Here is a 57,671-nt window from a genome sequence, read left to right as displayed (position 1 = left end):
AATTGATTTTTTGATATCGTTAGTAAATTTATCAAAAGTATTAGTTAATTTCTTTATTTTTAACTTATTTATTATGATTTCTAAATTTTGTTTAGATATATGTGTTCATAATTCTAAATTAGTTTTTTGTTGATTTTTTCAAACTCTTTTTTGGAATTCTGTAAAATGTGGTAAGTTACTTTTGATATCATCATCTACTCTTTTTTTCAGTTATTTATTTTATTATTTCAATCGTTTATTAAATGAAATTCATTTTTCATAAAATCAAATGATGAAATTTTATTATCTAATATAAAAAGAGTTTCATTTTTATTAGTAGAATATATATAATTTTTTATAAGAATTCTTCATTCATTTTGTTCATAAAATAAAGTTCTTTGTGGTTCTGCTGAAAATATATTAATTAAATATCCATCTTGATAATTGATACCATTGGCTAAATTATATCTACTAATAACTTCCTTCATTGTATCTTTTCCATTTATAATAATTTTCTTAATATTTTTATCAAAATTATTATAAATAGTTATTTCATTATACTTTTGACCTAAACTACTACTACCATCAAAATACACATGGAAATAATTATTATTTTGTGAAAATATTATTTTTTTATTTGCTGTATCAATTCCAATACCACCTTTGTATTCATCTTTTAATCCTAAAAATTTAATAGTATTTTGAATTGAAAATGTAACATAAGATGAGTCAGCATAATCAGAATTACTTTTTGCAACTATTTTTGCTGAATTTTTACTTATATTACTAATGTAAATTTTACTTATGTCTAAATTAGAATTTTGACTTTTAATTTTTGTTAAAATTTCATCAATTTCATTATTTTTTATTTCATTCAAATCTCTGTTTCGCATTACATAACTTATTGTTTTCGTTTTTGCATTATCATTACATTCTGTACATTGTGGACTAACATTAATCAATTGTGCATTATTTATATATCCTTTAATATGAATACGCAAACCATTTCGATAATTTGCACATCTATTATTATTTGGATTTAATATAATATAAACTTCATTAATTCATTTTTCATTATTTTTTATTATATTAACTAAAGTATCCGCAACATAATCATAATTTGATAAGGAAAGAAAAAAATCTTTTATTTGTTGATAACTATAATAATTTTTCAATAATCATCATTTACGATAAGAAATATGTAAATAAGTGTGTCACAAAGGATCATCAATAACACTACCATAAGTAATACCATTTCAATTCCCACTATTTCATATTTGAAATATGGTACAACATTCTTTACCAACAAGTAAACCACCTCACTGACTTATACATTTTTTATGTCTATTTTTATTTTTTTCATGATGATGTTTATGTGGAATTTGTTGAAAATCTATTGCTTGATAATGTGGCTCATTGAAATTATTATTTAATGGTTGGATATTTGAGTAATTTTGATAATTAATAAAATTTGTTTGATTATTATTTGATAAATTTAATTGTTTACTCATTAAATCTAAATTTGTAGTATTGTTGTTAGCTCAATTTTTAATCTTTTGATTATTATCAATTGACATAGCATTAATACCTTGTGTTTTGTCATTAAAAAGTGGAATGCTTAGTACTCACAATTTAAATCAATAACTTGGATTAAAATATTTCATTTTAAATACCTCTTGTTTTAACATAAAAAACTCATTTACTTTTAATTAAGTAATGAGTTAAAAACCTTTTTTTATTTTTTTTAAATAACCTCTTTTTATCTGTTTAAATTTTACTCTTTTATTTTTCATAATAAATAAAATATTTTTATTTTGTTGCTTATTTTTAAATTTTCTATATATAATATAGAAAAATAACTATATAGTTATTTTTTTTGTGTTTTCTCACAAAATAATAGGACTAAATCCAACAGTGTTTTATTTTTCTTACGACAGTTTATTAAGTTTTAATCTTTAACAAATATATATTTCTTAATTATTAACTTTCTCCTACTTGGTCACTGCGTGTAGTAGATATTTAAAGCGTGTTAATAATAAAAAAGAACAATATTTCTATTGTTCAGTGTTATTTTATTTCTATCCATTAACTTTATACACTCATAAAGTTAAAAATTTTGAAAAAGATAATTAAATAGTGTATACTGTGTATAGTTAAAAGGTAAAAATATGATATGAAAGAGAGATATTAAAGTATGAAAAATAAAAAATGTTCTGTAAATATACGTAAATCCATCATGGGTTTGACATCAAGTGCAATTGTATTAGGAAGTTTTGGGTTATTATTATCACCAACGATAACTACTAACAAGACTAATTCTTTAATAGAAAATAGGTTGTTTTCATATGATGATGGACAAACATACGGTGATTTACGAAAAGATGAACAATTAATTGATTATGTTATTCAACAATTAAAATCTCATAAGTTAGAGGTAGTTTACGATAAAGATTTTACTTTAAATGTTTTGAATAAAAAAGATAATGAAAAAATTGTTAAAGGTAAAGTAACAATCCAAGTGTTAGCAAAACCAGAAAGTATTATTATAGATGGTGCTACTAATTTTGGTGTTGAATTATGACCACGAAGTGAGTTAACAGATATTTCATCATTTAAGATATCTCTAAATGATTTAAAATTCAGAAAAAAAGATAATCCAACAGGAAAAAATGTTAATGATAAACAGATTAAAATTAATAATATTATTGATGAGATTAATAATCAGTTTAAGATTAAAATTACTAGTGATGATTTGGTAATCACATTGTTTCTAAACAATGGTACAGATCACCCAGATATAGAAATTAAACCTAACGATAAAATAATATCTGCTTATTATCATTATCAGATTAAACCTCATAAATTTAGTAAAAAAATACGAGGTCAAGCAAAAAGTAATAGTTTTGTGGTTTTTTTAACAACATCAATTGATGATATTGACATACCTGATGTTCCTGATGGTTTACCACGTGGATAAAATAATTTTATTAATAGTTTAATTAAAATGGTAAGCTACAAAAAATGCATCTTGTTGCAATTGGTAAGATGCATTTTTATTAATAGTTTTAAAAATATATTAAAATTATATCAAAATAGTAACATCAAAAAAGAAGATGAAAATTAAAAAAATTATTAACAAATGATCTTGAAATGGATTTTTTAATTCTGTTAGAATTTCACCCTTTTTAATTTTATTCAGTACATTAATTAATATTTTTTCATTACTTTCAGCTAAACTATTTATAGTTAAATAACTAAGGAAGCACAATATCAGATAGTGGTGAAATTATGATTTTTAGTTTATGATTTCATAGGTCTTATTTACAAAGATATAATAGTTGTGCCTTAAATTTTATATTCATTCGTTAAAGAGTGAATTAAGTAGTATTAAAGAGTATGAACAGTTATAAGATTTAGCTTTTTCAGTAACTGATATTAGAGTAGTAGGATAATATTACAAACTAAAAATATTGTATACTGTGCTTGTTATTATAAAAATAAATATTTTAAGAAAATAAAAAAGATGTTAAAATAAATTCATAAACTAAATATAAGTTTTACCTTATTTGTTTTATAAAAAATAAATTAGTTTTTTTATTTTGAAGGAGAAATTTATGGATAAATTAATTATAAATAATAACCAATTAAAAATATTATTGAATTAGCAACTTATGAAACTTTATTAAAAAAATAAATTGAAGAAAATATTAATTATGAAAAAGAATTAATTTAAAATGTTAAATTTTTTAATATTTTAAAAGAAGATTTAAAAATACAAATGCAGAAAACTAAAAAGTTATCATCTTTAATTCCTGTTAGTCCATTAGAAAGAGATGATTGAGCAAAAGTCATTATTATACCTATAACAATTTTATTATTTCTTTCTCTTTGTATTTTTTTACTGTTCCACTTACAGTATTACTAATACCAAATTTACTACTTTTCCCTTTAATGAATTATAAAATAGTTATTTTAGGTATTAAATTTTAATAAATAAAATTAAAAAATAAATAATGAAAATAATTTTTTTAAAAAAATTATTTATTAACATTTATCAAAAAAATCAAAATAATTTTGATTCTTATAGTATTAATTCGATGGATTTACAAAATTTTCAACCATTAACAAATAATTGTAAATCAAACTTAGCGAAAATTTAATTAAAAATTATATCATTGTTCGAAGTTAACCAGAACTTTGGTTGGTCGCGCGCTTTATCCCTACTGAAGTGAGTTGCAAAGCAACGAGAGATAAAATCCCTATTACTTGATAATTTTTAAGTAATGTGAAAGGAACAAATATGAAAGTAATTAAAGTTAAAAACATTACTAAATCATATAATAGTAATGTTGTGTTGGGACCTATTAATTTAGAAATTGAAAGTGGTAGTTCGGTTGCCATTTTTGGTGCTAATGGCGCTGGTAAAACAACACTGTGTGAAATTATTAGTAATACTAAAAATGCAAGTTCAGGAGAAGTTGAATATAATTTCAACAAGAAAGATATTCCATATCTTGTCGGAATTAATTTTCAAGATCAAGTTTATCCTAATTTTATAACAGTTAAAGAATTAATTAACTTTTATCATAAAATTTATTTAGATAAAATCAAAACTGAAATTTTTGATGATATGTTGCATAAGTTTCAATTAGAAGACTTATATAAACGTAAGGTAAATAGTTTATCAGGAGGACAAAGACAAAGAGTTAATTTATTTTTATCATTATTTCATCAACCAAAAATTTATATTGGCGATGAAATTTCAACTGGTTTAGATGTTAAAACAAGAATTGATGTTATTAATTTTTTGCAAGAGCAAGTTAGTTTAAATAATATTACTTTAATTTTGGTTAGTCATAATTTGGATGAAATCCAAGCGTTATGTAAACGTATTATTTTTTTAAAGGATGGTCAAATTATTGATGATACTACTGTTGCTGATGTAACTAAAAAGTATGGTTCATTACTAAAATATTATTTAGAAAAAACACAATTAGACTCTAAAAAAATTACAAGAAAGGAAGAAAAATAATGTTAGCAATGTTTCATTTACTATTTGGTTATTTTAAGAAATCTTTTCATAGTATTTTCTTTGGTTTTATTTTTCCAATTATTATGTTAACAATTTTAGTTGCTGTGTTAACGCCTAGTAATCCTAATGCTGCACAAACAGTATTGCCAGGATTAGTAATGTCAGCTTCACCAGTATTAGGAATTGTTACTTTATCAATGACATATTCTGATTTTAAACAATCAATAATTATCAAAAGAATTGGTGCCACTCCATTACGACCATGACAATTTATTAGCAGTATTTTAATCTTTCATGTTATTTTAATTTTTATTGGTAGTTTTTGAACGTTAGGAATTGGTGACGCCTTATATCACAGTCAAATTAATTGAGCAACAATTAATTGAGGTTTTGTTATATTAGCCATTTTACTTTTATCAATTATGTGTTCAGCAATAGGAATCATCGTTGGGATTCTTGCTTCTGATTTTAAGGTTGCTAATGCTTTTGCTTTGTTATTATACTTACCAACATCATTTTTGTCAGGACAATATATCCCTTATATGGCAATTAAAGGACAGCCAAGTTTAGTTATTATTGCTAAAATTATTCCTTTTTCTTATCCAGTTTCTATTATGAATAGAGGATGAAATAATTATGCTGCACCTAATGATTTAATTAATGCTGCACTTTTTAATAATTATTGATTACCAATTTTAGTTAGTTTGATTTGAATTATCGCGTTAATATCTGCTGCCATTGTTGCTTATAAATATCGACGTAAATAAGAAAAAGTAAATAAAAAGTGTTAATATCGGGTGAAAATTTCCCAAAAGTGAAGTTATTTGATAGTTCTTAATATTTGATTTAAAAAATCTCTAATTAGAGATTTTTATTTAAATCATATAAATTTTTAAAACATTTGTCTATGAACAAATTTGATGACTTAAAATTGATTTTAAACGAAATAGATTATTGCATATGCAATCTATTATTTTTTCTAAATTTTTGGTGAGTTTGGTTTATATGTACTTGTTGCAGATTGTAAATTTTGAAAATTGTTTGAATTTATTTTGTTTTTAACATATTTTAAAGCATTTATTCCTTGTTATATACTATTTTTTTATTAATATGTTTTAAGTTTTTTTGTTTTTAATTTTTATACTCTCTTTATTGTTTTTGATTTGAATGTTTAATTAATAAATATAATTTATTAATTATTCTTTCTTTTAAATCAAAATATCAAAATTCTAAAGTTGAACAAAATTACGTAATATATTTTTTCAGTATTTTTTTCAATAATATAATGAAGTTCTTCAAAAGTAAAATTTAAAATATTTGTATTTAATTCATCTTTTAAAACAGTAAGAAATTATATACCTTGAATTAATTCTTTTTCATAATTAATATTTTCTTTAATTTCATTTTTCTTTAATAAAGTTTCATAAGTTGCTAATTCAATAATATTTTTTTGTCAATCATCATTAATTAACGACAAAGCAGTTAAAGACATAATTTGTTTTTTTTTGCAAACTGAACATTTTTTATAATCTTTCTTTCATAGTGGATTTTGTTTTCTTGGAACCCTTTTGTTCAAAATCAAATCAACTCCTTAAAGTAACAAATTAATTATACAGAAGACAATAATTAAAAATGTTACCCTTTAATATATAAATATATTATATTTATTTTAAATATCTTTTAAAATAAAAAAACCTTATAAAAACTAATTAAAATCAAGATAATTGTACCCAAGAAGTACGTATATTGTACCCTAAAATTATAATATGATACAATAATAAATAATATTTAGTAATATTTTAAGGAGTTAAATTATGTATTTAGAAGTACAAAAAAAACCAATAATTTTGTATGCAAAAAACGAAATAAATACTGCACCATTAAAAAAATTTAATTTTAAAGAAATAGACTTATTTTTTTATTTCTGTTTTATTTTAAATGAAAAAGAATCTGAAAAAATTAAATTAACTTTTAATATAGTTAAAGAAATATTAGATTTTAAACCTAATGATGTAGAAAGAATAAGTAAATTATTTTTAAGAACACACAAAAAATTATTAGAAATCAATTTTACTGTATGAGAAAAAAATAAAATTATTTTATGTCCAATTTTTTATGAGTTTGAAATAGATAAAGAAAATAAAGAATTATCGATACAAATACATCCAAGATTTCAACATATTTTAAATTTCTTTAAAAATGGTAATTTTACTAAAATAAATTTATTAGAAATAATCTCTTTAAAATAAAATTACTCAAAAAAACTATATTCAATTTTAAAACAATACGAAACCACAGGCGATGTTTATTTTCGAGATTTGAATGAATGAAGAGAAATCTTATGTATTCCTAAAAGTTACGATTTTAGGCATATCAACCAAAAAATATTAAATCCTAGCATTAAAGAACTATTACCTTTTTTTCCAAATTTAAAATTAAAAAAGAGAGATATTGGCAGAAAAATTACACATATTGGTTTTATATTTAAAAATTAAAAAAATCAACACTTATTTAAAAATAATAATAAATCTTTAATATATAACGATGATGATATTGTATGAGATTAAATTTAGTTTAGAGCATATATTTTAATAATATGCCCAATTAAAGAACAAATCCAAAAATGAAGTAGGAGTTATTACAATGATAACAGAAAATATAACATGACACTTTAATGAGCAAGAAAATAAGTTAATTAACTTATTTAAAAAAATAGATATAAAAAAAATGGTATATTTTTAACTAACAATATTGATATATTAAATAATTTATTTAAATATATTTTTGAAAAAAAATCAGTCAAAAATATATTTAATTTAAAAGTTTTAGAACCCTCAGTTGGTACAGGAAATATAATAATATATTTATTAGAAATTTTAAAATATAATAAAATCAATAGTAAAGATATAATTTTTTTTATAAAAAAAATTTATATATTAATGACAATAATATTGAATTATTAAATATTGCTAAAAATAATATAATTTTTTGAGTTAAAAAAAATTATGGTCAAAATATTAGTTTAAAAAACATTTTTAACATTGATTTCACAAATAAAGATATTGCTCTTAAAATTTTTCAAATACAAAAATTTGATATTATAATTGGTAATCCACCTTTTGTTTGTTTATATGGAAAAAATGGAATTTTTAAAACTGAGAAAACTAGAAGAAATTATTTAACAAAGTATAACCAATTTCCTTCAACTTTAAAAAACGGAAAATTAAATATAAGTATGTTTTTTATTGAAAATTCATTGTTACTATTAAATGATAATGGAATTTTATCATTTATTATTGATTCTTCATTTTTAGACACACCATTTTATTACACCCGAAAATATATTTATGAAAAAGATTGAAATATTGAAAATTTAATTTTTAATCATTCTAGTTTTAAAAATGTATATTCTGGGCAACTTATTATTAACTTGTCAAAATTTTCTACTAAAGTTAAAATCATTGATAATTCAAAACAAAAAAGTTTTGAATTAGATAGAAAAGAAATAATTAAAAATGATTATAAAATATTCTTAATTAATCCCTATGATTATGTTTCAATATTAAATCTAATATATCAAAAAACTAAAATTATAACTAATGTATATAATAATGAAAAAATAATAAGAATGGGACCAATGCTTTTAAGTATGGAAAATCAATTTGTTTCAACAAATAATCGAGAACATAATAAACTCATTTATCCTTACTACAAAGGTTCAAAATCTGTTACTAAACCATTTTATTTAAAAGATATAAATCTATTTTTTGAATATAATAAAGAAAAACAAAGTAATATAAATGAACAACTACAAGTTGAACTTATTGAAAAAGGAATTAAAAATAAGAAAAGAATTGGATTAGGAGAAAAAGAAATTTATGATAATCCAAAAATATATATAAGACAATCTGCAAATAAAATTATTGCTACATTAGATTTAAACAAAAGTTCATGCGATACTAGTTTATATATATTATCTTTTAAAAAAAATAATCAAAAAGTTATTAATGAATTAAAATTTTTAGTGGGCTATCTTAACTCATCCATAATTAATTTTTATGCAAGATTAAAAATAATCAAACTAATCAAATCTAAACAACCACAAATGAGAATTACTGATCTAAAAACATTATCCATTATTACTAATGAATTTATTAAAAAAGAAATAATTTTTTTAGTAAACAAAATATTAGACAAAGAATATTGTTTTGAAGAAGGAATTAAAAAAATAAATACTTTATTATATAATTTTTTTAATTTATCTAGTAAATTATTTTCAATATTTTCATTTTTAATAGAAATTTCATCTTGAATTGAAGCTAATGCTAATAATCAATCATTAGATTTTTTAATTGCTCTAATATGAGATTGTTTAATTTTTAAAATAAATAAATTAATAAATTCTTTTCGTGTTCTTGTTCTATAAGTTGGTAAAGCATCAACATTAACTTGTAACTGATTTGTTGGTGTTCTTCTAAAAGAAGATGATACATCTTTTAAAAAATATAATTTAGAATATTCATTATTATTTTTAACAAATTCAACAAATCCTAACTCATTCATATAATATACATATAAAATATAAAAACTTCCATTTCTAATCAAATTTATAACTTTTTTGACACTACCTATATCAGGGTTACTGTCAGACCCATCTTTTTTAATTGCTTTAAAATCTATTAATATTATTTCACTCAAATTAATTTCATCTATTACAAAAGAAAATATAATATCATAACTCGATTTAGTATTACTTTTTTCTGCACCTCTTACATTTTTAATATTTTTATGATTATTAGAAATTTTAATAAATTCATCCTCGAAATAATCGCTAATTGTTGCACCAATTCTTGCTTTGCCATAAATTTTAGGTTTTAAGTTTTTTATAATAATTTTATTTATCAATTCTTTTACAGAATTTAATATTAAATTCTCAAATTCTTTCAATTGCATCATTTTATTTCCTTTGGTCTTTCATAACGCAAAATGTTTTTTTGTGCAAGCGTATTAATTAAATTAGTTTAGTTAACACGTGTGGAAAGTATTAACAAGTATTAAAACGCTGTAATCAGCAAATATGAACGTTTTAACAATATGTAATACTAAATTGATTTATAATATGACATTTTTTTAACTTCTTTTTAGTTTTTAGAATTATAAGATATGTTCTATCAAAATAAAAGAAATTGAAATAATGAAAATAAGATAAATTAATTCCAAATCACAATATACTACTCCTTTATTTTAAGATGTAATTAAGCATCGCTGAAAATGTTACACCTTAATATCAAGTTTTATTTTAATATGACTTTTCTCCCTTTATGTTATTTAGATTTTATCACAAAAAAATATCTAATATAATGTTTGATAAAAATTTGAAAGACATTTCTATTTAAATTGGTAATTTTAATAAAAAATAAAGACATAATTCTATTTAAAAACAATTTTAAGTCATCAAATTTGTTCATAGACAAATGTTTTAAAAATTTATATGGTTTAAATAAAAATCTCTAATTAGAGATTTTTTAAAGTAAATATTAAGGACAATCAAATAATTTCACTTTTGGGAAATTATTACTCGATAACTAAGAGGAAATTATCACTAAATAATGACAAAATAAATAAAAAAATTGTATTTTTCCTAAAATTTGTTATATATAAACTGTAAACTAAATACAGTTTTTAAACCAACTATTTTATTTTTAAAATAATTGGTTTTTAATTTTTTTAGGGGGAAAATATGTATCGAGAATTAAATATTAATATTGATGAAAAACAAAAGCAGGCAGTTATCGAAATTCTTAATCGTGAAAATTTAATTGTCGCTTATCATAGTGATGAACCGAAAAATGGTACTGGGATTTGTACCGATGGTATTGCTGCTGCTTTTATCATTAAAAATATTAATGATAGATAGTGCAATTACTATTGCCCATAGTCATTATGATCAGTTAGCAGCTGAAAAATTAAAAATGAAAATTAGTAAAAATTATTTAGATTATAAAGAAACTACAGTTATTTTTTCTGATACTACTATTTCAAAAAATAACTTTGAAAATTTTTTACTTTATTTAACAACAATGGTGCCATTAGCATTTGATAATGATCAAGATGCAAAATTAAATATAATATTTCAAGATCATCACCTTGGTCCTATGCAAAAAGTTATAACTCAAATTTCATATTTGGATCATGAAAATATTAATGATTTATCAGAAAATTTAACAATTACAGCCTTAGAAAATTTTAAACGTATTCAGTCGCTTGTTAAATCTAAAAAATTATTTTTTATTAATGTTACTTCCAATGATTGTCAAAATAATAAACAACCTTCTTCAGAATTATTACTTGAATTAATTAAACCATTAAATATCTTGACTAATGAACAATTATTCTTTATTACATCTTGTATTCTTGCTGAAAAAATTTCTATATTTTCGGCAAATGATAAAATAGTAAGACAAGGTTTGCTTAATTTCAATTTTTCATTAACTGAACAAGAAATTATTGATTTGCTTGATTATATTGATGATAAATTAGTTGCTTTAGCACAAAAAATTAATGAAGTTTTTCCATTTAATAAAATTGATGCAGTAAATGATTTTAGTAGCCAATTAATGATTGCATTATCTTCATCAAATTTTATTACCGAATTATTTGAAGTTGTAACAGCAAAGAAAATTCCTTTATCAGAAAAACGAATAAAAGTTGAAACATCAACAAAACCATTAATATTAATCGATATTAATGGAGCAGATTGTTTTGTTGCCACACCATTTCCTCGACAATCAATAACTCGCTCTTTAACTCTAATATTAGAAAAGGTTAGAAAAAGTATTGATGATAAATTAAAAATAAAGGTGGTAGCTTTTTTATTAGCAAATGATTCAGGTGTTGTTTCTGTTATTTCTTATAATAATGATGTTTATTGTAAATTAAATGATCTAAAAAGTCATGAAAGGCAAGCTTTACCAGCACCAAACTTTATTCGAGTTGGTCATGTTAATGCCTTTGTATTAAAAACTAATGATGGAAATTATTCAGTAACCTTTAAGAAAACTTTAAGTGATAGTTTAACAAATGATGTTATTGATAATAAAATTAGCAAAATTGAAGGTGTTAATAAATACTTAGAATATTATCAAAATCTAAAACTAGATATTAGCGAAATAAATAGCGAACAAGAAGCAGTAGCAAATAGTAAATTATTAACTAATATTGTAAATGATGTTTCAATATTAGAGAAAAAACTTAGTTTAAAGTTAGAAATTAGTGATGATGCTGAAAGTAAGGCAAATTTAAACACATCAACAGAGAATATTACAAACTCTGCTATTAAAGATAAAAATCCATCACAAATTGTTGAAAGTATGTCTTCTGATCTATTTGCTGCTGCAACTTCTCAAAGAGATAGTAACTGAAAAGATGATAGTTCTTCATTTTTATATTTTGATCAAAATATAAAAACTAAATTAAAATTTAGTCAACCAGCAACCGCTATCAATAAAAGCAATCATAATCAGCTTTAGAATAACTTTGATTATTTTTTTCTTTTTGCAAATATCTTGTTTTTTAAAATTAACAATGTAAAATATAGTACATAATTAATTTAAAATATAAAAGAGTAAAATTAAATGGTAATGCAGAGACTTAGTGGTTATTGTAAACTAAGCAAGTTTAATTTGAAGGTAGTTTATATTAACTAATAATTTAAATAGTAATTAAGTGCGTTTACTTTGTAAATGAATTAGGATGGTACCGCGTTAATAAAAAACGTTCCTATTGATGGAATGTTTTTTTATTTTAAAAGGAGAATAAGACATGAAGAAAAACTTAAACAAAAAATATAATCATCTTGAAATTGAAAAAGATCGTTATCACCAGTGAGTAAAATCTGGATTATTTAAAGCAAATGCTAATGCTACTAGTCCAACATTTTCTATTATTTTACCACCACCTAATATAACTGGACTTTTACATTTAGGACATGCTTGAGATGGTACTATTCAAGATTTATTAATTCGTTACAAACGTTTACAAGGTTTTAATACTTTATTTCTACCAGGAATCGATCATGCTGGCATTGCAACCCAAGTTAAGGTTGCACAACGAATTAAAGAAGAACAGAAACTTAATTTACAGCAACTAGGCAAAAATAAATTTTTACAACAAGTTTGAAAATGAAAAGATGAATATGCACAAAACATAAGAAGGCAATGAGCAAAAATTGGTTTAGCTTTAGATTATTCACATGAAGTATTTACATTAGATGAAAATGTCAAACAAGCAGTTAGTGAAGTTTTTGTCAAATTATATAAAGAGGGTTTAATTTATCAAGGAAAAAAAATAGTTAATTGAGATCCAGAATTAAAAACTGCTATTTCTAATATCGAAGTAAAATATCATGAAACAAAAGGTAAAATGTATTATTTAAAATATATTTTAAATAATAGTAGTGAATTTATTACTGTTGCTACAACGAGACCAGAAACAATGTTTGCTGATCAATGTCTTGTTGTTAATAGTAAAGATAAACGTTATCATCATGTTATTGGTAAGATGGTTGTCAATCCTGCTAATAAAATGTTAATTAAAGTTATTGCTGATGATTATGTTGATATTAATTTTGGCACAGGTGCTATGAAATGCACACCAGCTCATGATGCTAATGATTATGAAATTGCCTTACGTCATAATTTAGCAATGCCAACTTGTATTAAAATTGATGGTACAATGAATGAATTAGCACCATCATATCTTAATAAAGATCGAATGATATGTCGTAAACAACTAATTGAACAATTAACAAAGGAAAATTTAGTTGTTAAAGTAGAAGATCATCTTCATCAAGTTGGTTATTCAGAACGAACTAATGCTATTATTGAACCGTATTTATCACAACAATGATTTATAAAAATGGAACCGTTAGTTAAAACTATTATTGCTAAACAAAAAGATGAAAAAACAAAGATTGTATTTCATCCTGTATTGTTTGAACAACAACTTTTACAGTGACTAAATAATATGCAAGATTGATGTATTTCTCGTCAATTATGATGAGGTCATACCATTCCAGTTTGATATCATAAAAAAACTAATAACATTTATGTTGATACTAAACCACCAACACCAATTAATGATTATGTGCAAGATAGTGATGTTTTAGATACATGATTTTCTAGTGCGTTATGGCCATTTGTAACTTTAGGTTGATCAGAAAAGACTGTTGATTTGCAAAAGTATTATCCAACTGCAGTATTAGTTACTGCTTATGATATTTTGTTTTTTTGAGTTGCACGAATGATGATTATGGGTTGAAAATTTACTAATCAAAAACCATTTACTAATGTTTTAATTCATGGTTTAATTCGTGATAAACAAGGTAGAAAAATGTCAAAATCATTAAATAATGGTATTGATCCAATCGATATTGTTGAAAAATATGGTGCTGATGCATTACGGTATTTTTTAGTTAGTAATTGTGCTCCTGGTCAAGACTTAAGATTTAGTATTATTAAAGTTGAAGCAGCTTGAAATTTTAATAATAAATTATGGAATGCTGCCCGTTATGTATTAATGAATATTGATGAGCAATTTCAATTAGATGATAATATTGCTAATCATCAATCATTATTAGCTATTGATCAATGAATTTTACAAGAACTTAATGAATTAATTATTTATGTAGAACAATATATGGAAAAATATGAGTTTGTATTAGTAGTTAAAGCTTTATCAAATTTTATCTGAAATAAGTATTGTTCTTGATATATTGAATTAAATAAAGTCAATTTACAAAATCAAGAGCAAAGAACTAATTCATTACAAACATTATATTATGTCCTACAGCAAATTATTATTATGGTTCATCCTTTCATTCCCTTTATTACAGAAGCAATTTATGAAAAAATGGGATATCAAAATAGTATTTTAACAACTAAATTTCCAGTAGTTAAAACTATTAAAAAAACAAAAGATGCAACCCAATTTGTTAATATGTTAGTTGAAATTATTAGCAATATTCGAGAAATCCGTAAGCAACTTAATTTATCATTAAAATTATCGTTAACTATCCATATTAATACTACTAATCCTTTTTTTGAAACAGAAAAAAATAATTTAAATTCTTATTTATTACAATTAACTAATAGTCAAATTATTACCATTAGTAATAAACCACTTACCATAAATAATAAAGTGATTAAAATTATTAATTCAGCAGTAATTGAAATTAATGTTGCAAATTTTTTTAATAAAGAAGAGCAACTAGCAAAATTGAAAGCAGAATTAGTTTATATTGAGAATGAAATAAAACGTAGTGGAACTATTTTAAGTAATAAACAATTTTTAGCAAAAGCACCACTAACAAAAATTAATGAAGAAAAACAAAAGTTAGAAAAATATCAAAAGCAAAAAGTTTTAATTAATATTAAAATCAAAGAATTGTAGTAAATTCTATTAAGTCAAATTGAAAAAGATCATTATTTTTTAGTTTAATATCATCGATCCCTACTACAGTGGGAGTAAAATTTTTACCATCTCAATATGTAATTTGTCAAAATTTATTAATAGCTTGTTTACCTTTGACAGCAACTAAAAATCTTCCAAATTGAGTTTTCTCAATAGTAAAATCATTAACACAAGCGCTTAATAAATTACCAAGGGTATTAAAAGTAGTAATATAATTAGTTTGTGCTAAAATCGTTTCTTTACCATTAATAGCCTGAATTTCAATATTAGTAACATTATTATTTTGGTTGATAGTTCCATTAAATACTTTTGGTATGTAAATAATGTTTAGTATTAATGATGTGCCGAAGATTAAAATAATAGTATTATATTTGCATCATTTAATAAATGTTTTATTTTTAAATATTTGTAATCATTGCTTATTTTCTTTTTTTGTCTTATTTTTTGTTATCATTTTTAAAAATCAACTCTTATCTTGTTTTTTTCTTTTATTATATTAAAAAAGAAATAAAAAAGGAAATTAGTTTTTTCTTTGTTAATAATTATTGAGGTGGTATTAGATGAGACTATTAATTATATTATTAACAATTGTTTTCTTTGGCAGTAATGGTTTAGTTGGATTACAGTTGCTTAAAAATTTTAATGATAACGAAACAAATACTAAGAAAAAGATAGATGCAAAAATTATTACTATTACTATTGAAATTAGTGAACATTTAAATATACAAAATAAATATTATCTTAAAATACTTAATTCAAAAATAAGTATGATTAATTTAATTAATGCGTTAAATATTTCTAATTTTTATTTTGATATTTTAGCATTAAATTTAAATCAAAGTATTAGTGAAGATTATAAGTTAGCATTATTACCAAGGAGTAATGCCATTAGATATTATTCCCGTTATAATATTACCTTAGCACCTTTAATTAATTTAGGATTAAATAACATCGCTACTAAAAAAGTATTATTTTTATTTAATAATAAAAAATTAACTAGCAAACAATTATTAGAAAATTTAGAAAAATTATTAATCGCTAAAAAAAGAAAATATATAAAATTAATGCATAAATTTATTAGTTTTTAGTTATGTTTATTTATCATGTTTTGTTAGTTTTATTTTTAATTTTTTTAGTTTTCTTTTTGTCAAGTTTTACCATATTTGGTGGTTTAATTTTATTATTATTAATAATTATCATTTTCTATTTTATTTTTTGCAAAAAACAATCATTTTATAAATATTTATTTTTATTATTAATATTTACTTGCAGTTCATTAGTTAATATTGGTTTGATAAAACATAAACATGTAAATATGGAAAATATTAATTTAAAAGTAGTAGAAACACATCCAAATTATTTAATAGTACAAGCAGGATGAGAAAAATATTATTTATTATCACATTATTATATTAATAATATCCAATTTACTATCAATGCTCAATTAGATGATATTCTTATTTTAAAAGGTAAAACTGAAGATTTACAATCAATTAATAATTTTTATGAATTTGATTTTAAATTATTTTTAAATGCCAATAATGTTAATAAGCAAATAGTAGTTAAATCAGGTAAGGTAAAAATTATTGCTGGAAAGACACTTAGAAATATTTTTTTTAATTATGTAAATACTTTTCCAATAATAATTAAAAATTGAACTAAATTATTATTATTTGCTCAACAAACACAAGAAAATAAAGATATTTTTACTACTTTTAATAATTTTGGTATTACCCCAATTCTTGTAATTAGTGGTTTACATATTAATTTCTTTTTTATGCTTTTTAAAAAAAGCTTATTTTTTATTAAATATGAATTAATTAAACTTTTAATTTGTTTTTTTATTTTATTTTTTTACTTATATTTACTTAATTGATCTATTTCTGTAATGAGAGCATTAATGTTTATCTTTTTTAGTTCGATCTTAAAGTTTAGTAAAAAAACGATTCATCCAATTTCTATTCTTAGTTTTAGTGCATATTGTTACCTTTGTTGACGACCGTTACAGTTTTATCTTTTAGGATTTCAACTTTCTTTTGGTATTACTTTTTTAATTTTGTTTATTATTAATAAATTTAAAAATTCTAATTCCTGGATTAGATTATTATTAATTAACATCGTTTTATTTTTATTTACTCTTCCTATGCAATGACAAATAAATCATGGTTTTAGTTTATTAACCATTCCTTATTTGTTATTTTTTACACCAATTATTATTTTTTATGATATTATTTTATTTTTAAATTCAATTATTCATATTGTTGTTGTGCTAATGCTAAAATTTTTAATTAGTTTAATAAAGATAATAAATATCAGTAATGTTTGAATTTCAACTTTTCAAATCGAAATTTGGGTTTTACAACTTTATTTTTTAATTTTAATCTTTATTTACAATTGTTGGAAATATTTTAATTGGAAAACACTAACAGTTATTATGCTAAATTTTATTTTACTTTCAACATTGTGAACGGCTAATATTATTAAACCTTATTATGAATTGACAATGATTAATGTTGGCAATGCCATGAGTATTTTAGTCACTAGCCCCTATAATAATGCTGCGATTTTAATTGATGCGGGTACTGAAGATTTAAAACCAAATAATCCAACTATTTATAATTATCTTTCGGCAAAAGGAATTTATAATTTAAAAGCAGTATTCTTAACACATCATGATTTAGATCATGTTAGTAATCTTCCATTTTTAAAAAAACATTTTAAAATAGATAAAGTTTTTGAAAATACTAATCAAATATCACAATATATTATTGATGGTTTTAATCCAATTCATAATTTAGTTTATGGTTTTAATTTACAGTATGCTTCTGAAAATAATAAAAGTTTAGTTTTGTTATTACAAATTTATAATTATAAAATTTTATTTACTGGTGATATTGAAGCACAAACTGAAAATTTATTACTTGATGCTCATTTATTAGAAAAAATAAATATTTTACAAGTTCCCCATCATGGTTCAAAAACTTCATCAACTATCGGTTTTTTAAAAACTCTTAGTCCAGAAGTAGCATTGATTTCTGGGTATTATCAAAAGCGAAAACAGTTTCCCAATATTGAAACACTCAATAATTTAAAAAAAATTAATGCACAAGTTTATTATTCAGGAAAAAATAAAACTGTAATTATAAGAATATATTTGAAACATTATGATATTATAACATTAACATAAAATAATTATCGTATGTTATGAGGAAAAAAAATATGGTTTATATTATTCATGGTCAAGATCAATATTTAGTAAAAAAAAATATTAAATGTTTAATTAAAAAAAATCATAAAGCAAAAAAATATGATTATAATGAATATGAACTAGAAGAAGATACGATTGCTAATATTATTAATGAAATACAAATTATAAGTTTATTTGAAGAAAATAAGGTTATCATTATTAATGATAGTAGTAATTTATGGCAAAAATATATTAAAGAAAAAAAGTTTGTTGATGCTTTGCTTAATCATAATCACAAGATAATGATAATTATTAAAAGTTTAAATCTTGATTTTAAAGTAAATAAAGAATTTAAACAATTTAATATTATAAAAGTTAAAAATTATACAAGAGGACAATTATCAGTATTAGTTAATAAATTTTGTAATAATTTTAAAATCAATATTACGCCAGAAGCAATTGATTTTCTGTTAGAATATTTACCAAGTGATGTTAATATTTTTTTAAATGAATTATCAAAACTGAAATCAATCAAAGAAAAGATAACTTTAAAAATTATTAATGATGTTATTCCAAGATATTTTGCAGAAAATATTTTTAAAACGATTGCATATCTTTTAAAAAAGGATTATAAAAATTTTTGAATACAATATGACTATTATAATGCGATTAATTATGATAAAATTAAATTAATTAATATTCTTGTATATCAATTAGAATTAATTAGAGGTATGAAAATTTTAGTTAAACAAAATAAAAATAATGAATATATTGCCAAAGCATTAAATATTTCCCAATTTCAGGTAAAAATATTACAACAATATTTAAAAACTAGTTTAAATATTAATAATATTTTGTTAAAATTATATGAATTAGATTATAATATCAAAAAAGGAAAGTTTAATAAAAATATTGCAATTGATTTATTTTTTTTGAATATATAGTATATAATTATAAATGTTTCAAATTCAAGAGGTGATACATATAATGAAAAGTAATAAAAATATTGATGATACAGAAAAGAAAATAGTAGAATCAAATGATGATGTTACATTGACTAAACCAAAAGTAAAAAAAGTTACAAAAAAACAAACTGAAAAATTGTACTCAGAAGAAGATTTAAATGTTGCATTGTACTATGAAGTATCAAGCACTATATATAATAGTTTGAATAACTTAATTGTTAGAAAAGCAATTTTTAGTGATGAACAACTTTTAAAAATTTTAGAATTACAAATTTCTAATTTATTTTTTCTTGAAAAAGAGTTAAAGGAATTAAAAGATAAAACATATGCATTAGAATTTTTACAGTTAATCTCTAATTTGGTAGATCGTAGTTTAAGTATAACTAAAAGTTCACCTAAAAATCGTATTGAAATTCTTGAAGAACGTAATTTATTAATAGTAACAATTACTAATATTTGTAAGACAGTAGAAAAAGAAAGTCTTGAACGAATCAGACAATTTGATGATAATACTTTTAATGAGTTAAATGATCAAATTATTGCATTAAATAATTTTAGCAATGATAGTAATGAAATTAAACCAAGTGTTATTCCAAATAATCAAGTTCTTAATAATAATGGTGATGTCAATACTAATGTTGGAGCTGTTAATAATCCAGATAATAATTTAAATATTAACAATCTTGATAATGCTAGTTTAGCGAATTTAACTAAATTAGGAGTTTTACCACAGCATCCCGCTACAAATCCTAAGTTTTATCCATATATAAATAAGCCAAAATATATTCCACTTTTAAAGAAAATATTATCAGGTTTTTTCCTATTAACAACAGTGTTAACAGTAGTTACTTATATATTAACTTATTTTGTGGCAGGTACCCATGCAATTAAAGCTGGTGATCCACCAGTTTATTATAATTTTGGACAACAATTGCAATCAATGATTTTGACAATTATTATGACAATCGTTTTAAATGGTGGGTTTTTATATTCAATTTTAAAACCACCTAAACTAGGTCGTGATGTATATCGAACATCATATTTTTTAATTGTTATTTTAATTCTTTGAATTGTTTATACGGTTGTAAATTTAATTTTTATTATGAGAGATGATTCATTATTAAGAACATTTGATTCATTTTTAGGAAAAGATGATCAAGTTGATTCAGGCGTCTTAGCCTGATTAAAAGGATTATCGACATTTAAAGCTTTTCAAGTGTTAACATATGTGACAATAGCTTCTACAATTTTACCAATTGCCATTATTTTAGTTATTGCTATTCTTAATCCAAGAATTGATCGTAATAAAATTATGAGAGCCAATGCTGAATATCAAAATGCTATTAATAGCGCTTTAAATGGTAAACCTTATGAAATTGATCCGACATTATTTGATGATAGTTTAGATAATAATAAAAAAGATACAAAAGATCATAAATTTTGACGTAATAGTGATTTATTTAAATAACAAAATTAAAAGGACTTAATATTAAGTCCTTTTAATTTTGTTTTCTAGTTTTTTTATTTCAACATTTTTTTGATTATATTTAGTAGATATTATTTTTTGTATTGCTGTTATGAAAAAGAATAATACTTTTTATTTAATTTTAAATTTTACTATACCTTAATTAGAAAACAAATTAAATATTATTAATTGAAAATATTTTTCCAAATTATTTTTTCTTTTTCTGTTTTTGATGTATATATATAGTATAGATTTGAAATAAGTTTATGAAATTATCATTTAATAGATCAAATCTAATTAATTACAAAATTTATTCTAATTTTGAATTATAATTAAAAATTATTTTTTAATATAAAAAATTATATTTGAGAAATTAGATAAGTCCTTAGGAGGATATTATGGAAAATTTAGTAAGTGAAGAAATGATTGAAGAAGCATATCTAAAAATTAAAGATAAGATTGGTAAAACAAGTTTAATTAGAGCAGATAAACTTTCTTCATTTTCCAATAATAATATATTTTTAAAATTAGAAAATTTACAAAAAACAGGTAGTTTTAAAATTAGGGGAGCTTTAAATAAGATTCTTAATTTGTCAAGAGAGCAGCAAATAAAAGGATTAATTGCTGCTAGTGCTGGTAATCATGCTCAAGGTGTTGCTTTAGCGGCAAAAAGTTTAAATTTAGTGTCAAAAATAGTTATGCCTGTTACTGCACCACTCGCTAAAATTGCTGCTACTAAAGAATTTGGTGGTGCTAAATGTACCGTTAAGCTTTATGGTAATATGTTTGATGACGCCATGACTGAAGCATTAAGACTTGAAAAAGAAGAAGGTTTAACATTAGTTCATCCATATGATGATAATTTTGTTATTGCTGGTCAAGGCACGATTGGTTTAGAAATATACGAACAAATGAAATTTTTAGATAAAGAAATTGATTATTGTTTAGTGCCAATTGGTGGAGGAGGATTACTAAGTGGTATTGCAACTTATTTAAAAAGTAAAAAGCCAAATATTAAATTTATTGGTATTGAATCACAAAATGTTGATTCTTATAATCAAGCCTTACAAAAAGGAAAGCCATTTAAAATTGAGGGAAAAAGTTCAATTGCTGATGGAATTGCTGTTAAAAAAACAGGAAAATTAACATTTAATATTTTAAAACAAAATGTTGATAAAGTTGTAACTGTTAGTGAAGAAGAAATTGCACAAGCGATGTTATTTTTATTAGAAAAATGTAAAGTTGTAACTGAGGGTAGTGGTGCGGTAACTGTAGCTGCTATTCTTTCAGGTAAACTAGATGAAATTATTGGTAAAAATAAAAATATTGTTTGTGTTATTTCTGATGGTAATGTTGATATTACTACATTAGGAACAATTATTAATAGTGCACTAATTAGTTCACATCGTCGTGTTCCTTTTTCAGTAAATGGTATTATTAATAATAATACTATTAGTGAAATTATTAACATTATTACTAAAAATGGTGCTTCTATTTATAAAATTCATAGTACGTTTGATCGTAATAAATTAGATATTAGTAATTTTAGTATTTTTATCGTTATGGATACATCAGATGTCGATCAACAAAATAAAATCTTTGCTGAAATTCGTGCATCAAGTTCTAATTTTACATTAGTATCTAAATAATTTTAAAATTTACTATTTTTATATGAATAATATTATTTGCTAATTAAAAAGAGACATTTTTAATAAATGTCTCTTTTTAAAGATAATTATTATTATTTTGCTTTTGCTAATTTAATCATAATTTTAGATTTTTGACGACCAGCTTTATTAGCATGGTAAATACCTTTAATGACAGCTTTATCAATTAAACTACATACTTCATTAACAAGAGTTGGCGCATTTTCAGTTTTACTTTTTATTGAAATTTCTGCTTTTTTTAAAGCAGTTTTAATTTTAGATTTATAACTCTTATTAATCTCATTTCTTTTTTGATTTGTTTTAATTCTTTTGATTTGTGATGCAATGTTAGCCATTTTGTCTCCTTTTTTAATTTGAATATGTTTTATAGATTAATTACAACAAAAATAATTATAACAAAAATCATAAACGTTGTATAATATTTTTTATTTTTTTAGTATAATTAATATGTTAGTGTTTTTTAATAGTATATTTTAGTTTTTTATACTTTTATGTTAAGAAAACTTTAATAATAAATGAAGGTGTGGTAAAGAAATGAGTTACTATTTTCACAGTTCTTATCAATTTACTTATCATGGTATTGATAGAATCAGGACAAGATTAAAATTACAAAACCTAAATGATGTTCAATTACATGAACACTGTTTAAAACTAATTAGTGAGTCTTATGATATTGAAGAAACCAAAAGTTTTAAATATATTAGAGTTAATAAAACACATTTTTATTTTGTAATTAGAAAAGATGTTAATTTAATTTTAACAATTTCACCAATGAGTGCAACTAAACTGTTAACAGTAATTGAAAAAAATTTATAAATCAAAACAAAAGAGGAAAATAAAATGGGAAATCTAACTAGTCAATGATGAATGTTAGCGCTGATAGGAGTAGTTTTAATAATTTTTATTTTTACAACAATTTCAGCAAAAAAGAAGAAAAAAGAAGAAAAAAAACAACGACAGAAAGAAGTAAAAAATGTCATTAAAATTTTTATGCGTGATGAACTAAAATTACAGCATAAAACTGTTGAATTTGAACAAGTAGTTTCACGTAATAGTAAAGAATATCGTTATCGTGATGTTTTTGATGTAATTGTAAAATTGTATGATTCTAAGAAGAATGATTTATTTGCAACTAAAGCATTTGAAGTAGAAGGATTTACCAAGCAATTATCAAAGAAACAATTTGAAACAATTTGAAAAGTAAATTGTGAATTAGACTTAGAAGAGACACTTAAAAGAATTGAATTATCAAAAAAACGTAGTGCCAAGATTAAAATAAAAAGAAAAACAGCAGAAGAAAAAGCAGCAGTGAAAAAAGAAAACGAAGCTGTTAAACTTGCCATTGAAGAAGAACGTTTACAAAATAAAGAAAATAAAAAACGTGCTAAAAATCTTGAAAAACCTAAAGTTGCAATTCATGATAAATTTTCTGGATGAAAAGATAAGTAAAGTTTTATTTTTAAATAGACAAATAGGGGATGGATAATGAAAATTTATAAAGATGATTATAAACATTTTCGTATTTGTCAAAAACTTTCATGATTTTTAAATGCCAAAAACTATGCTTTAGCTAAGAATTTAATTGAAGAAAAAAAGATAATAAGTTTTGTAGAACTAACACATACTAAAACAAGTAGTAAATTTAAATCAGATTTATTTACAATTTCTGATTTAGATAATGATACATTTGAAAACAATTATAATGATGAAGATGATTCTGATTTTTACGCTGGTGAAACGCTGGTTGATGGTATTGAAACTGGGCATTATGCTCAAGAATATTTTAAAGCAAAATATTCTTGTTTTAATTTTGAATCTGAACCTAGCACTAATGTTATCAAAATTATTGAAAGCAAACAATATGATGTTTTATTTGAACCAAGATTTGAATATCAAGATTGTGTTACTAAATGTGATATTTTAAAACGAAATAACGAAGGTTGAGATTTAATTGAAGTAAAAGCAGTAACTTGGGTTAAAGAAGAACATATGTGGGATTTACTTTATCAGTATGATATTTTAACTAAGTGTGGAATTAAAATTGTAAATACTTATATTATGTATTTAAATAATAATTATGTTAGAAAAGAAAAATTAGAATTAAATGAATTGTTTATCACTAATGGTGTAACGTGACAAAAAAGTGTTAATACTAAAAAAAGTTTTAGTATTTTTGATTCAATACAAGATGAAATTTTAAATGGTAATTTAAAAGGACAATATGAAAGTGTTGACAAGATTATTAAAATGACTGATATTAATAAAATTATTAAGTTATTGACTTCACCTTATTGCCATAATAATAGTAATAAGTTTTGTCCTCATATTTTTAAATATTTTGCTATTCATAATACTATTTTTGAATTATATCGTTTACGAAAGACTAAAAAAGCATTATGATATTATCAAGAAGAGCTGCTAGAAATCAATGATGAAAGACTGTTACCATTTTTAACAAATTCTAATTTACATTTAAGACAATATGATGTTATTAAAAATGGTAATAAATTAATTGATAGTAATAAATTTATTGATTTAAAAATTGAGTATAACAAATATCAGTACCCAATTTATATGTATGATTTTGAAACAATGAAATCAGCAATTCCCAAATTTAAAAATAGTAAGCCATATCAACAAATTCCTTTTCAATATTCCGTTCATGTTTTACTAACACCTGATTTTGATTTTAGAACAAAAAAATCAATTGAGCATTATGAATTTTTAGCAGATGGTAATGAAGATCCAAGAGAGAGTTTAACTAAAAACTTATCCCATGATTTAATTAATATTCATGGCCAAGGTACTTATGTTGCTTATAATCAGTCATTTGAAAAATCAGTGCTTAAAAAATTAGCTTATTATTATCCTAAATGTAAAAAACAATTAGCAATAATTCATGATGGTACTGTTGATTTACAAGATTTTTTTAAAGATTTTAAAATTTATAAAGAACAATTTTATGGTTCACTTTCAATTAAAAAAACATTACCAGCTTTTGAACCTAATTTTTCTTATGAAGAATTGGTTATCAAAAAAGGCGATATGGCATCTGAAGTTTTTCGAAGAAGAGTTGAAAATAATATTACTTTAAGTAATTGAAATTATAATTTTCGTGAAAATATGTTAAAATACTGTGCTCAAGATACTTTAGGTATGGTAGTATTATTTTGACATATCAAAAATATTATTGAAATTTACAAAGCAAAAATTGAAGGAGAAAGTAATGAAAAAAATTAAAATTTTATTTATGGGTTCTTCTTTTTTCTCCGAAAATATTTTAAAAACATTATTAACAACAATGAAAAATGAAATTAAAGTAGTTGCTGTTGTTTGTCAACCAGATCGGAAGATTGGTCGCAAACAAGATATTGTTGTTTTGCCAATTAAACAATTAGCAAAAGCACATAATATTACTATTTTTCAGCCAGAAAAAATTATTGATAGTTTAAATGATTTACAATTATTAAATATTGATGTTATTTTAACTTGTGCTTATGGTCAATTTTTGCCAAAAGCAATCTTAAATTTACCAAAAAATAAATGCTTAAATATTCATGCTTCATTATTACCACAATTACGTGGTGGTGCTCCTATTCAATGAGCAATTATTAATGGTTTAGTAACTACTGGTATTACCTTAATGAAAATGATAAGTAAAATGGATGCTGGAGCAATTTATCTTCAAGGTAAAGTTGCGATTAGTAATGATGATACATATACTTCATTAGTTAATAAATTAATAATTTTAGCACAAGATATGTTAATAAAAAATTTATTAAAAATCATTAATAATGAAATTAAAGAACAAGAACAAGATGAAAATAAAGTAACTTTTGGTTTAAATATTAAAAGAAGTGATGAAAAAATTAATTGAAATCTTTCAGCACAATTAATTTCATGTCATGTTCGTGGTTTATATAATAAACCAATTGCTTATACTACTTTAAATAATAATATTTATAAGATTCATCAAGTAGCAATAAGTGAACAAATATCAGATCCTTTACCTGGAACAATTGTTGCAATTAACAAATTAGGAATTATTGTTGCTACAAAAACTAATAATATCATTATTAAAGTTATTCAACCAGCAGGTAAAAAAGAAATCATTGCCGCTTGTTATTATGGTTCTAAAAGTAATCCAATCAAAGTTGGCTTAATTTTTGAGTAATAATAAGTAGTGGTAATAGGAGCAAAAAATGTATCGTTTTCGTTCAATTAAATATTTAGCATTTTCTGGTATGATGACAGGTTTATTAATAGCAATTGGTTATTTTTCATCATTTATTTTTGGTTGAACAATTACTAGTTTATTTGGTGGCAATTCCACTTTGCAGTTATTTGATGCTGTTTTTATTCCTTTTGTTGCTTTTTTTGAAGGTCCAATTATGTTATTTGCTGGAACTATTGCTGGTGCCATATTTGATATGATTAGTGGTGTTAAAATTGTAGTTGTACCAATTACGATTATTATTAGAATTTTAATGTTTTTTGTTATTAAATTATTAATTAATAAAGATTGATGAAGTAGTCTTTATACTTTCTTTTTTGCTGCTATTTTATTACTTATTTATCCTTTATCTTATTTAGTAATTTATCAAGATTATGCGATTACTATTAATGAATTAATTATTGATAGTATCCAAGCTGTTGTTGCTTATATTATTTCGATTCCAATTTATTATACTCTTTGTAAAATCCAAATTAAATCAAATTATCATTTTTGAGATGATCGACAATTTGATTATTTTAAAAAAGAAAAAGTAATTAAGTAAGATGTTAACAATTGTTTGTACTTTTGATTTAATTTTATTTAAACTTTGATATACTAAAATATAGTAAATAGTTTATAAACAAAAGATAGGTGAATAAATAATATTATGAGTATCGATAAAAAGTACATTAGAAATTTTTCAATTATTGCCCATATTGATCATGGTAAATCAACTTTAGCTGATCGAATTTTAGAATTAACTAATGCTGTTTCAAAACGAGAAATGAAAAATCAATTGTTAGATTCATTGGATTTAGAGCGTGAACGTGGTATTACTATTAAACTAAATAGTGTGCAACTTAAATATCAAGCATTAGATGGTCATACTTATTTATTACATTTAATTGATACTCCAGGTCATGTTGATTTCACTTATGAAGTATCACGTAGTTTAGCAGCATGTGAAGGTGCTATTTTAGTAGTTGATGCTGCACAAGGGATTGAAGCACAAACTTTAGCAAATGTTTATTTAGCATTAGATAATGATTTGGCAATTATTCCTGTTATTAATAAAATTGATTTACCAAGTGCTGATCCAGATAAAGTAAAAGTAGAAATTGAACAAGTATTAGGATTACCAGCTGCTGATGCTCCTTTAATTTCGGCAAAAACGGGGATTAATATTCGTGATGTTTTAGAAGCAGTTATTAAATACATTCCATATCCATTTGATGCTGATGATAAGGCACCGTTAACAGCTTTAATTTTTGATTCTTTATATGATAAGTATCGTGGTGTGATGGCTTTTATTAGAGTTAAAACTGGTATTATTAAAGTTGGTGATAAAGTACGAATGATATCAACAGGTGCTGAGTATGAAATTACTGAATTAGGGATAAGAACACCAAAAGAAGAAAAGCGCGAAATGTTAACTGCTGGTGAAGTTGGATGAATTAGTGGTGCCATTAAAATAATTAGTGATATTCATGTTGGTGATACCGTTACTAGTGTTAATAATCCAGCTGCTAAACCATTGCCAGGATATAAAACTTTAAAACCAATGGTTTATTGTGGCTTATATCCAATTGATACTAATAAGTATCAGGAGTTAAAAGATGCGTTATATAAAATTCAATTATCTGATGCCTCATTAACTTTTACTGCTGAAACTTCACAAGCATTAGGTTTTGGTTTTCGTTGTGGTTTTTTAGGATTATTACATATGGATGTTATTCAAGAACGCTTAGAACGTGAGTATAATTTAGTTTTAATTTCAACAGCGACTTCGGTAATTTATGAAGTTAAATTAACTAATGGTGAAAAATTAATTATTGATAATCCTGCAAAGTGACCAACTGTTCAAACTATTAAGAGTGTTGCAGAACCATTTGTGCAAGTAACAATTATGACACCAGAACAATATGTTGGGGCGCTAATGCAATTATGTCAAGATAAACGTGGGATTTATATTGATTTAAAATATGCTGATAATTTACGAAGAACACTTATTTATAATATGCCATTAAATGAAATTGTCATTGATTTTTTTGATAAATTAAAATCAATATCAAAAGGTTATGCTTCTTTAGATTATGAATTGATTGCTTATCAAGAAAGTAAGTTAGTGAAAATGGATATTTTATTAGCAAGCAATATTGTTGATGCGTTATCTGTTATTGTTCATAAGAATTTTGCTTATGATCGTGGTCGTGTTTTATGTGAAAAGTTAAAAAAATTAATTCCTAAACAAAATTTTGAAGTTGCGATTCAAGCTGCTATTAATAATAAAATTATTGCTCGCCAAACGGTGCAAGCAGTGCGAAAAGATGTTATTGCCAAATGTTATGGTGGTGACATTACTAGAAAAAGAAAATTATTAGAAAAGCAAAAAGAAGGTAAGAAAAAAATGAAATCAATTGGTAATATTGAATTACCACCAGAAGCATTTCGAGCTGTGTTAAAAATAGATGATGATAATTAATAAAAAAATGTAATGTCAAGATTAAAATTAATTTTATTGCTAATATTAATGAAAATTTTTTTTTAAAGTATTGAGATTATATTTTTATAAATTAGATTTTTTATTTAAGTTATAAGAAAGGAATACTTAGATTTAAAACAATTAATTCTTCATTGAATGTAAAAAATAATTTGAATAATCTTTTAAATAATAATGATTGATGGAACATCAGAGCATCAAATTTATTATAAAGCAGCATCAGTATTATTTTTTATTTTATTAATATTAATATCAATTTTTAGTTTAAAATATTCCAAAATTATTTTATTTATTTTTGGTATAGCAAAATATATAATTATATTATTTGAAACATTATTTTTAGTTTTTTTTTATAAAAGATAAAAGTTTTATTGACAATCTTAAATCAAATAATAAAGTGACAATAACAATGATTACTGAGTATATTTTATTATTCGTTTTTTCATTTAATGGTTTTAATAATTTAGTAGCATTTTCACGTGATACTGTTAAAATTACTAAATTTAGAAAAACCATGATAATTATTTATTACTTTTTATCTTGTAACTTTGTTTTTTTCAATTAGTAAGTACCAGTGGCTTAATTATTTTTATTATTAGTTTGTTTTTGAATTGTGTTAGTAGTCAACTCTCATATACAATTTGATATTCAAGAATTATTCCACCATTAGCAGAAGATGGTTATTTACCATTAATTTTTATTAAAAAGAATCGTTTTGGTGAGTATCAAAATGCTATTTTATTAATAGTTTAATATTATTTTAATGATTTTGTTTATTGTTATTCCAGAAGTTATTGGATTAGAACATATTTTTCAAGATATGATTAAAGCAGGAACAATTGTTTAATTAATTATTTAGGAACATTCTTTGCTATATTATATTATCTCTGAAAAAGAAAGGAATAAAAATACCATGATGAGAGATAATTCTTTATTTTATAACTATTTTGGTAATAATTACAATTTTAGTAATTACACTATTTTCCTTTATTGTTCAAGAACCGTGAAAACTTAAAAATAGTATTATGTTAGGTTCTTATTTATCTTCAATGGTAATTGGATTTGCTGTTTGAGGTTTATATGAGTCATATCAAAAATTCAAATCAAAAGAATATGATAAAAATCAAAGATAAAATAAATAAATACTTATTAAGTTATTAAAAAAAGTAATAAGTATTATTATTTATTATGATATTTTAATAATTTCATTTTTTAAAATTTTTAAAATATATAGTAAAATCAACAAAAAATGCAATCAATATATTAAAAATAAAAATTTTAATTTATAATAAGTATATTAATAATTATATTAAAGGGGGAGCAGGGGGTTATGTGAAATTTTTATTAAAAATAATTGATTGTTTGAATCCTATTTCTATTTTTAAAAATATTAAAAGATATATGGAAAATAGAGCTAAGATTGAAGCTGATATTATTGATAAAGAAAAACAAAGACAGCATGAAAAGGATTTACAAGATTCTAAATTGAAGCATCAATCACTTGAAAATGAAAAAGATAGATTATTGCAAAAAGAATTAGCTGAAGAAAAAACTAAAAGGTTAAATTTAATATTAGAAAATAAATTAGTAATAAATAGACAAACTTATTATTTAAAATATGGTAATAACCCAAAAATAGAGCTAGAACTTAAAAGAAAAAGAATTAAGGGGAAAAAAACAAAGTAGTAGTATTGTATTTACAAAAATAGGGGGTTAAAATTGATATGATCACTTGGTTGAAAGTGATTTTAAGGAGTTTGGATAATGGATTTAACTATAAATAAAAAATTAAAAACAAAAGTTTTAAATAATTTTTTAAATTTATTAGCGATTAATTTAGCGGATACCTATTTAGAAACCTTAAAAAAATATAAATCAAAAGATGCTGATGAATTAGTATTAAATTTTTTAGATCAAATAGTTTATTTAGTTGATGAACAAATTGATATAACAAATGTTAAAAATAATGCTAGAATATCAAAAATGAATACTAAACAAAAAGAAAAGTTTAATCATGCTTTAGAAAAAGATAGCAAATATAAAAAGATGTGCTCAAAACTTAATTTTATATATCGAGTAATAAAAGAAGAAACAACGCAAGAACAACTATTTACTAATATATATCAATTTTATGAAAAATATGATGATGAAGTTTTAGAATTATTTTCAATTGAACATCAACAAAAAGAAACATTTGATTTTTTTAAAGAAATAAAATTATTATTTAAAAATAATAATACATTTTTATACAAATCAAATTTACAAGCAAATATTTAATTTATTAGGTGAAATATAAAAAACATTAATAAATATTGCTAATATTTTTATTAGCAATATTTATTATAATTACATATATTTTGCTAAGTGACTAGTGATATTGCTGTCATCTTTTTTTAGTATCAATTACTTTAATTTAGTTTTAAATATTTATATTGTGCTTCTTAGAATGTTATGGTATTCTATATTAAAAGATAATAATATGTAAGTGAGGAAATTAATGTGTTAAATTTAGATTATGTTGGGCCTCACGGTATTACTGCTACTTATGGTGGATGATTTCATGTTTATGCATTTGCTATTATGTCGGGTATTTTTGTGTCAATTATTACTTCATGAGTAAAATTTCGTCGCTATCGTGTTCCTACTGATTCTTTAGCATGATCAATAATATTTATTATTCCAGCATCATTATTTGGTGCTAGTTTTCTTGGTAAAGATGATCCAGAAAATGCAATTGGTTTTTTTGAAAAGTTTGCATTTTGAAAACCAGGGATGTCTATTCATGGTGGTGTCCTATTTGGCATTATTGCTGGTGCCATTATTTTTTACTTTGTTGGACGTAAGTATAAAATATCATTATGAATATATGGTGATTTAATTATTCCTAATATTTTATTAGGGCAAGTATTAGGACGCTGAGGTAATTTCTTTAATCATGAATTGCTTGGTAATGTTATTAGTTATGATTCATTATCATGATTACCTGCTTTTATTCGTGATAATTGTTTTAAATTAATTGGTGGAGCAAATGGTCATCCCGAAATAGATAGTATTACTGGTGAAATTATTTATCGCGCCCCAATTTTTCTTTATGAATCAATTGCTAATTTAGGGTTATGATTGGTTATTACTCTTGTCGTGCCAAATCTTGGTAAGTGATTTGGTAAAAAGCCTTGAAAAGTAGAAACTAATAAATTTCAATTTGACTTTAAAGAAAATTTTAAATATTGAGGTAAAACAACTTTTAATCCAAGATATTGAAACAAAACAAATCGCGATCCACATCATTTAACTTGAACTAAAATGTGAAATGAAGCCTATTATTATCATCGTGTCCCAAAAAATGTTGTCAATAAAGCATTAACAGCAATAGAACCTACTGGTAAGAAAATTAATAACTATATAAATAAAAGTAAAAAACTTTATGAAATAAATAATCCTCATCACTATCAAATAATGCATGCTGGTGTGCAAATGGGACTTTATTTTTTTGGATGAAATTTGATTCGTTTTATTTTAGAATTACAACGTCCTCCAGAAGATTTATTTTTAATTAATCGTCCAATTCTTGATTATACAATTTTATTATTAATTGCATTCTTCGGTTTATTTTTATCATTATTTGCACAATTTGTTGCAGCAAAATATTTACGTAACGAAGGGTGAACATATGAAAAAGAATATTAATAATATTCTTTTTTACTATTAAAATAAATATTATAACAAAAAATAAATCAATAAATAGATAATATTAATTAGATTTGGGGTTTTTGTTATAATATTTATAGATAATGTATTTGTTTGACATTATGAGGTGAAAGAAGTGCTAACAATAGTAAGTAATAGTAGTAATGATACCATTAAGTTTTTAGGCTTTGAGATTCCAATTACTACTTTTTTATACTCAATGGGTGGCTTAGCAGTTTTAGTTTTTTTAATATTATTATCAATTTTATTAATCATGTATTTACGTAAAAGGGGAGCAATTAAGGGTTATTTAAGTTTAGAAGAAAAAGATTATCAACTTGAAGATAAAATTTTAGAAATTGAGCATGAAATTGCTAAATTACAAAGAAGATTTTATTCAAGTAAACATGTTTCTAAAAAGACAAAAAAATATTTTAAGTAATTAAATGTAGGTGTTCGATATGTCTAAAATAAAATTTAAGTTATTTGATAAGTTTTTTTCGCAAAAAAATGATTTAGCAAATAAAAATAGTTATGAAACATCAACTAATAATAAAACATATTTTAGCAATGTTGTACCACCACTTAACAAAAATAAAGAAAATTTTAGTAATTCTACGTTTAATGAAATTGATTATCATGAAAAAAATCATGATGATAAAAATATCGAAGTTACTAGTTCTTACATTATTCCATTACAAGAAAAAAAAAGAACACCAATTAATGAAACATTTACTAAAGCAAAAGATATTTACTATGAGCAACCACAAACATATAATACAATGGAAATTGTTAGTTATAAAAATAGTTTTAAAATCCCAAAACCAATTAGTAGAGAAATTAAATCTGAAAAATTAAAACAATTATTATTATTATTTATTAGTATCATGACATTAATTGTTGCTACAACTTTTATTGGTTTATATTTTGGTATGGTTAATATTAGAATTATTCCACATCCTGTTATTACAATTCCATTAGCAATTGTTGCCATTACTGTTATTTTGATTAATATTATTGAATTTGTGACATTAAGTCGAGAAGTAGAATTATATATTGAACGAACATTAAAAGGAACATTATTACCACCAAATTTTATCGTTAGAAATTACCGTAAAATTCATATTAATTTAATAATTATTAATTGATTAAGTATTAGTTGTTATATTATGCTTAGTATTGTCATTGGTATTATGTTTTTGATTAGTGGTCAAAAATTAACTTTTATTATTCAAAGTTGAACTGTTAATGTTCCTGATTTGATTAAAGATGCCATAACACTAACAATTATTTTAGGAGTTATTTTTACTATTCATATGATTAACATTGTTATTTTTCGCTTTCGTAAACGTAATATTATTAGTTATTATGGTTATGAAATTATCAATCCACAAGAGTTAAATGAATATAAAAAAAAGGTAAATCGCATATGTATGTTTATTACTCTTGGTTTTCTTTCGTTAATATTTTTTGCAATTGCCATTCCAATATTTGTTTTAAAAAGAAGAAAGAAAAAATAGGATTATTTATCAGTATTTTAAACATGATAAATTTGTTATCTTTAGAAACTGATATGTTATTAATAACACATCATGATAATAAAAGTTAGCTATAGCTAACTTTTATTATCATGACATAAATTTTTAAAGACAATTACTTGAATTAGATGATATACTAAGCATTTCTCAATTATCATCATCATTATTAATATCATCTAACATAATTTCTTCTTCTGCTTCATCAAGATCCATTTCAGTAAATCCTTCAATTTCTTGTTCAATTACACTAACATTAATTTTAATAATTTCTTCTTGTCTTTCTTTTGCTACAACAAGATTATTTTCATCTCACACAGTTTCTTCTTCTGTTTTCGCAAGATTAATTTTATCTTCACACAGTTTCTCTTTTTTGTTAATATTACTTTTATTATTAGTTATGATATTTTTTATATCATTAATACTAGTTTCACTTTTTATTTGTTTTATTTTGCTTTCTTTATTATTTTTTGGCACAAAGTTTGCATTTAGTTCTTGTTTTTTATTTTTATAATAATTTCATGAGTAATAACTTATTCCCCCAGCAAGACATAATAATCCTGTTGTCAAAGGACTAGGAATTACTGGTTTTAATAAACTAAAAATTGTTTCAGAATTAATTTGGATATCTGTATCTAAAAATCTCATTTTTATTTTCCTTTCAATTCAAAATAAAAACCTATTTATTTATAAAAATAAATAGGATATAAAAACTTATATTAAATCTTTATTAGTTAAATATAGCATAATTTAAATATTAATATAAATAGATTATCAAAAATTTTTATAAAAAAGCATATATCAAAAAAAAATTGACTTTCGCGTTAAAGTTATATATATTACAGAATAGTATTTAAATAAAACTAATAAATTATATATAGAGGAAGATATAAGATGGCATCAAAATTAGTAATTATGGAATCGCCAGTTAAAAGTAAAGCAGTACAATCATATTTAGGTGATGATTATTTAGTATTGTCTTCAGACGGACATATTCGTAATTTGGCAATTAAAGGTCAATATGGTTTAGGAATTGACTTAGAAACTTTTGAACCAATTTACAAAATTGATCGTAAAAAAATGCCAAAGGTCAAAGAATTAAAAACTAAGTTAAAAAATATGACTCATGTTTATCTAGCAACTGACTATGATCGGGAAGGAGAAGCAATTGCTTATCATTTAGATCAAGTATTAGTAACAACTAATATTTCATCACGAGTAACTTTCAATGAGATTACCAAAGATGCAATTTTAGATGCTTTTAAATCACCACATAATATTGATTTACCATTGGTTCGTAGTCAAGAAGCTAGAAGAATGGTTGATCGTATTATTGGATTTCGTTTAAGTAATTTATTACAAAAGAAAATTGGTTCACGTAGTGCTGGCAGAGTACAATCAGTAGCATTAAAATTAATAGCAGAAAGAGAACGAGAAATTACTAATTTTATTAGTACTGAATTTTGAACAATTAGTAGTATTTATCAAAAAAAAATAATTTTAAATTGTGAAAAATATCAAGATCAAGTATTAGCTATTAATAGTGAAAAAGAAGCACTTACTATTAAAAACGCATTAAGTGATAATTATCAAGTAATTTCGGTAACTGAACAAAATCGGAAACGTAATTCATTAAATCCATTTACGACTAGTAGTTTGTTGCAAGCTGCATCAACGCAATTAAACTTTAGTACTGCTAAAACAACATTAATTGCTCAACAATTATATGAGGGGATTGATGTTAATGGAACACTTACTGGATTTATTAGTTACCCTCGTACTGATTCAATTCGTTTAAATAATAAGTTTATTGAAAATGCTAAAGCATTAATTATTAACGAATATGGTGAACAATATCTTGGTCAGAAAAAAGAACAAGTTACTAAGAAAAATGTACAAGATGCCCATGAAGCAATTAGACCAACAGACTTAACGATGGATAATAAACGTGCTGTTAATTTTTTGAATAAAGATCAATTAAAACTTTATAATTTAATTTATTTTCGTGCTCTTAGTTCATTAATGGCACCAGCGCAATTAATTAGTACTACTGTCTTATTTAAAAATAATGATTATCAATTTCGTTTAACAGCCCAACAAATTAAGTTTAAAGGGTTTTTAATACTTGATGCAACCAGTCTTGAAAATGAAGAGATTTTAGTTTTACCAAAATTTGAAAAAAATCAAATCATTAAGGTTGAGTCAGTAAATTTGCAACAACACTTTACTAAACCAAAACCAAGATATACAGAAGCCAAATTAATTAAAACATTAGAAGAGTTGGGAATTGGTCGACCATCAACTTATAATCCAATTATGAATACCATTAAAGAACGTGGCTATGTTATTATTGAAAATAAATCTTTTACGGCTACTGAGAAAGGTCTTTTAACTAATGATAAACTTCAAGAGTTTTTTTATGATATTATTAATGAGACATATACTTCACAAGTTGAAACGCAATTAGATCAAATTGCCCATGGTAATTTTGATATGCATCAAGTGGTAAAAGACTTTTGAGTTAAGTTTGAACCAAGAATTGATGATGCTTTTGATAAGATGACTGAGTTTAAAATTAAACCAGTTTTATTAGATCAAGATTGTCCACTATGTGGGGCACCACTTGTGCAAAGAACAGGAAGGTATGGTAAATTTAATGGTTGTTCAACATTTCCAAAATGTCGTTATATTCAAAAACAATTAGAAAAAATTAAACCATGTCTGGTATGTGTTGCTGGTTGAATGGTTGTTAAATCTTCAAAACAAAATCGAAAATTTTTAGGATGTACTAACTATCCAAATTGTAAACATGTTGAAAAGTATCAAGCAACAACTTCCAAAACAGAAATAAAGTAGGTGGGAACATGTTAGAAGATTATATATTATTAGTAGATAAACCTTCATTTATGACATCACAAGATTGTTTAACAATTATTAAACAACGTTTAAATTTAAATAAAATAGGTCATACTGGTACTTTAGATCCTTTAGCAACCGGACTAATGGTTGTTCTTGTTAATGAAGCAACGAAAATTAGTGATTTTATTTTAAAGAGTGATAAAGTTTACATTGCCAAAATGCAATTATTTTTAAAAACTGATACCGGTGATATTACTGGTAAAATCATAGAATCAAAGCCACATCTTGATTTAAAAGAGGCAGAAATTATTAAGGCACTGGAATTTTATAATAATCGTCAATATGAACAAATAATTCCTGCATATTCAGCAGTTAAAGTTAAAGGTAAAAAACTTTATGAGTATGCTCGTGACAATATTCCTATTGAGTTACCAAAACGTAATGTTTATATTAAATCTTTAAAATTAATTAGTTTTAATAATGATTTAGTTACTTTTGAAGTGGTATGTTCAAAAGGAACTTATGTTCGTGCCTTAGTTACTGATATTGCTAGAATTTTACATACATCAGCAACTTTAACTTATTTAAGAAGAACTCATCAATCAGGCTTTGATTTAAGTAATGCATTAAATTTAGATGTCATAAATGAAGAAACAGTTAGCAAAAATTATATTAGTATTTATGAGGGCATTAAAAATATTATGCCAGCTATTGTTGTTGATAATATTAAAAATATTATTGATGGTAAACCAATAACGATTGATAGTACTAATGAGCCATATGTGTTAGTTGTTAATGCTGAACATTTGCCATTAGCTATTTATCGTAATGTAAAAAATAATTTATATGTAAGTCAAAGAGGATTTAAATGTAATGAAAGTATTAAAATTGAAAAATCTAAGCATTCAAAATCAAAAATTGATGTCTAAACCAATTATTGCTTGTTGAGGTTTTTTTGATGGCATTCATCAAGGACATCAAGCATTATTTAAACAATTATTAATTAATGCAAAAATAGATAATTATCAAACATGTATTATTAGTTTTGATATGAAACCACAAAGCGTAATTAATGATAATGATAATAAAGTTTTATTAAGTGATGAAGATAAAATTAAAACGATTACTAAATATAATTTTGATTATTATTGAGAAATTAAATTTAGTAAAAGAATAGCAATACTATCAGCAACACAATTTATTTCATGACTATTAGCAAATAATATTAAAGCAGTAGTCGTTAGTCCCAATATTAGATTTGGTTATCAAGGGCAAGGAAATATTAAGACATTGCAACAATCACCATTACAAGTTTATCTTTGTGATGATATTATTGTTAATAATAACAAAATTTCTTCAACTTATATCAAACAACTTTTACAAAATAAAGAAATTAGTAAAGCTAATTTTTATTTGCAGCAAGAACCATATACGATTTGTGGCAAAGTAGTAGCTGGTATTAAAGAAGGTAGAACTATTAATTTTCCAACTGCTAATTTATCATTAAGTACTAATTATGCATTACCAGGACTTGCCACTTATATTACCCTTACTGAAGTAGATAATAAATGATATCAAAGTATGACGGTTATTATGTTACGTCATAATAAACCATTAGTAGAAAGTTATTTATTAAATTTTAATCAAGATTTATATGGAAAAGTTATTAGAGTTAGATTTTTAACTTTTCTTCGTGATAATTTAAAATTTTCTAATTTAGATGATTTAAAAAAGCAATTACATAAAGATTTAGCAGATACTATTAATTATTTTACAAATATTAATTAATTTTATCAAATTATTGCTAGGTAATTATTTAAATTATTAATACGATAATAATTTGATTATTAATTATAAAATAATGAAATCAGAAAAATATAAATAATGATCATATATGTTTGATAAAAGTTAAGTTGAATAACTTATTTTAGTAAATTATTCAACTTATGTTTGCTAATTTCTTTATAAATATTTAAATTAGTTTGTTGATATAAATAACAAGCTCAATAATATCAAATTAAATTTTGATAATTGATTCATTTTTTGGTAATGATAATTTGTTGATCGTTTAAGTTAAAACAACTAAATCAAAAATTAATATCATTTTCGTTAGTTAAACTTTCAGAAGCAAAAGAGGCAATATCAAATAATTGATCATTCCAACAAGCAAAATCTCAATCAATTAAATATCAATAATTATTTTTTTTAACAAAATTATTTAAAGTTAAATCATTATGGGATAAAACAATTGTTGTTGGTTGATAATTAGTAATTCATTTAGTGATATCATTAGTTATTTTTTCTAAGCAAGGATTACTAGTAGTTAAATGACAATATAAATTAAGTTGTGCTAAACCTTTTCATATTTTAATTCCTAATTTATTATTAAATGTAATTTTATGCAATTGTTTTACTAATAATGAAATTTCTATCAATATTTCTTTTTCAATTAATTGCTCACTTAAAGTAGTTAAATTATGATAATAGGGCATTAATGTTAATATTTTATTATTACTAATATTAACTTCATTAATTGGTAATGTAATTTTTTTTTGTTGAATTAATTTAATCACATTAATTTGATTATTAAAATCTAAAAAAGGTTGTGAAATATCTTTAGATTGCTTTAAAAAAAATTTTTTGTTTATTAGAAATAAATCATTAGTTAAACCTTTTGTTGTTAATATTTCTAATTGATATGGTGGTTTTATTGTTTTAAATTTCAAAGTAACACCTCGATAATATTTGTAATATGTCTAATAAAATTATACAGTTTATTAAATAAAATATTATTTAAGTTACTAATTAGCAATTAGTTTCATTTTTAAAAAAAATAATTGAATAATTATTTTTTCTGCTAAAATAAAATATATAAAATTAAATATTTTAAAGTATTTTAACTCATTACTTTTTTAAAAGTAAATGAGTTTTTTAATTTCAATAAGGAGAAAAAAATGAAGTTTTTATTAGAAAAATTATATGAAATCAAAAATATAGAAATTAAGAAATTAATAATCTGAAGTTTAATTGGGGTGACAACTTTACAATTAAATAATATGTGGAATGTTTTAGCAACAAAAATTAATAGTGGTAAAGAAATATCTTTTTTTGATTTGACTTGATGAAAAGAAGAAATTTGAAAATATTCTTTAACTCCTAGCGTCATTAGTATTTCGATTGCTGGTATATTTTGAATGAATTTTATTCAAGTTGGTGCTATCAATTATATCTGAGATAATATCAAAAAGTCATTATTACCTAATGATCAAAATGATGAACAAAAAATATTAATGAAACATTTTAATAAAGTCGAAAAAGAGTTACAACAATTAAGAGAAAAATATGATAACTTATCATCAATAACAAATGCTCATGAAACAAAATTTTTATTAACAGATGAGATTAATAATAAAGAAAATAATATTTGTGTTAGTTTTAATGCAAGCAATAATACTTTAACTTTGTAAAAATTAAACTATGATAATATTTATCATAGTTTAATTTATTTATATTTTAAAATGACATTGCTATTTTGCTTGTATTGTCTATTATAAATATAAAATTATACAATTTATTAAGTAAAAAATATCGAAAGTAAGTGATAATATGTTAAAAAAGGGTTACATTCATATTTATAAGGGTGAAGGAAGAGGTAAAACTTCTATTTTAAATGGAATGGTAATTAGAGCATTAGGTAATAATCTTAATGTTAGTTATTTACGTTTTCTAAAAAATTATCCTTCTGGTGAAATTAATTTTTTAAAGCAAAATACTAAGCTGCAAATTGAGAGTTTTTATGGTTTTTCGCAAAAGTTTTTTTGAGAAATGAATGAATTAGAAAAAAATAAACTAAAAGAAGAAACTAATTATGGTCTTACTAGATTAAAGATATTAAGTCAAAGTGACAATATTGATGTTATTATTGTTGATGAAATTTTAGGATGCATTCAAAATAATTTAATTCAGGAACAAGAATTAATTACAATTTTAAAAAATAAAAAATTACATGTTGAAATTGCGTTATCTGGTCGCTATTCATCATTTACGTTAGAACAATATGCTGATTTAATTAGTGAAGTTAGATCAGTAAAACATTATTTTGAGCAAGGTCAGATTGCTCGCGAAGGGATTGATTATTAATGTCATTTAAAACCTTATGATTTGCATCAAGTAATATTGGTAAAATTAATGAATTAAAGAGCATCTTACAACCAAAAGGATATGATATTAAATCAATGTTAGATCTTAATTCACCACTTGAAATTAATGAAACGGGTACTTCATTTGTTGAAAATGCAATTTTAAAAGCAACAACACTTGCTAATTTAGTAAATGATCCTGTTATTGCTGATGATTCAGGATTAGAAATATTAGCTTTAAATAATTTTCCTGGGATTAATTCAGCACGTTGAAAAGGTGAAATGTCTTATCATGATGCCATGTTAGATATTTTAGAACAAATGAAAGATGAAAGTAATCGTGCTGCTGTTTTTATTTGTGCTATTGCTTATGTTGATTTTAATCATAAACTTACTAAAACATTTATTGGTAAACTTGAAGGGGAAATTACTACTGAAATCAAAGGTGATGATGGTTTTGGTTATGATCAAATATTTTATGTTCCAGCAGTACATGCCACTTTAGGCGAATTGTCATTAGCAGATAAAAATAAAATTTCGCATCGTAATTCAGCAGTTCAGCAATTATTAACATTTTTCCAAGAACAAAGTTAGGTAATTAAAATAAAGATAAAGAGGATGATTTAACTATGCCAAGTTCACTAGCAAATTCATATCAACCATTATTAACTGAAAATAACAATAATATCAATATTAGTAATATTCTATTTTGAAAATCATGAATAAAACCATTTACTTTAGTTACTTTTTCATCAATGTTCTCGGTAATTACTGCATCAGTTGTTGCCATAACTAATTATTGAAAGGAAACGACAAAATTTGACTTTATAAATGGATGAAATAATTTTATTAGCAATTGGTTTACTTTTATTAGTAGTGAGTTAATTAATTCTTTTTTTTATACTTTAGCTTTTTTTAAAATTGAATTTTGTTTAGATACTCTTTTCACTAATAATTTAAATTGGAGAGAAAAATTAAAAACAGTTGCTAAAAATAGTTTCTTAGCAATTTTGTTAATATTTATTAATGAAGTTAGTAAAGATATTGTTTATCATCAACTAAATGGTGAAAAATCATGATTTTCTTTATCTGAAGATTTTATTTTTAATTTAGGGAAGGAAATAGTAATTGTTTTTGCTTGAAAAACATTTAAAATGTGTTTAACAAATAATTATAATTTTAGTAATTATCTTAATTCAGCACTTATTATCGCATCATTGGGAATAGGTTATGCTGCTGTTAATGTTGGTCAAACTTTATATACAATTTGAAATATGCCACTTTTTAATTTTATGCCAAATTTTTCAGTAATATTTGCTAGTAATACTATTTCTGGTGGTTTTCGTATTGTTAGTAGTAGTTCACTTACTGCTTTTTTTAAAGATATTGCTACAAAATGAAGAAATGGTTGTTACCAAAATTCATCAATAAATGAGACTGATTTGTTACAAGAAGTAATTGTTGCTGATATTAATCATTCATATAATACTTTTGATAATTCAAGAATCATTAATAATTCATCACTAAAACGTATTATTAGTTATGATAGTTTTTTTAATATTCAAGAAGTAAATAGTAGTGATGAACGTATTCCTATTGTTAAAAATATGAAAAGAAATAATTTTATGAATGGATAAAATTTTTATTTATAAAAATAACTTTTAAGTTTTTGCTTTATATTTTTGGTTGGTTGAGATGACATTTGTTTGTTGTTGCTTGATTATATAAATTAATTTCATTAATTTTTGTAACTAATTTTGTTGTAAAATATGATATTTCTTCTTTTCTTAATGCTTGAGTTTGGATAAGTGTAAATGCTTTAATCTGATCAATAGTAAGTGCTTTTTTTTGTTGCTCTGTCAATGCTTTGATTTGTGCTGCTGTTAATGCTGAAATTTGTCATGGTAAAAATGCTTGGATTTGTTCTGGCTTTAATGCTTGGATTTGGCAGTCGATAAGTGCTTGAATTTGGTTTGGTTTTAATGCTTGAATTTGTGTTGGGGTAAGCACTTGAATTTGTGATAGTCGAAATGAACGAATTTGTTTTTTTGTAAAATATTTAATTTGTTCACAGGTAAATGCTGTGATTTGTTCTAGTGTTAATACTTGAATTTGGATAAATGTAAATGCAGGCACTTGTCATGGTCAAAATGCTTGGATTTGTGTTTTTGTGAAGGCGACTATTTGTTCAGGTTTGAAGAATTGAATTTGTAGTAGTTGAAATGAACGAATTTGTAAAGTTGTAAATTGCACAATTTGTTCGGTGTTAAATGTTACTAGTTGCTTTTTTGTAAATGCATGAATTTGTCTAGAAATAAATCATGGAATTTCTTTTGGTTTAATTTTTTTAATATCTTTAGTTGTTAATTTTTTAATTTCTTTAGTTGTTAATTTTTCAATCCGTTCTTGTAATAATTTTACGATTGCTTTATTATATTCTGCTTTTAAATATTTGATTTGATCGGTTTTTTCCATATTTTTTTGCGTTGTTTTTGGTAATAATGATAATGTACTTTCTTGTTTTTTGCTGCTATAGTTAATTTCATTGTCCATTTTTATTCTCCTTTTTCAAAATAGAAAACTCATTATTTTATTGGTAAATTAATGAGTTAAATTTAATACTTTTTTTATTTTTTTAAATCTAATATTTGCTGAGATTTTAACATTTTTTTATTGTATTTTATTTATAAAATGTTAAGAAAAATTGAAAATCAAATAAATAATTTTATTAAATAGATAAAAATAAAAGAAGATAATAATATATCTTCTTTTAAAAATTATTTAGTTTTGTTAGCAGTATTTGTATTTAATAAATTACCCGTTATTAAAATTTTTAATTGATTAAAGAATTCATATTGACTATTAATTGTTGCTCATTCTTGGCCAACAGTTATTAATTTTCCTTTATTGACAATAAAAACAATTGGTAAAGCTTTAAATGAACGTTCTTTATCAGTAGGTGGCAAAATTTCTTTAACACCTGAGGCGCCAACTGGTGCTGAACTATTATCAGAAACTTTATGATCAAGTAATCAATGATAAATTTGTTTTTGTCAACTAATTTTTGTGTCATTTCAAAGCTGGTTAGCAATATCACTGCTTGGATTAGCATATGGTGATTTTTCATAAATTTTAATATTAATAGTACCATTAGCAGTAACGGTATCTATTTCTTTTTGCTTTTCTGTTATTCAATTATCTCATTTACTTGGTATATTACCAATTTTTAATTGTATTGTATGTAAACCATCAATAATTTGCTTAGAAAGCGGATTATCAGCAGCACCAAGAATACCAAAAAAAGCATGACCACTATTAACATCACTAATAAATTCTTTATATTTTGAATCATCTTTACAAGCACTAACTTGCAAACTAGTTGTGGTACCTATTATTAAAGCTAGTATTAGCCCAAATTTTTTACGCATTTTGTCTCACCTTCAATATTATATCATAACTTATATGAGTAATAAATATATAATTAAGTATAACGTACTAAGTATACTATGTTATAATCTTAATAACAATATAAAAATTAAAAGGAGTAGTTTTTTTTCTATATGGAGAGCAATTGGTATATTTATTTAATAATATTACTAGTTTTATTACTATTAAGTGTTTTTTTTTCATCAGCTGAAACTTCTTTGACATCCTTAAATGTTATTAGAATTAAATCTATTGGTAAATTACGTAATAAAAAAAATCGTCGTGTTAATCTTATTTTTAAATTAGTTAAAAACTATAACGTAACTTTAACGACAATTTTACTTGGTAACACTGTTGTTAATGTTGCTATTGGTACCTTAAGCACAATATTATTTTTAGATTCATTTCATTTTTCTGCTACTTATGGTCCTTTAGTATCAACATTAGTGTCAGCGATTGTTGTTTTAATTATTGGTGAAATTATTCCAAAAAGTATTGCCAAATTACATCCTGAAACAATAGCTTTGAATTATGCATATATTTTATACAGTCTTAATATTATTTTTTATCCAATAACTTTTATTGTTACTTTATTTCAATTTAAAAGTAAAAAACCAACTAGTTCTGAACAAGAGCTTATTGAATTAATTTCAATTATTGAAAGAGAAGGTGTTTTAGAAAAAGCAGAACGTGATTTAATTGAATCAGCAATTAAATTTGATGAAAAATCAGTTTTTCAAGCAATGCATCCAAAAAGTAAAATCAAATATATTTATGATGATACACCACCGAAAGTTATTAAACATTTATACTTAGAGGAAAAGTATAGTCGAATACCCGTTTTAGATCATGTTAATCAAAATGTAATTGGTATTTTAAATATTAAAGAATTTATTATTAATATGTTAGAAAATGAAAATCCTGATTTACGACAATTAATGCTACCTGCTATTTTTATTTCTAAACGTACCAAATTGAATGAAGCATTAGAAATATTACAAACTGAAAGAATGCATATGGCAATTGTTTGTAATAATAAAGATAAAAAAGATTTCAATGGTATTATTACCCTTGAAGATATTTTAGAAGAGTTAGTTGGCGAGATTTATGATGAAACTGATGAAATTGGTTTAATCCAAGAAATCGGAACTCATAAGTTTCGCGTTGATGGTTCTTCAAAATTAGAAGTATTGTTTAAACGTTATTTAAAAAGAAAGCCACCAAGTAATAATAAACACACTGTCCAAGAATGATATATGTTTAAAACTAAGGTAAAGAAAGTCAGAAAAACTAACCCCCCTTTAAAGTTTCGTAATTTTTCATTTAAAGTAATAAAAGTTCGTAAGGAATTTGCTATTTTTGAAGTTGAAATTTTTACTAATAAAAAAATAAAAAATAAATGAGAATAATTAATGTATCCTTTTCATTTAAGTGTTACAATTTAAACCTATAATATAATTATGAAAGGGGAAAAATTATGAAAAAAATTATTAAATTAACAACTATTATGACAGCATTAAGTATAGTGACAGTTAATAGTATAATGTTATTTGTTCCATATAATGGTGGTCATTATATTTATTTAAATAAGCATGATGCTAATGCTAGTTTATTAAAATGAAATCTTTCAGCAGTTGATGCTAATTTAGTAAAAAAATATGAATATCAAATTCATCAATCAGCAAGTAAGGCAAGTATTGATGAATTTAATAAATTATATGATAGTAATAAAAATCAAGTTATTTGAAATAATTATGATGATTTGCAATATGATTTAACCCATACTAAAGTTGGCGAAAAAAATATTGATGTTAATTGAGTTGCCATGTATAAAAAAGCTAGTTTAAATAATCAACAATTACAATTAGCAGAACAACAACAATTACGTTTTTATAATATTTTTGCTAAAGTATTTGGTAAAAGTAATGTTTTGAAATTAATACAAAAAGTTATGCCAGTTGCAGTAACTGATAATACTGTTGCATGAACTACTTTTGATCCAAATGTTGATAGCCAATGTATGGGATATGGTCCTGATTTTGTTAATATTAATTTAATTGATCAACAATATCAAGTAGGGTTTTGATCGTCAGATCAAATAATTAGTGTGACAACTCATGAATATGGTCATGCTTTAAGTAATTTTATTGGTTTAAGTGCTATTGAAAGAAAAACATTTAATACTAATTGAAACTGGTCTATTGCTAATGATAATAGTAGTAGCACAACATCATTTTTAAACAAGAAAAGCATTAATAATGCTAGTAAGCAAATTAATGATCGTGCTTGATATTTAATTAATTATTTAGCTAGCCAAACAAAAGTAATTGATATTAAACAAAAATTATTGTTTGCGTTAATAACGGTTAATAGTAATTATGGTCGCACTGCTTGAATGAATAATAAGTATAATATGAATCTTGATGATGAATTTTTTGCTGAAAGTTTTGCCAAATGAATTTTGACACCACAAAATGAGCGTGATTGAGGGTGAGAATTAGAAAATAGTTTTTTCTTACATTATTTACCAGCAGTTTTATAACATGATATTAATAGTGAAAAAAGGAGAAATAATTCTCCTTTTTAATTATTTGATATAATAAACTTAAAGTAAAAGGATTGAAGAAAGGAGGTAATTTTATGTTTGGTCAAAAGAGCCATGATCATGAATCACAACATAATAATTGTTTAAAGTGTCAATATGAGAAACTTTTTAAATCTGGAAAAATATTATTTGATAAATGAGATAAACAGCCCCCAGCACCACCACAATTACTTGAAATTAAAAAGCAATTAAATGAATTACAAGCTAAAATTGAAGAACATAAAAATGATGAAGAATTAAAATTTTGTGCCAATCATCCAGAAATTTTTGATTTTTTACCTTTAGAAATATTGTAATTTTTTAGATTAATTAATTTAAAATTTTAATAGTTAGTATTAATTTAATATAAGTTTAGTTTATTTTTTTAAAAAAAAGCAATAGCTTTTTAAAATCAAGCCTTTGCTAACAAGAAATACGAAATATTAAGTGTGAAACCCACCCAAGTATAACCTTTCTAAAGATTGTTAATTAAAATAATTTAAAAAGATTGCAATTGCAATCTTTTTCTTAATTTCTATATTTTTAGTTTAATAATTGAAAATTAATTTATTCATTAAGATTTAATAGTTTTGCTAAGTGAAAACCAACACCACCCTCATCATTAGTTTTAGTAGTAATATCATTAGCAATACTTTTAATAACAATATTACCATTTTTCATTGCCACACCATAGCCAACTGTCATTAGCATTTCTTTATCATTAATTTCATCACCATAAGCAATAACATCTCTAATGTCAACATTATAATATTGTGCTAAAATTCGTGCTGTCATGCCTTTATCAATAAATTTACTTGAAATTTCAAAAATTAGTTTATTATTATGATAGTGATTTCAAGTAACTTTAATTGAATTAGAATATTTTTCTAAATCACGATAAACTTGATCAAGATTAGTATCTTTTTTAAACTCAATTAAGATGGCATTAGCGCTTCCTTTTCAATCACGGATTAATTTACTAATGGTAAAAGTATCATTTTCAATACTATCTAAGTGAAAATAAGTTTCAAAGAAATCATCTTTTTTTCAACATACTGCTTTATTGTAATATTCAATAACAGCATTTTCAATTTGTTTAAAAATATAGTCTTCATTGAGAATACGTTTAACAATTGTCTCAGAAATTGGAAAAACTAGTCGTTTGAATTTTTTAACTTTTGGATCATGAATATGACCACCATTAAAGTTGCATAATAAAGTATTTAAACCTAATTCACGATAAAATTTAATTGATCCACGATAAGGTCTACCTGTGACAATACAAACAATATGTCCTCGTTTTTGTGCTTCAATTAGTACCTTTTTATTATTAGCATGCATTTCTCGACCATCACTTTTTAATAAGGTACCATCTAAATCAACTAGAATTAAATGTTTTTGGCTTTCTTTATATAAAGACATTACTTTTTCCCCCTATTTTTCTTTTTCGATAAAATTAATTCCAATTATATTTTCGACAAAATTTAATTTTTTAGTAGCAATCTTATTAGCAAAAGCTGCACCTTGTTGTAAGTATTCTACTAATTGTGATAATTTTTCATTAATAAGTGCTTGTTGTTTTTTCTGCATTGGTTCTAGTAAATTATTTATTACTTTAATCACCTCTTTTTTTAAAAAACCATAATTATGATTACTGAAATATTGTTCACATGTTTTGATATTTTTGTTAGTAATACTAGCATAAATAGTTAATAAATTACTAACGCCTGGTTTTCGTTGTGGATCAAATTTAATAATATTTTCTGAATCAGTAACAGCTTTAGTAATTTTATCAGTAACTTCTTGCTTATTATCACTTAAGAAAATAGTATTTTTTAGATTATCATCAGATTTTGACATTTTTTTTGTTGGATCTTGTAAACTCATAATTTTTTGTGCTTGTTGATCAACAATGATTTTAGGAACTTTAAATAACTGGGTTTTATAAGTATTATTCATTCTTGTTGCTAACGTTTTTGTTAATTCTAAGTGTTGTGTTTGATCAATACCAACTGGTACAAAATCAGCATCATATAGTAAAATATCAGCGGCCATTAAGGTTGGATAGGCAAGGATACCTGTTGGGATACTTATTGTTTTATTTTGATTTGTCATTTTTTGACTTTTATCTTTATATTGTGTCATTCGTTCTAATTCACCAACATAACTATTACATAATAATACATATCCCAATTGGGTGTGGGCAAGAACATCAGATTGAATAAAAATATGAGTTTTATTTGGCATAATACCTGCAGCAAAATATCATGCTGCAATATCTCTAATATTTTCTTTTAGTGCTTGTGCTTTGATTGGTAATGTTAAGCCATGTAAGTTTGCAACAAATATTAGTAGTTCATGTTTTTCTTGTAACTTTAAAAAGTTATTAATTGCTCCCAAGTAGTTGCCAAGAGTTAATTTTCCAGTGCTAGTTATTCCTGATATAATACGAGCCATATATTTTGCTTCCTCCAAATTAATTTTATTATTATAATTATCAATGATAAACTTAAATATTTCAATTAATTATCTTAAAATTTATTTAACTTTTGTTATAATAAAAGTGTTAAACTAAAGATAGTTTTTAACCCATACCTTTATTTTTGGAAGTGATGGGTTTTTTCATTCACAAGGAGGTTTTTTTATGTCAGCTCAACAAAACATTTATCAAAATTCATTACAGTTGTCTTTGAAAAATAAGCAAGAAGAAGTAGAGACAAGAAAAATAATAATTAAAGAACAGGAAAAAAAGATCAGACAAGAGATAAAGAAAGCTGAAATTCAATTAAAAAAAATCAAGAATAGTAAAAATAAAAGATCGGTTACTGATGAATATATTTTATTAATTAATAATACATTAATTAAAATCAAAGCGCAATTAATTGATTTACAAAATAAAATTAAAGAATTTAATACGATTAAACAATTGAAAAATTCAGAAAAAAGTACTAATAAAATAAAATTTAAAAAATTAAAAGCAGAATTAGTTAATTTAAAAATAAAAATTGAAGAGTTATCCCTTTTTAATGGTAGTATAAAACAATTACAAATACTTCAGAAAAAACAAAATTCATTGTTAGATTTAAAACAAGAATGATTAAAAAAAGATGAAATAAAAGCAGAACTTGAAAGGTTAGAAAGATATAAAGAACAGTTAATAGCAGAAATTAATATTAATGATAAAAAAATAGCAGATATTTTAAATGAAAATGAAAATATTAAAAATAAATTAATTGATGAAATTCGAGAAAGTTTAGTAATAATTAAATCATTAATGAAAAATATTAAAACTAAAGATAATTTAGTTTCTGATTTGAAGACAAATATTATAAGTGTTAATAAAAATATTGAAGAAAAAAGAATAAAAATACAGCGAACCTTAGATGCTATTGTTAATTTACAAAATTGAAGAGATAGTAGTTGACGTCGTGTTATCGTTGTATTAACAATTAATCTTTTTTGTAGTAAAAAAAGAGTTATTAATAAAAGAGGGAGCATAACGATGTTGTCTATAATATTCATTAATTGTCTTTAAATTATAAAGTTAGACGAGAATAATTTAGACTTTATATGCAATTGTATATTAATCTTAACACTTGTAAAACATAAGTCAACAATAATGCTTAGTTTTATAATTCAAAAATTCTTATTAAAATAATTTTTAATAAGTTTTTAAGTATGTTATAATAAATTAAAGTCCTTTAAGATAAACCGTATACCCTTTGATTACTAAGCGTATGTTAAGTACGTGGTCTCTTAGGCAAATCCCTTTAATTAGGGATTTTTTTATAATAACTGTATTTCTGTATTTATTTGATAGCATTTAAAATTAACCATTTTTGAATACATATCAATATTATAGGTTCTACTTCCAATCATATGTTTTAAAATTTGTTTAATATTAGTTTCAGTAAAACAACCAATATTTTCAACTAATGCTTGATTTAATACGCCATCTTTTGCATTAATGAAATAACCAACTTTTAATTTTGGATATTTTAATATTAATGAATTTAAAAAATCAATTAATTCATAATATTGACCTTTTGAAAATAAATTTTGTGCATATTCATAATGTAGTTTAGCAATTTTATTTTTTCTTCTTCCTGCCATAATTCCAAGAAATAAAACATGAAAAGCATGAAATTTATCTAAAATAAATTTAGCATTTAAAATTTCAGCAGTTTTTCTAATTCATTTTGCACTATCACCACAAATTATTAAATTTGCTTGGTCAAAATTTTCATAATATAATCTACCATATTTTTGAATTAATTGTGCAGTTTTATATGCACCAATTTTTGTTTTTGATAATCTTATTTTACATGCAGCTCTTTTATTAATTAATTTGCCATTTTTCTTTTTACCAATGCAAAATATTATTAATCTCATAGAACATTTTTTACATTTTTTACTATTATGGTTATCATTAAACTTAAATTTTCTATGTCCATCATCAATATTTATATATAAAGTTTGGTTTGGTTTTAATTTGATTTTAGGAATTTTTATTTTTTGTAATTGAAATTTTTGATATGTTCTAAAAACAGCACTATTACTTATTAAGTCTTCTATAAAAGTATCACAAACATCACGATACCTTTTTCCGTCAGTAAAATATTTTAAAATTTGTTTAATAACATCGGGTGCTAATTTACTATACTTTTTAACACCAAGATATATATCTAGTAATGACACATATTCAATTTTTTGTATTTTTTTGTTATAATATGTACAAATACGTCGCTTATAAGTTAATAGGCCTTTTTTTGTTTTTAATTTTCTTTTTCTAAATTTACATGGTTTATATATAGATTTATCACATTCATTTCATAATTTATCATCTATTTGTTTAAACAATTCTTGTGTTTGTTTTAAATTTAATTCATCTTGATTAAAATAATGTTGTTCTCAATTAAAATGATTTTGAAAAAATAACATTCTTTATTTCCTTTCTAAATTTATTAATAATTAAATTTTAACTTATATATGTTAACTAAGGAGTAAATATGCCATTCATTAGTAGTTATGCACAATTAAATAAAAAATATGACCTTAATTTTAGTGATAATAATTATGGTTTTAGTTGAGATATTTTTAAAGCATTTGTTGGTGATGAATGAGCAGAATATTTTACTACTAATTGTTTTTATCGTTTTATACCAACAGCACGGGGAACAAGAAAAACTTGAAACTGTTTAGCATTTGATTTATTTATATGCTGTAATTTTAATGATAGTAGTGTACAAGAAGTAAGACGATATGAAAATACTCATAGTGAAACCACTATTGGTGCTTTAATGAATGTTTGTCAAGTTTTATTAGATATATATGATATTAATTTATTACCTAATAATTCCCATGATATTAAATGAAAAATTACTAAGGATGGTGGGTGTATTATTTTTCCTAATAATCAACAAATTGATTTTATTGGTTATGCTAATGGTAATAAAATTTTTGGAAAAGAAGCAGGTGGGTCAAGTTTTTTAGGTTCACGTACAGATGAAATAATTATGGCAGAAGAAAAAGAAACGTTGACAGAAAAGCAATTAACATATCGCTATGAACGCTTACAAAATTCTATGTTTAGAAGTAATCGTATTAAAGTATCAAATGAACCAATTAAAGAATGAAGTTGAACATTTATTGATAAAAATATATATAGTTCTACTTTTGGACAAAAGATTACTCGTTATTTTTATAAAAGTTTTTTTATTACTTTTACATGTAATCCATACGATAAATATCACCCATTTTATTTAAAGTACTGTACACCATTTTTACCATTAAATGATAAAACTATGGATAATCTTAAAAAAGTTGGTAAAGTTTATTATGAAAATAAAGAAGTGTTTAGTGGTTTAGGTTTATTTATTTTAAGATTTACTATTCAACCGTTTTGAAATAAATTACCAGAAATTCAAAAAAGAACATTAATAGAAATGAAAAAAAGTAATCCCGATGAATTTAATACTGTTTTTTATGGTTTTGAATTTTTAGATAGTGATGCTACAATTTTCCCATTTCAAAAAACATTAAAATATTGACAAACATATGATTTAAAACAATTTTATAATCAAGAAAAAGATATATATAAATTTGATTTTTATAGTATTGGTATTGATTGAGCAACTGGTCATAAAGACCATACTGTATTTATGGTAGTTGGATTTAAAGAATATAATAATACTGGTTATTATGACGCTTATATTATTTGTGAATTAGTAGTTACACCAAATGACTTTATTAATGAAAATGAAAAGATTAATGCTTATGCTAATGAAATTTTAGGGTTAATTGATAATTTTGAAAATTTTGAACAAACGGTTTACTTTTATGATGATAAAGCACGAACAGCAATGGATTGATTAAATCAAAAATTAATAGATGAACATAATACTATTTTAATAACACAAACTGCTATTAAACATGCTTCAAATCTAAATCAAGAAGCAGGATTAACTAATCGCGTAGTTTGAATGAGAAATATTATGAGTTATGGAAACTTTTATGCAAATAAAGATGATTTACCAAAAACTACTCAATGTTTAGAAGAGTTAAGATATGACCAAACAAAAACTAACATTCCAGATAAAAATATGTACCAAGATCCTTATGATGCTCTGTTTTATGCACTATATCCATATAAAAACGTAATTCGTGGTAAAAATAATGCTACTGTGAAAAAAAGCATCTTCACATTTGCCATATAATAAACAAGTGACATAAAATTAATAGTATAGGTCTCACAAAATAAACACCTTTTATTTAGGCGTTATTTTGCGTTTAAAAGTATACTTGTAAAAATAATAAAAAATAAGTACAATTAAACAATAAGATGTTAAGAAATAAGGAGTAAATTATGATGAATAAAGAAAAAGAATTAAAAGTTATGAATAAATTAAAATCTTTAAAAGAGATTTTACAAAATGAACGTTATTTGCCAAAATAAAAATTGTAATAAAAAATGAACAAATATTATATTATTAGAATTAAAATCAACAACATTTAGTCTTTTTCTTTGTGAAAATCATACAATTAATTTAGAACATGAATTATTACCAAAATGATTAAAAACTTGTGAAAAATTAAGAAAAAATAACAAAATAAAAAAGGAGAAATTTATCATGAAAACATGAATAAAAACAAATTTAAGTAAAATAACATTAGCATTAGCACTAATTGGTGCAGTAAGTGGAGTAACAGGTTTAATAATTGGTTCAATATCACATCATAAAACTAATGATTTGAGTTATTTTTTAGACCACGATTATAATGCGCATTGGGGGGGGGCTTCTATATGACAAAGTCCGAGAAGTGACCATTATAAAATAGATTTATATTTTGCAATTAAACCAGCTAATAAGAATGATAAAAAATGAGATGGTAATTATCCCTATGGATATTTTGATAATTAAATTTCTAAATTAATATAAGAAATATTTTCATTATATTTATCAAATAAATTAATATTAGTTAGATTTATTTCTTGTTTATCAGTTATTAAAATTAAATCATAATTTCCAGAACCAAATATACCACTAATTTCAATCCGATTTAAGTTATTAATCGGATTTTTAATTTGTAATTCAAATTCACTATTATTATCAATTTGTGAAATTTCTTTATAAAATTCTAATTTAGAAAGTAATTGAGATTTATTTGAACCATATAAATTTAATGCATTTTCAATTTTATTATTACTAATAATTGCTTTTGTAAAGTATTTTCCATATTCACCATTACCTAATGTTCAATCAGCAGGAATTAATGACGGTATATTGTTACTTTCTAATTCATTTGTAATAGATAATCAGTTGAATTGATTATCATCAAGTTTAAATAATTCATTTTGACTAATATCATTATTTTTTAGTTTAATGTTATTCATATCTGTAAAGTCAAAATATGCTGATTTTAACATTACTTTTGCATCTTTAAATTCTCAAACTTCATCAGAATTACTATGTATAGGATTTGATTTTAATTCAAAATAATAGGGTAATAAAATTTTATTATCATCATTTAAACCTTTATTAATTGACATTGTTGAATAAATATTACTTGATAACATGATGACTAGTTGTTTAAAAATCTGAACTTGTGGTAAATTTATATAATTTGGATAATCTAATTTTCATTGTTTGAATAAATTAGTAATTACTTCATCAGGTTTTTGTCCTTCAAATTTTGCTCTTAATTTATCTAATTCATTTGGTTTTTTCGTTGGGTCTAAACTTGCCCCATCAAAGTTTCTATTATATGTATATGTATAAGTTAACATATCTAATAATACTTTTTGTAAACTATCAATTGGTGGTCTATCTTTTATTTCTATTTCAACATCATGAAATTTATTTGTTGTAGCAATATTTAAAACTCAATCAGCTGTTGTTCAAGGCAAATGCCATACTTCATTATCTTTTAATTCTTTTTCTTCATTTAATGGTCATAATTGTGCACTCTTAGTAACTTTATAACCTAATTTAGTATATGTAACTCTTGCATTATTAATAATTTCTTTTCTTGTTTCAGTTCCACCACCAATAGCAATTAAATCTAAAACTGATTTTTCTTGTCCTATAAATTGCTTTGCTAAATTTCAAGGTAATATTTGTTCGCTAAATCATTGTTGTAATATTCTAACTTTTGGTTGAGTTTCAATAGGCATTGATAACAGCGGAAATGCTATCTTATCTTTAACAAATAACTTTGGGTATACTTCCATATTGTCAACTTCACCAAGTACCTTTATATTGCCGAAAATCATGCTTCTAGGTGCTTTAATTTTTAAACCAATAACTTTGGTATCTTTATCTAATGGTTTTTGTAATTTAATAATGATTGGATAACCATCTCTTGTTTTAAAATCTTTAATTTTAATAATAGTAATACTTTTAGTACTTCTTGTTTTTGGATTTTGATAAGGCTGAGAATAATTATTAATGATATATAAATTATCAATATTATTTTCAGTTAATGGTTCATTTATACTAACTGCATATAACTTAAATTGATTTAATAAATTTATTTCTTGAAAAATTAAATTTTTAATATCAGTCATACTATATTCAATTGTATTATCATTAATATTAGTACTTGCTCTTTGATTTAATTGCATAGTAAAGTCAGATGTTTCAACAGCAGTAGTTTTTAAAACTTTTTCAATATCAATAAAACCAATTTTAATAGTATTTGCTGAAAATTTTAAACTATTATTTTCATTATTTTTAAATAAACGCTCAATTTCATAAATATAAATTGTTCTTTTTTTAAATTCATCATATGCTCTATTAATATCAGGGTCACTAGTAGCACGCATCATATTAGTAAAATCATAAGGAATATTATCAATTAAATAATCATTTTCTACATCTGCTTGATTAAGTTTAGTTTGCTTTTGTTTCTGTGGAAACTTGGTTTGTGGTTTGTTGTTGTTTTCCATTGTTATCTCCTATTAATTGGTTATTTTCAGGGTTAAATAATTTTAATTTAACAGTTAAATTATTAATTTCTTGTTCATCATCAATATTAAATGTTTGACTATTTAATAAATCTTTATCTAAATTTACTAACAATTTAATAAATTTAAGAATATCAATATTAAATTGTCATAATTTTTGTTCAATATAATTAATAGTTGAAATATTTACAGCTGTACTTTCAGGTACTGATTGTTGTGCAGATTTCTTTTGACTTGGTATATGAATACCACAGCGCTTAGATATTTCATTTACCAATCAGTCATATATATCAGTTAAATTTTTACCTTTAAAATTACTACTAGTCATATTGACACTTTCGTTTTGTTCGTTATTATCACCAGCACTTTTAAATATATAATTCTTAGTAACTAATGTTCTTACTGCTTCTTCCATTAAAGATTGAACATTACCATAAGTTTGACTAAAAATAAACTTCGGTGAGTTTAAAATAGTATCTAATACAATTTGTTCA

General features: G+C 23.1%; 52 protein-coding genes and 1 pseudogene (1 of these 53 only partly in view). 39 read left to right on the top strand and 14 right to left on the bottom strand.

The window, feature by feature from the left end:
• Positions 1–194: 194 nt before the first annotated feature.
• The gene (locus tag ACQH25_RS05695; protein ID WP_425381054.1) at positions 195–1,643 is read right to left on the bottom strand and encodes a putative mucin/carbohydrate-binding domain-containing protein; all 1,449 of its coding nucleotides are present in this window, start codon (positions 1,641–1,643) and stop codon (positions 195–197) included.
• 530 nt (positions 1,644–2,173) lie between these two features.
• Here ACQH25_RS05695 and ACQH25_RS05690 point away from each other — a divergent pair.
• The 3 genes from ACQH25_RS05690 to ACQH25_RS05680 all read left to right on the top strand — a co-directional run bounded on the left by ACQH25_RS05690 (position 2,174) and on the right by ACQH25_RS05680 (position 5,778).
• The gene (locus tag ACQH25_RS05690; protein WP_425381053.1) at positions 2,174–2,956 is read left to right on the top strand and encodes a hypothetical protein; all 783 of its coding nucleotides are present in this window, start codon (positions 2,174–2,176) and stop codon (positions 2,954–2,956) included.
• Between the two features lie 1,323 nt (positions 2,957–4,279).
• Positions 4,280–5,011, top strand: coding sequence for an ABC transporter ATP-binding protein (locus ACQH25_RS05685; protein WP_425381052.1), 732 nt, complete (start codon positions 4,280–4,282; stop codon positions 5,009–5,011).
• Positions 5,011–5,778, top strand: coding sequence for an ABC transporter permease (locus tag ACQH25_RS05680; protein WP_425381051.1), 768 nt, complete (start codon positions 5,011–5,013; stop codon positions 5,776–5,778). The genes ACQH25_RS05685 and ACQH25_RS05680 overlap by 1 nt, the downstream gene beginning before the upstream one ends.
• A 584-nt stretch (positions 5,779–6,362) precedes the next feature.
• Here ACQH25_RS05680 and ACQH25_RS05675 read toward each other — a convergent pair.
• Positions 6,363–6,587, bottom strand: coding sequence for a hypothetical protein (locus ACQH25_RS05675; RefSeq protein ID WP_425381050.1), 225 nt, complete (start codon positions 6,585–6,587; stop codon positions 6,363–6,365).
• 238 nt (positions 6,588–6,825) lie between these two features.
• On the opposite strand from ACQH25_RS05675, the gene ACQH25_RS05670 reads away from it, so the two are divergent.
• The 3 genes and pseudogenes from ACQH25_RS05670 to ACQH25_RS05660 all read left to right on the top strand — a co-directional run.
• Complete coding sequence (locus tag ACQH25_RS05670) at positions 6,826–7,260, top strand: replication initiation protein (protein WP_425381049.1); 435 nt, start codon at positions 6,826–6,828, stop codon at positions 7,258–7,260.
• A gap of 69 nt (positions 7,261–7,329) precedes the next feature.
• A complete protein-coding gene (locus tag ACQH25_RS05665) occupies positions 7,330–7,506 on the top strand; it encodes a replication initiation protein (protein WP_425381048.1) in 177 nt (58 codons plus the stop codon).
• 434 nt (positions 7,507–7,940) lie between these two features.
• Positions 7,941–9,131, top strand: a pseudogene (locus tag ACQH25_RS05660) (Eco57I restriction-modification methylase domain-containing protein); the annotation flags it as partial.
• Here ACQH25_RS05660 and ACQH25_RS05655 read toward each other — a convergent pair.
• Positions 9,068–9,964, bottom strand: coding sequence for a hypothetical protein (locus ACQH25_RS05655; RefSeq protein WP_425381855.1), 897 nt, complete (start codon positions 9,962–9,964; stop codon positions 9,068–9,070). The pseudogene ACQH25_RS05660 and the gene ACQH25_RS05655 sit on opposite strands and share 64 nt — an antisense overlap.
• Positions 9,965–10,751: 787 nt before the next feature.
• Between ACQH25_RS05655 and ACQH25_RS05650 the strand changes: the two genes are divergently transcribed.
• The 3 genes from ACQH25_RS05650 to ACQH25_RS05640 all read left to right on the top strand — a co-directional run bounded on the left by ACQH25_RS05650 (position 10,752) and on the right by ACQH25_RS05640 (position 15,460).
• Positions 10,752–10,928 (top strand): hypothetical protein, encoded by a 177-nt coding sequence (locus tag ACQH25_RS05650; RefSeq protein WP_425381047.1) that lies wholly within the window; start codon positions 10,752–10,754, stop codon positions 10,926–10,928.
• On the top strand, positions 10,918–12,540 hold the full coding sequence (locus tag ACQH25_RS05645; protein WP_425381046.1) for a hypothetical protein: 1,623 nt from the start codon (positions 10,918–10,920) through the stop codon (positions 12,538–12,540). Before ACQH25_RS05650 ends, ACQH25_RS05645 begins: the two co-directional genes overlap by 11 nt.
• A 292-nt stretch (positions 12,541–12,832) precedes the next feature.
• Positions 12,833–15,460: a valine--tRNA ligase gene (locus tag ACQH25_RS05640; protein ID WP_425381045.1), complete on the top strand. Its 2,628-nt coding sequence runs from the start codon at positions 12,833–12,835 to the stop codon at positions 15,458–15,460.
• Here the strand turns inward: ACQH25_RS05640 and ACQH25_RS05635 are convergent.
• A complete protein-coding gene (locus ACQH25_RS05635; protein WP_425381044.1) occupies positions 15,441–15,935 on the bottom strand; it encodes a hypothetical protein in 495 nt (164 codons plus the stop codon). The genes ACQH25_RS05640 and ACQH25_RS05635 overlap by 20 nt on opposite strands.
• A 106-nt stretch (positions 15,936–16,041) precedes the next feature.
• Here ACQH25_RS05635 and ACQH25_RS05630 point away from each other — a divergent pair, with 106 nt between their 5' ends.
• The 5 genes from ACQH25_RS05630 (at position 16,042) to ilvA (ending at position 22,747) form a co-directional block, all read left to right on the top strand.
• The gene (locus ACQH25_RS05630) at positions 16,042–16,569 is read left to right on the top strand and encodes a hypothetical protein (RefSeq protein ID WP_425381043.1); all 528 of its coding nucleotides are present in this window, start codon (positions 16,042–16,044) and stop codon (positions 16,567–16,569) included.
• Positions 16,570–16,796: 227 nt separating this feature from the next.
• A complete protein-coding gene (locus tag ACQH25_RS05625) occupies positions 16,797–18,668 on the top strand; it encodes a ComEC/Rec2 family competence protein (protein ID WP_425381042.1) in 1,872 nt (623 codons plus the stop codon).
• 32 nt (positions 18,669–18,700) lie between these two features.
• Positions 18,701–19,612 carry a DNA polymerase III subunit delta gene (gene holA / locus ACQH25_RS05620; RefSeq protein WP_425381041.1) on the top strand — a complete coding sequence of 304 codons (912 nt, stop codon included), beginning with the start codon at positions 18,701–18,703 and terminating at the stop codon, positions 19,610–19,612.
• Between the two features lie 43 nt (positions 19,613–19,655).
• The gene (locus tag ACQH25_RS05615; RefSeq protein WP_425381040.1) at positions 19,656–21,101 is read left to right on the top strand and encodes a hypothetical protein; all 1,446 of its coding nucleotides are present in this window, start codon (positions 19,656–19,658) and stop codon (positions 21,099–21,101) included.
• 395 nt (positions 21,102–21,496) lie between these two features.
• Positions 21,497–22,747: a threonine ammonia-lyase gene (gene ilvA / locus ACQH25_RS05610; protein ID WP_425381039.1), complete on the top strand. Its 1,251-nt coding sequence runs from the start codon at positions 21,497–21,499 to the stop codon at positions 22,745–22,747.
• Positions 22,748–22,839: 92 nt separating this feature from the next.
• Here the strand turns inward: ilvA and rpsT are convergent, their stop codons facing one another.
• Entirely contained in the window at positions 22,840–23,100 is a 261-nt protein-coding gene (rpsT, locus tag ACQH25_RS05605; protein ID WP_425381038.1) for a 30S ribosomal protein S20, read from the bottom strand.
• Positions 23,101–23,299: 199 nt separating this feature from the next.
• On the opposite strand from rpsT, the gene ACQH25_RS05600 reads away from it, so the two are divergent.
• The 12 genes from ACQH25_RS05600 (at position 23,300) to ACQH25_RS05545 (ending at position 34,688) form a co-directional block, all read left to right on the top strand.
• Positions 23,300–23,581: a hypothetical protein gene (locus ACQH25_RS05600; RefSeq protein ID WP_425381037.1), complete on the top strand. Its 282-nt coding sequence runs from the start codon at positions 23,300–23,302 to the stop codon at positions 23,579–23,581.
• Positions 23,582–23,605: 24 nt separating this feature from the next.
• Positions 23,606–24,214, top strand: coding sequence for a hypothetical protein (locus ACQH25_RS05595; protein WP_425381036.1), 609 nt, complete (start codon positions 23,606–23,608; stop codon positions 24,212–24,214).
• Between the two features lie 36 nt (positions 24,215–24,250).
• Entirely contained in the window at positions 24,251–26,005 is a 1,755-nt protein-coding gene (locus ACQH25_RS05590; protein WP_425381035.1) for a DUF2779 domain-containing protein, read from the top strand.
• A complete protein-coding gene (fmt, locus tag ACQH25_RS05585; protein ID WP_425381034.1) occupies positions 25,992–26,939 on the top strand; it encodes a methionyl-tRNA formyltransferase in 948 nt (315 codons plus the stop codon). The genes ACQH25_RS05590 and fmt overlap by 14 nt, the downstream gene beginning before the upstream one ends.
• 28 nt (positions 26,940–26,967) lie before the next feature.
• Positions 26,968–27,543, top strand: coding sequence for a hypothetical protein (locus ACQH25_RS05580; protein WP_425381033.1), 576 nt, complete (start codon positions 26,968–26,970; stop codon positions 27,541–27,543).
• A gap of 111 nt (positions 27,544–27,654) precedes the next feature.
• Positions 27,655–29,463 (top strand): translation elongation factor 4, encoded by a 1,809-nt coding sequence (gene lepA / locus ACQH25_RS05575; protein WP_425381854.1) that lies wholly within the window; start codon positions 27,655–27,657, stop codon positions 29,461–29,463.
• Between the two features lie 624 nt (positions 29,464–30,087).
• Complete coding sequence (locus ACQH25_RS05570; RefSeq protein WP_425381032.1) at positions 30,088–30,234, top strand: hypothetical protein; 147 nt, start codon at positions 30,088–30,090, stop codon at positions 30,232–30,234.
• A 579-nt stretch (positions 30,235–30,813) separates the two neighbouring features.
• Complete coding sequence (locus ACQH25_RS05565; RefSeq protein WP_425381031.1) at positions 30,814–31,167, top strand: hypothetical protein; 354 nt, start codon at positions 30,814–30,816, stop codon at positions 31,165–31,167.
• A gap of 78 nt (positions 31,168–31,245) precedes the next feature.
• Positions 31,246–31,758, top strand: coding sequence for a hypothetical protein (locus tag ACQH25_RS05560; protein WP_425381030.1), 513 nt, complete (start codon positions 31,246–31,248; stop codon positions 31,756–31,758).
• 222 nt (positions 31,759–31,980) lie between these two features.
• Positions 31,981–33,168 (top strand): prolipoprotein diacylglyceryl transferase family protein, encoded by a 1,188-nt coding sequence (locus ACQH25_RS05555; protein WP_425381029.1) that lies wholly within the window; start codon positions 31,981–31,983, stop codon positions 33,166–33,168.
• 136 nt (positions 33,169–33,304) lie between these two features.
• Positions 33,305–33,610 (top strand): hypothetical protein, encoded by a 306-nt coding sequence (locus ACQH25_RS05550; RefSeq protein WP_425381028.1) that lies wholly within the window; start codon positions 33,305–33,307, stop codon positions 33,608–33,610.
• A 19-nt stretch (positions 33,611–33,629) separates the two neighbouring features.
• The gene (locus ACQH25_RS05545) at positions 33,630–34,688 is read left to right on the top strand and encodes an MSC_0882 family membrane protein (RefSeq protein ID WP_425381027.1); all 1,059 of its coding nucleotides are present in this window, start codon (positions 33,630–33,632) and stop codon (positions 34,686–34,688) included.
• A gap of 123 nt (positions 34,689–34,811) precedes the next feature.
• Here ACQH25_RS05545 and ACQH25_RS05540 read toward each other — a convergent pair whose 3' ends face one another.
• Positions 34,812–35,351 carry a hypothetical protein gene (locus ACQH25_RS05540; RefSeq protein ID WP_425381026.1) on the bottom strand — a complete coding sequence of 180 codons (540 nt, stop codon included), beginning with the start codon at positions 35,349–35,351 and terminating at the stop codon, positions 34,812–34,814.
• A 246-nt stretch (positions 35,352–35,597) separates the two neighbouring features.
• On the opposite strand from ACQH25_RS05540, the gene topA reads away from it, so the two are divergent.
• From topA to ribF, 3 genes are read left to right on the top strand one after another with little or no spacing between them, the layout of a single operon-like run.
• A complete protein-coding gene (topA, locus tag ACQH25_RS05535; RefSeq protein WP_425381025.1) occupies positions 35,598–37,559 on the top strand; it encodes a type I DNA topoisomerase in 1,962 nt (653 codons plus the stop codon).
• Between the two features lie 8 nt (positions 37,560–37,567).
• Positions 37,568–38,491, top strand: a complete 924-nt coding sequence (gene truB / locus ACQH25_RS05530; protein WP_425381024.1) for a tRNA pseudouridine(55) synthase TruB — start codon at positions 37,568–37,570, stop codon at positions 38,489–38,491.
• The gene (gene ribF, locus ACQH25_RS05525) at positions 38,484–39,350 is read left to right on the top strand and encodes a riboflavin biosynthesis protein RibF (RefSeq protein WP_425381023.1); all 867 of its coding nucleotides are present in this window, start codon (positions 38,484–38,486) and stop codon (positions 39,348–39,350) included. The genes truB and ribF overlap by 8 nt, the downstream gene beginning before the upstream one ends.
• 134 nt (positions 39,351–39,484) lie before the next feature.
• On the opposite strand, the gene ACQH25_RS05520 is transcribed toward ribF, so the two are convergent.
• Positions 39,485–40,288 (bottom strand): phosphotransferase, encoded by an 804-nt coding sequence (locus ACQH25_RS05520; RefSeq protein ID WP_425381022.1) that lies wholly within the window; start codon positions 40,286–40,288, stop codon positions 39,485–39,487.
• A 228-nt stretch (positions 40,289–40,516) separates the two neighbouring features.
• On the opposite strand from ACQH25_RS05520, the gene ACQH25_RS05515 reads away from it, so the two are divergent.
• The 4 genes from ACQH25_RS05515 (at position 40,517) to ACQH25_RS05500 (ending at position 43,338) form a co-directional block, all read left to right on the top strand.
• Positions 40,517–41,029 (top strand): hypothetical protein, encoded by a 513-nt coding sequence (locus ACQH25_RS05515; RefSeq protein WP_425381021.1) that lies wholly within the window; start codon positions 40,517–40,519, stop codon positions 41,027–41,029.
• Between the two features lie 139 nt (positions 41,030–41,168).
• Positions 41,169–41,702 (top strand): cob(I)yrinic acid a,c-diamide adenosyltransferase, encoded by a 534-nt coding sequence (locus tag ACQH25_RS05510; protein WP_425381020.1) that lies wholly within the window; start codon positions 41,169–41,171, stop codon positions 41,700–41,702.
• Positions 41,702–42,295, top strand: a complete 594-nt coding sequence (rdgB, locus tag ACQH25_RS05505; RefSeq protein ID WP_425381019.1) for an RdgB/HAM1 family non-canonical purine NTP pyrophosphatase — start codon at positions 41,702–41,704, stop codon at positions 42,293–42,295. The genes ACQH25_RS05510 and rdgB overlap by 1 nt, the downstream gene beginning before the upstream one ends.
• Positions 42,296–42,330: 35 nt before the next feature.
• A complete protein-coding gene (locus ACQH25_RS05500) occupies positions 42,331–43,338 on the top strand; it encodes a hypothetical protein (RefSeq protein ID WP_425381018.1) in 1,008 nt (335 codons plus the stop codon).
• Between the two features lie 37 nt (positions 43,339–43,375).
• Here ACQH25_RS05500 and ACQH25_RS05495 read toward each other — a convergent pair whose 3' ends face one another.
• Both ACQH25_RS05495 and ACQH25_RS05490 read right to left on the bottom strand, forming a co-directional pair.
• Positions 43,376–44,254 carry a hypothetical protein gene (locus ACQH25_RS05495; RefSeq protein ID WP_425381017.1) on the bottom strand — a complete coding sequence of 293 codons (879 nt, stop codon included), beginning with the start codon at positions 44,252–44,254 and terminating at the stop codon, positions 43,376–43,378.
• A gap of 224 nt (positions 44,255–44,478) precedes the next feature.
• A complete protein-coding gene (locus tag ACQH25_RS05490; protein ID WP_425381016.1) occupies positions 44,479–45,129 on the bottom strand; it encodes a hypothetical protein in 651 nt (216 codons plus the stop codon).
• A 132-nt stretch (positions 45,130–45,261) separates the two neighbouring features.
• On the opposite strand from ACQH25_RS05490, the gene ACQH25_RS05485 reads away from it, so the two are divergent.
• The 3 genes from ACQH25_RS05485 to ACQH25_RS05475 all read left to right on the top strand — a co-directional run bounded on the left by ACQH25_RS05485 (position 45,262) and on the right by ACQH25_RS05475 (position 48,028).
• Positions 45,262–46,536: a hemolysin family protein gene (locus ACQH25_RS05485; RefSeq protein WP_425381015.1), complete on the top strand. Its 1,275-nt coding sequence runs from the start codon at positions 45,262–45,264 to the stop codon at positions 46,534–46,536.
• A gap of 68 nt (positions 46,537–46,604) precedes the next feature.
• A complete protein-coding gene (locus ACQH25_RS05480) occupies positions 46,605–47,669 on the top strand; it encodes a hypothetical protein (RefSeq protein WP_425381014.1) in 1,065 nt (354 codons plus the stop codon).
• A gap of 98 nt (positions 47,670–47,767) precedes the next feature.
• On the top strand, positions 47,768–48,028 hold the full coding sequence (locus ACQH25_RS05475) for a hypothetical protein (RefSeq protein ID WP_425381013.1): 261 nt from the start codon (positions 47,768–47,770) through the stop codon (positions 48,026–48,028).
• Between the two features lie 250 nt (positions 48,029–48,278).
• Here the strand turns inward: ACQH25_RS05475 and ACQH25_RS05470 are convergent, their stop codons facing one another.
• Complete coding sequence (locus ACQH25_RS05470) at positions 48,279–49,133, bottom strand: Cof-type HAD-IIB family hydrolase (protein WP_425381012.1); 855 nt, start codon at positions 49,131–49,133, stop codon at positions 48,279–48,281.
• 12 nt (positions 49,134–49,145) lie between these two features.
• Positions 49,146–50,168 (bottom strand): tryptophan--tRNA ligase, encoded by a 1,023-nt coding sequence (gene trpS / locus ACQH25_RS05465; protein WP_425381011.1) that lies wholly within the window; start codon positions 50,166–50,168, stop codon positions 49,146–49,148.
• 187 nt (positions 50,169–50,355) lie between these two features.
• Between trpS and ACQH25_RS05460 the strand changes: the two genes are divergently transcribed.
• Complete coding sequence (locus ACQH25_RS05460; RefSeq protein WP_425381010.1) at positions 50,356–51,246, top strand: hypothetical protein; 891 nt, start codon at positions 50,356–50,358, stop codon at positions 51,244–51,246.
• 251 nt (positions 51,247–51,497) lie between these two features.
• On the opposite strand, the gene ACQH25_RS05455 is transcribed toward ACQH25_RS05460, so the two are convergent.
• A complete protein-coding gene (locus ACQH25_RS05455; protein ID WP_425381009.1) occupies positions 51,498–52,652 on the bottom strand; it encodes an Mbov_0401 family ICE element transposase-like protein in 1,155 nt (384 codons plus the stop codon).
• Between the two features lie 68 nt (positions 52,653–52,720).
• Here ACQH25_RS05455 and ACQH25_RS05450 point away from each other — a divergent pair, with 68 nt between their 5' ends.
• Both ACQH25_RS05450 and ACQH25_RS05445 read left to right on the top strand, forming a co-directional pair.
• Positions 52,721–54,427, top strand: coding sequence for a hypothetical protein (locus ACQH25_RS05450; RefSeq protein WP_425381008.1), 1,707 nt, complete (start codon positions 52,721–52,723; stop codon positions 54,425–54,427).
• Between the two features lie 216 nt (positions 54,428–54,643).
• On the top strand, positions 54,644–55,132 hold the full coding sequence (locus ACQH25_RS05445) for a hypothetical protein (protein ID WP_425381007.1): 489 nt from the start codon (positions 54,644–54,646) through the stop codon (positions 55,130–55,132).
• On the opposite strand, the gene ACQH25_RS05440 is transcribed toward ACQH25_RS05445, so the two are convergent.
• Together ACQH25_RS05440 and ACQH25_RS05435 are read right to left on the bottom strand one after the other, a co-directional pair.
• A complete protein-coding gene (locus tag ACQH25_RS05440; RefSeq protein ID WP_425381006.1) occupies positions 55,129–57,159 on the bottom strand; it encodes a hypothetical protein in 2,031 nt (676 codons plus the stop codon). The genes ACQH25_RS05445 and ACQH25_RS05440 overlap by 4 nt on opposite strands.
• On the bottom strand, positions 57,104–57,671 hold the 3' portion of the coding sequence (locus ACQH25_RS05435; RefSeq protein ID WP_425381005.1) for a hypothetical protein. 680 nt of this gene lie beyond the right edge of the window; 568 of the gene's 1,248 nt are visible here — the last part of the coding sequence; its start codon lies beyond the right edge, outside the window; its stop codon occupies positions 57,104–57,106. Before ACQH25_RS05435 ends, ACQH25_RS05440 begins: the two co-directional genes overlap by 56 nt.

This window comes from Spiroplasma endosymbiont of Polydrusus pterygomalis (assembly GCF_964030825.1).
Taxonomy (GTDB): Bacteria; Bacillota_I; Bacilli_A; order Mycoplasmatales; family VBWQ01; genus Spiroplasma_E.
This window is presented reverse-complemented; position numbering and strand designations above follow the sequence as displayed.